This window comes from Achromobacter sp., from assembly GCF_032113835.1.
Classification (GTDB): domain Bacteria; phylum Pseudomonadota; class Gammaproteobacteria; order Burkholderiales; family Burkholderiaceae_B; genus Achromobacter.
In genome coordinates this window covers 1-56,542 of sequence record NZ_DAMCTG010000024.1, presented here as the reverse complement: position 1 = coordinate 56,542, position 56,542 = coordinate 1, and the positions used below count along the sequence as shown (strand labels likewise).

General features: G+C 65.0%; 51 protein-coding genes (1 of these 51 cut by a window edge). 18 read left to right on the top strand and 33 right to left on the bottom strand.

The window, feature by feature from the left end:
- On the top strand, positions 1-409 hold the 3' end of the coding sequence (locus RT697_RS11400) for a GlxA family transcriptional regulator (RefSeq protein ID WP_313698934.1). The gene continues 584 nt to the left of window position 1, outside the view; only the last 409 of its 993 coding nucleotides appear in the window; the start codon falls outside the window, past its left edge; the stop codon is at positions 407-409.
- A gap of 49 nt (positions 410-458) precedes the next feature.
- Here the strand turns inward: RT697_RS11400 and nrdR are convergent, their stop codons facing one another.
- From nrdR to tyrS, 4 genes are all read right to left on the bottom strand, one after another.
- Positions 459-938 (bottom strand): transcriptional regulator NrdR, encoded by a 480-nt coding sequence (gene nrdR / locus RT697_RS11395; RefSeq protein WP_056564353.1) that lies wholly within the window; start codon positions 936-938, stop codon positions 459-461.
- A 224-nt stretch (positions 939-1,162) separates the two neighbouring features.
- Positions 1,163-2,413 (bottom strand): serine hydroxymethyltransferase, encoded by a 1,251-nt coding sequence (gene glyA / locus RT697_RS11390; RefSeq protein ID WP_313698931.1) that lies wholly within the window; start codon positions 2,411-2,413, stop codon positions 1,163-1,165.
- 293 nt (positions 2,414-2,706) lie between these two features.
- Positions 2,707-3,360, bottom strand: a complete 654-nt coding sequence (locus RT697_RS11385) for a YbhB/YbcL family Raf kinase inhibitor-like protein (protein ID WP_313698930.1) — start codon at positions 3,358-3,360, stop codon at positions 2,707-2,709.
- 71 nt (positions 3,361-3,431) lie between these two features.
- Entirely contained in the window at positions 3,432-4,661 is a 1,230-nt protein-coding gene (tyrS, locus tag RT697_RS11380) for a tyrosine--tRNA ligase (RefSeq protein ID WP_313698929.1), read from the bottom strand.
- A gap of 256 nt (positions 4,662-4,917) precedes the next feature.
- On the opposite strand from tyrS, the gene RT697_RS11375 reads away from it, so the two are divergent.
- Together RT697_RS11375 and RT697_RS11370 are read left to right on the top strand one after the other, a co-directional pair.
- Entirely contained in the window at positions 4,918-6,327 is a 1,410-nt protein-coding gene (locus tag RT697_RS11375) for a peptidoglycan DD-metalloendopeptidase family protein (RefSeq protein WP_313698928.1), read from the top strand.
- 87 nt (positions 6,328-6,414) lie between these two features.
- On the top strand, positions 6,415-7,548 hold the full coding sequence (locus tag RT697_RS11370) for an anhydro-N-acetylmuramic acid kinase (protein WP_313698927.1): 1,134 nt from the start codon (positions 6,415-6,417) through the stop codon (positions 7,546-7,548).
- 160 nt (positions 7,549-7,708) lie between these two features.
- Here RT697_RS11370 and erpA read toward each other — a convergent pair whose 3' ends face one another.
- The 12 genes from erpA to pmbA all read right to left on the bottom strand — a co-directional run bounded on the left by erpA (position 7,709) and on the right by pmbA (position 18,856).
- Complete coding sequence (erpA, locus tag RT697_RS11365; RefSeq protein WP_056564370.1) at positions 7,709-8,080, bottom strand: iron-sulfur cluster insertion protein ErpA; 372 nt, start codon at positions 8,078-8,080, stop codon at positions 7,709-7,711.
- 86 nt (positions 8,081-8,166) lie between these two features.
- Positions 8,167-8,916, bottom strand: a complete 750-nt coding sequence (locus tag RT697_RS11360) for a DUF6776 family protein (protein ID WP_409517424.1) — start codon at positions 8,914-8,916, stop codon at positions 8,167-8,169.
- 42 nt (positions 8,917-8,958) lie between these two features.
- Positions 8,959-10,023: an N-acetyl-gamma-glutamyl-phosphate reductase gene (gene argC / locus RT697_RS11355; RefSeq protein ID WP_313698925.1), complete on the bottom strand. Its 1,065-nt coding sequence runs from the start codon at positions 10,021-10,023 to the stop codon at positions 8,959-8,961.
- A gap of 196 nt (positions 10,024-10,219) precedes the next feature.
- Positions 10,220-10,612: a 30S ribosomal protein S9 gene (gene rpsI / locus RT697_RS11350; RefSeq protein ID WP_008163098.1), complete on the bottom strand. Its 393-nt coding sequence runs from the start codon at positions 10,610-10,612 to the stop codon at positions 10,220-10,222.
- Positions 10,613-10,621: 9 nt separating this feature from the next.
- Positions 10,622-11,050: a 50S ribosomal protein L13 gene (rplM, locus tag RT697_RS11345; protein WP_056564379.1), complete on the bottom strand. Its 429-nt coding sequence runs from the start codon at positions 11,048-11,050 to the stop codon at positions 10,622-10,624.
- Positions 11,051-11,356: 306 nt separating this feature from the next.
- A complete protein-coding gene (locus tag RT697_RS11340; RefSeq protein ID WP_313698924.1) occupies positions 11,357-12,067 on the bottom strand; it encodes an ABC transporter ATP-binding protein in 711 nt (236 codons plus the stop codon).
- The gene (locus RT697_RS11335; RefSeq protein WP_056564383.1) at positions 12,064-12,852 is read right to left on the bottom strand and encodes an ABC transporter ATP-binding protein; all 789 of its coding nucleotides are present in this window, start codon (positions 12,850-12,852) and stop codon (positions 12,064-12,066) included. Before RT697_RS11335 ends, RT697_RS11340 begins: the two co-directional genes overlap by 4 nt.
- Positions 12,845-13,720: a branched-chain amino acid ABC transporter permease gene (locus RT697_RS11330; protein ID WP_313698923.1), complete on the bottom strand. Its 876-nt coding sequence runs from the start codon at positions 13,718-13,720 to the stop codon at positions 12,845-12,847. The genes RT697_RS11335 and RT697_RS11330 overlap by 8 nt, the downstream gene beginning before the upstream one ends.
- A gap of 3 nt (positions 13,721-13,723) precedes the next feature.
- A complete protein-coding gene (locus tag RT697_RS11325; protein ID WP_056564389.1) occupies positions 13,724-14,605 on the bottom strand; it encodes a branched-chain amino acid ABC transporter permease in 882 nt (293 codons plus the stop codon).
- 168 nt (positions 14,606-14,773) lie between these two features.
- Positions 14,774-15,928, bottom strand: a complete 1,155-nt coding sequence (locus tag RT697_RS11320; RefSeq protein ID WP_313698921.1) for an ABC transporter substrate-binding protein — start codon at positions 15,926-15,928, stop codon at positions 14,774-14,776.
- A 254-nt stretch (positions 15,929-16,182) separates the two neighbouring features.
- The gene (locus tag RT697_RS11315) at positions 16,183-17,277 is read right to left on the bottom strand and encodes an ABC transporter substrate-binding protein (protein ID WP_313698919.1); all 1,095 of its coding nucleotides are present in this window, start codon (positions 17,275-17,277) and stop codon (positions 16,183-16,185) included.
- A gap of 214 nt (positions 17,278-17,491) precedes the next feature.
- On the bottom strand, positions 17,492-18,856 hold the full coding sequence (gene pmbA / locus RT697_RS11310; protein ID WP_313698917.1) for a metalloprotease PmbA: 1,365 nt from the start codon (positions 18,854-18,856) through the stop codon (positions 17,492-17,494).
- A 58-nt stretch (positions 18,857-18,914) separates the two neighbouring features.
- Here pmbA and yjgA point away from each other — a divergent pair, with 58 nt between their 5' ends.
- From yjgA to RT697_RS11280, 6 genes are all read left to right on the top strand, one after another.
- On the top strand, positions 18,915-19,466 hold the full coding sequence (gene yjgA / locus RT697_RS11305; RefSeq protein WP_313698915.1) for a ribosome biogenesis factor YjgA: 552 nt from the start codon (positions 18,915-18,917) through the stop codon (positions 19,464-19,466).
- Between the two features lie 19 nt (positions 19,467-19,485).
- Positions 19,486-20,160 carry an alpha/beta hydrolase gene (locus RT697_RS11300; RefSeq protein ID WP_175125489.1) on the top strand — a complete coding sequence of 225 codons (675 nt, stop codon included), beginning with the start codon at positions 19,486-19,488 and terminating at the stop codon, positions 20,158-20,160.
- A 379-nt stretch (positions 20,161-20,539) separates the two neighbouring features.
- Positions 20,540-21,544, top strand: coding sequence for an ABC transporter substrate-binding protein (locus tag RT697_RS11295; RefSeq protein WP_409517423.1), 1,005 nt, complete (start codon positions 20,540-20,542; stop codon positions 21,542-21,544).
- The gene (locus RT697_RS11290; protein WP_056564409.1) at positions 21,544-22,359 is read left to right on the top strand and encodes an ABC transporter ATP-binding protein; all 816 of its coding nucleotides are present in this window, start codon (positions 21,544-21,546) and stop codon (positions 22,357-22,359) included. The genes RT697_RS11295 and RT697_RS11290 overlap by 1 nt, the downstream gene beginning before the upstream one ends.
- 3 nt (positions 22,360-22,362) lie before the next feature.
- Positions 22,363-23,199, top strand: coding sequence for an ABC transporter permease (locus RT697_RS11285; protein ID WP_313698913.1), 837 nt, complete (start codon positions 22,363-22,365; stop codon positions 23,197-23,199).
- A gap of 9 nt (positions 23,200-23,208) precedes the next feature.
- Positions 23,209-23,901: an isochorismatase family cysteine hydrolase gene (locus RT697_RS11280; RefSeq protein ID WP_313698911.1), complete on the top strand. Its 693-nt coding sequence runs from the start codon at positions 23,209-23,211 to the stop codon at positions 23,899-23,901.
- A gap of 92 nt (positions 23,902-23,993) precedes the next feature.
- On the opposite strand, the gene RT697_RS11275 is transcribed toward RT697_RS11280, so the two are convergent.
- Positions 23,994-26,435: a GNAT family N-acetyltransferase gene (locus RT697_RS11275; protein ID WP_313698910.1), complete on the bottom strand. Its 2,442-nt coding sequence runs from the start codon at positions 26,433-26,435 to the stop codon at positions 23,994-23,996.
- Positions 26,436-26,569: 134 nt separating this feature from the next.
- On the opposite strand from RT697_RS11275, the gene gltX reads away from it, so the two are divergent.
- Positions 26,570-27,976: a glutamate--tRNA ligase gene (gene gltX / locus RT697_RS11270; RefSeq protein WP_313698908.1), complete on the top strand. Its 1,407-nt coding sequence runs from the start codon at positions 26,570-26,572 to the stop codon at positions 27,974-27,976.
- Positions 27,977-28,237: 261 nt separating this feature from the next.
- Here the strand turns inward: gltX and RT697_RS11265 are convergent, their stop codons facing one another.
- From RT697_RS11265 to RT697_RS11255, 3 genes are all read right to left on the bottom strand, one after another.
- Complete coding sequence (locus tag RT697_RS11265) at positions 28,238-29,437, bottom strand: MFS transporter (RefSeq protein WP_313698906.1); 1,200 nt, start codon at positions 29,435-29,437, stop codon at positions 28,238-28,240.
- Positions 29,438-29,535: 98 nt separating this feature from the next.
- Positions 29,536-30,042: a hypothetical protein gene (locus tag RT697_RS11260; protein WP_313698904.1), complete on the bottom strand. Its 507-nt coding sequence runs from the start codon at positions 30,040-30,042 to the stop codon at positions 29,536-29,538.
- 231 nt (positions 30,043-30,273) lie between these two features.
- Positions 30,274-30,723 (bottom strand): Lrp/AsnC family transcriptional regulator, encoded by a 450-nt coding sequence (locus RT697_RS11255; protein WP_008159001.1) that lies wholly within the window; start codon positions 30,721-30,723, stop codon positions 30,274-30,276.
- A 130-nt stretch (positions 30,724-30,853) separates the two neighbouring features.
- Between RT697_RS11255 and RT697_RS11250 the strand changes: the two genes are divergently transcribed.
- The 5 genes from RT697_RS11250 (at position 30,854) to RT697_RS11230 (ending at position 40,641) form a co-directional block, all read left to right on the top strand.
- Positions 30,854-34,360 carry an indolepyruvate ferredoxin oxidoreductase family protein gene (locus RT697_RS11250; protein WP_313698903.1) on the top strand — a complete coding sequence of 1,169 codons (3,507 nt, stop codon included), beginning with the start codon at positions 30,854-30,856 and terminating at the stop codon, positions 34,358-34,360.
- 304 nt (positions 34,361-34,664) lie between these two features.
- Positions 34,665-37,595, top strand: coding sequence for a ribonucleoside-diphosphate reductase subunit alpha (locus RT697_RS11245; protein WP_313698901.1), 2,931 nt, complete (start codon positions 34,665-34,667; stop codon positions 37,593-37,595).
- A gap of 20 nt (positions 37,596-37,615) precedes the next feature.
- Positions 37,616-38,815 carry a ribonucleotide-diphosphate reductase subunit beta gene (locus RT697_RS11240; protein WP_056564436.1) on the top strand — a complete coding sequence of 400 codons (1,200 nt, stop codon included), beginning with the start codon at positions 37,616-37,618 and terminating at the stop codon, positions 38,813-38,815.
- Between the two features lie 350 nt (positions 38,816-39,165).
- Positions 39,166-39,891 (top strand): histone H1-like DNA-binding protein, encoded by a 726-nt coding sequence (locus RT697_RS11235; RefSeq protein WP_313698899.1) that lies wholly within the window; start codon positions 39,166-39,168, stop codon positions 39,889-39,891.
- 189 nt (positions 39,892-40,080) lie between these two features.
- Entirely contained in the window at positions 40,081-40,641 is a 561-nt protein-coding gene (locus RT697_RS11230; RefSeq protein ID WP_056566878.1) for a YggT family protein, read from the top strand.
- Positions 40,642-40,645: 4 nt separating this feature from the next.
- Here RT697_RS11230 and RT697_RS11225 read toward each other — a convergent pair whose 3' ends face one another.
- The 13 genes from RT697_RS11225 to RT697_RS11165 all read right to left on the bottom strand — a co-directional run bounded on the left by RT697_RS11225 (position 40,646) and on the right by RT697_RS11165 (position 52,314).
- Positions 40,646-42,094, bottom strand: coding sequence for a D-alanine--poly(phosphoribitol) ligase (locus tag RT697_RS11225; protein WP_313698897.1), 1,449 nt, complete (start codon positions 42,092-42,094; stop codon positions 40,646-40,648).
- Positions 42,095-42,110: 16 nt separating this feature from the next.
- Positions 42,111-43,238 (bottom strand): MBOAT family O-acyltransferase, encoded by a 1,128-nt coding sequence (locus tag RT697_RS11220; RefSeq protein WP_313698896.1) that lies wholly within the window; start codon positions 43,236-43,238, stop codon positions 42,111-42,113.
- 7 nt (positions 43,239-43,245) lie between these two features.
- Entirely contained in the window at positions 43,246-43,419 is a 174-nt protein-coding gene (locus RT697_RS11215) for a hypothetical protein (protein ID WP_128829895.1), read from the bottom strand.
- Positions 43,416-44,603 carry a D-alanyl-lipoteichoic acid biosynthesis protein DltD gene (locus tag RT697_RS11210; RefSeq protein WP_313698894.1) on the bottom strand — a complete coding sequence of 396 codons (1,188 nt, stop codon included), beginning with the start codon at positions 44,601-44,603 and terminating at the stop codon, positions 43,416-43,418. The genes RT697_RS11215 and RT697_RS11210 overlap by 4 nt, the downstream gene beginning before the upstream one ends.
- A complete protein-coding gene (locus RT697_RS11205) occupies positions 44,581-44,820 on the bottom strand; it encodes an acyl carrier protein (RefSeq protein WP_008159625.1) in 240 nt (79 codons plus the stop codon). The genes RT697_RS11210 and RT697_RS11205 overlap by 23 nt, the downstream gene beginning before the upstream one ends.
- A gap of 327 nt (positions 44,821-45,147) precedes the next feature.
- On the bottom strand, positions 45,148-45,651 hold the full coding sequence (locus RT697_RS11200; RefSeq protein ID WP_175186485.1) for a glycine zipper 2TM domain-containing protein: 504 nt from the start codon (positions 45,649-45,651) through the stop codon (positions 45,148-45,150).
- Between the two features lie 205 nt (positions 45,652-45,856).
- On the bottom strand, positions 45,857-46,798 hold the full coding sequence (locus RT697_RS11195; RefSeq protein WP_313698892.1) for a carbohydrate kinase family protein: 942 nt from the start codon (positions 46,796-46,798) through the stop codon (positions 45,857-45,859).
- A 12-nt stretch (positions 46,799-46,810) separates the two neighbouring features.
- Complete coding sequence (locus tag RT697_RS11190) at positions 46,811-48,295, bottom strand: DUF3426 domain-containing protein (protein ID WP_313698890.1); 1,485 nt, start codon at positions 48,293-48,295, stop codon at positions 46,811-46,813.
- Between the two features lie 24 nt (positions 48,296-48,319).
- Positions 48,320-49,249 (bottom strand): 50S ribosomal protein L11 methyltransferase, encoded by a 930-nt coding sequence (gene prmA, locus RT697_RS11185; protein WP_313698888.1) that lies wholly within the window; start codon positions 49,247-49,249, stop codon positions 48,320-48,322.
- A 110-nt stretch (positions 49,250-49,359) separates the two neighbouring features.
- Positions 49,360-50,706, bottom strand: a complete 1,347-nt coding sequence (accC, locus tag RT697_RS11180) for an acetyl-CoA carboxylase biotin carboxylase subunit (protein ID WP_056564461.1) — start codon at positions 50,704-50,706, stop codon at positions 49,360-49,362.
- A gap of 9 nt (positions 50,707-50,715) precedes the next feature.
- On the bottom strand, positions 50,716-51,168 hold the full coding sequence (gene accB, locus RT697_RS11175; RefSeq protein WP_313698885.1) for an acetyl-CoA carboxylase biotin carboxyl carrier protein: 453 nt from the start codon (positions 51,166-51,168) through the stop codon (positions 50,716-50,718).
- Positions 51,169-51,256: 88 nt separating this feature from the next.
- Entirely contained in the window at positions 51,257-51,691 is a 435-nt protein-coding gene (gene aroQ, locus RT697_RS11170; RefSeq protein WP_056564467.1) for a type II 3-dehydroquinate dehydratase, read from the bottom strand.
- A gap of 89 nt (positions 51,692-51,780) precedes the next feature.
- Entirely contained in the window at positions 51,781-52,314 is a 534-nt protein-coding gene (locus RT697_RS11165; RefSeq protein WP_313698884.1) for a TlpA disulfide reductase family protein, read from the bottom strand.
- Between the two features lie 97 nt (positions 52,315-52,411).
- Between RT697_RS11165 and mpl the strand changes: the two genes are divergently transcribed.
- The 3 genes from mpl (at position 52,412) to RT697_RS11150 (ending at position 56,473) form a co-directional block, all read left to right on the top strand.
- Positions 52,412-53,782: a UDP-N-acetylmuramate:L-alanyl-gamma-D-glutamyl-meso-diaminopimelate ligase gene (mpl, locus tag RT697_RS11160; protein ID WP_313698883.1), complete on the top strand. Its 1,371-nt coding sequence runs from the start codon at positions 52,412-52,414 to the stop codon at positions 53,780-53,782.
- Positions 53,783-53,896: 114 nt separating this feature from the next.
- Positions 53,897-54,496: a YqiA/YcfP family alpha/beta fold hydrolase gene (locus RT697_RS11155; RefSeq protein WP_313698882.1), complete on the top strand. Its 600-nt coding sequence runs from the start codon at positions 53,897-53,899 to the stop codon at positions 54,494-54,496.
- Between the two features lie 75 nt (positions 54,497-54,571).
- Positions 54,572-56,473 carry a ribonuclease catalytic domain-containing protein gene (locus tag RT697_RS11150; protein WP_313698880.1) on the top strand — a complete coding sequence of 634 codons (1,902 nt, stop codon included), beginning with the start codon at positions 54,572-54,574 and terminating at the stop codon, positions 56,471-56,473.
- The last annotated feature ends 69 nt before the right edge of the window (positions 56,474-56,542 follow it).

Genomic DNA, 56,542 nt, shown 5'->3' with positions numbered 1-56,542 from the left:
GCGCCGGGCGGGCTCGGATTCTGCGTTGTCGCCCTGGCTGGACCATCGCAGCCACCTGCATCCGGGCGTGCACCGGGTCCAGGACGCCGTCATCCGCGATCCGGCCGCGCCCTGGTCCGCCCAGTCGCTGGCGGATCAGGCGCACACCAGCGCCCGGCACCTGACGCGCCTCTTTCGTGAGCACGCCGGCTGCACGCCGATGGACTATCTGTATCAGATACGCGTGGCGCTGGCGCGCGACCTGTTGCGCGACACCCGGCTGGACCTGGAACGCGTGGCGGAAAAGTCCGGATTCGGTTCGGCCCAACACATGCGCCGCGTATGGCGCAAGTTCCAGCCCCTGACGCCCAGCCTGATGCGCGGGGAGTCCATGCCGGGGGAGTCCCTGCGCGGGGCGCCAATGCAATGAACGGCGCACCAGGCGCCGTTCATGACCAGCCACACCGCGCCGCGCGGCGTCAGTCCTTGCGCAGCTTGCCCGGCAGCAGCGGCCCCTGCATCTCGCGGATGGCCTCGACGAATTCGCCGATGTCCTCGAAGCTCTTGTAGACCGAGGCAAAGCGCACGTAGGCCACCTTGTCGAGCTTGCGCAGTTCGGTCATGACCAGTTCGCCGATGTGTTCGGACGGCACTTCGCGCTGGCCGCTCGCCAGCAGCTGTTCCTCGATGCGCGCAACGGCCGCATCGACGTCTTCGGTGCTGACCGGGCGTTTGCGCAGCGCCAGGCTCAGGCTGGCGCGCAGCTTGACCGGATCGTATTCGCTGCGGCTGCCGTTGCGCTTGACGATCGAAGGCATGGCGAGTTCCACCCGTTCATAGGTGGTGAACCGCTTGTCACAGGACAGGCAGCGGCGGCGACGGCGAATGGCGTCGCCCTCTTCGGAGACCCGGCTGTCGACGACCTGCGTTTCGGCATTGCCGCAAAATGGACACCGCATGTGTGATCCCTAAAGTCGCTGAAGGCAATAATTGAGCATATTGTAACGACGGCATGATGCAAAGCGGCATTAGGGACGAATCCCCCGCCGCCGCCGCATCGCCCCATCGTGCGGCAGGATGCCCCCCCCTGCCCCGCCCATAAAGACCAAGGGACGGCGCCTTGCGGAGCCGTCCCTTGGTCTGTGTTGCCCGAAGGCGGCTAGGCCGCGCCCGGGTCACCTGCTTACTTCTTGCCGTACACCGGCAGGCGCGCGGTCAGTTCGTTGACCTTGGCGCGCACGGCGGCGATGTTCGCTTCGTCGCGCGGGTTGTCCAGCACGTCGGCGATCAGGTTGGCGGTCAGCTCGGCGTCGGCTTCGGTGAAGCCGCGAGTCGTCATGGCCGGCGTGCCCAGACGGATGCCGCTGGTCACGAAGGGCTTTTCCGGGTCGTTCGGGATGGCGTTCTTGTTGACCGTGATGTGGGCCTGGCCCAGCACCGCTTCGGCTTCCTTGCCCGTGATGCCCTTCGAACGCAGGTCCACCAGCATGACATGGCTCTCGGTGCGGCCGGAGACGATGCGCAGGCCACGCTTGACCAGCGTGTCGGCCAGGACCTTGGCGTTCTTGACCACTTGCTGCGCGTAATCCTTGAACCCGGGTTCCAGCGCTTCCTTGAAGGCCACGGCCTTGCCGGCGATGACGTGCATCAGCGGACCGCCCTGGATGCCGGGGAAGATCGCCGAATTGATGATCTTCTCGTGCTCGGCCTTCATCATGATGACGCCGCCGCGCGGGCCGCGCAGCGACTTGTGCGTGGTCGAGGTGACGAAGTCGGCGTGCGGAACCGGGTTGGGGTAGGCGCCGCCGGCGACCAGACCCGCGTAGTGGGCGATGTCGACCATGAACAGCGCGCCGTTTTCACGGGCGATGCGGGCCATGCGCTCGAAGTCGATATGCAGGGCGTAGGCCGAAGCACCCGCCACGATCAGCTTGGGCTTGTGTTCCTTGGCCAGTTGCTCGACCTGCTCGTAGTTCAGGACTTCGTTTTCGTCCAGGCCGTACGAGATGAAGTTGTACAGCTTGCCCGACGCGTTGACCGACGCGCCGTGCGTCAGGTGACCGCCTTCGGCCAGGCTCATGCCCAGCACGGTGTCGCCCGGCTTGAGCACAGCCATGTACACGCCCTGGTTCGCCTGCGAACCGGAGTTGGGCTGCACGTTGGCGGCCTCGGCGCCGAAGATCTGCTTCAGGCGGTCGATGGCAAGTTGCTCGACCACGTCCACGTATTCGCAACCACCGTAGTAGCGCTTGCCCGGATAGCCTTCGGCGTACTTGTTCGTGAGCTGTGTGCCTTGCGCTTCCATGACGGCCGGGCTGGCGTAGTTCTCCGAAGCGATCAGCTCGATGTGCTGCTCTTGGCGCTGATCTTCCTTCTGGATGGCGGCCCAAACGTCCGGGTCAGCCTTGGACAAGGTGAGGTTGCGGTCAAACATGACGGGGTTTCCTGAGGCGGTAAGAGAGGAGAAACGAGGAGAAACGGCAGAAATGAAAACAGCGTCGGGTGGGTAAACCCGCAGAATGCTGAGTAGTTTACCCCGTCACGCGGGATCATTTGCGCTCAAAACGGCCGGAATCGGGCCAAATTCCGGTGGACGGGCGCGAAAACCACGGCATCGCCACCGGGCCGGAAATGCCCCTCATGACGACTTGAGAAACATTCATGCAAACGTCGGCGGGGCAATAAAAAGGGCCGCGCTTGGCGGCCCTGCGTACATGGCGGCGGCGATCAGGCCGACGTGGCCCCGATTTGCTTGGGCGCCAGTTCCGGATTGAGCGTATATGTGCCTGTCAGCGACGCCTGCGCCAGCACGTGCTTCTGAATGGCCCGAAGCGCGTCTTCGCCGGTGAACGAACCCTGCAGGTTCAGGCTGGGCACATCCAGCGCGTACAGCGTGAAGATGTAGCGATGGACCAGGGCATCGTTCCAGGGCGGGCACGGGCCGTCGTAGCCGAAGTACTCGCCGCTCATGTCGTGGTCATTGGCAAACCACGACGAATAGGAATTGATGCCCTGGCGCGCGTCCATGGGGGCCAGGGGACCGCCCTTGCCGCGCGGCGTGATGCCGTTGGAAAACGCGCCTTCGTCGATCTCGCGCAGGTCGGCCGGCAGATCGACCAGCACCCAGTGGAAGAAATCCACGCGGGCCAGATCGGCGGGCACTTCACGGCCTTCCTGGTTGACGTCGTCGGGACGCGAGGGCACGTCGGGATCATGGCAGATCAGTGCAAACGACTGCGTGCCCGCGGGGACGTCGTCCCAGGAAAATTGCGGGTTGCAGTTATCTGCCAGCGCGACGTGCGATTGCGCATCGATCTTGCCGAAAGCGTAGCGTTCGGGAATCGACTCGTGATCGGAAAAAGACAAACTCGAAAGTTCCATGTCGTGCTCCTTTAAATGCCGCAAAGGCGCCAAGCGCCTGTGTGTACCCTGAGCGTATCAAAACTTCGCATTTACGGGTTCAAGTTAACACGCGCAAACTTGCGCTTGCCCACCTGAACGACGTAAGTCCCGGCCGGCAATTGCAACGATTTGTCTTCCACGCGATCGCCGTTGACCCGCACGCCGCCTTGCTCGACGTTGCGCTGCGCTTCCGAGCCGGAAGCGACCAGACCCGCTTCCCGCAACAGCTTCAGGATGCCCACCGGCGCGCCGCCGATGTTGACTTCGGGCATGTCGTCGGGAATGGCGCCGTCGCGGAAACGCGCCTCAAACGAGGCCAGCGCATCGTCCGCCGCCTTGGCGGAATGGAAGCGCGCGATGATTTCCTGGGCCAGCATGACCTTGGCGTCGCGCGGGTTGCGGCCGCCGTCGATCTCCCGCTTGAGCGCCGCGATATCCTCCAGCGAGCGGAAGGACAGCAGCTCAAAGTAGCGCCACATCAGCGTGTCGGAGATCGACATGAGCTTGCCGAACATGGAATCGGGCGACTCCGAAATGCCGATGTAGTTGCCCTTGGACTTGGACATCTTCTCTACGCCGTCCGTCCCGACCAGCAGCGGCATCGTCAGGATGCACTGCGGCTCCTGTCCATATTCCTTTTGCAGTTCGCGCCCCACCAGCAGGTTGAACTTCTGATCGGTGCCCCCCAGCTCCAGATCGGACTTCAGCGCGACCGAGTCGTAACCCTGCATCAGCGGATACAGGAATTCATGCACCGAGATCGGGATGCCGCCCTTGAAGCGCTTGGTGAAGTCTTCGCGCTCCATCATGCGGGCCACCGTATAACGCGATGCCAACTGGATCATGCCGCGCGCGCCCAGGGGATCGCACCACTCGGAGTTGTAGCGGATCTCGGTGCGGGCCGGATCCAGCACCAGGCTGGCCTGGGCGTAATAGGTCTTGGCGTTGGCCTCGATCTGCTCCCGCGTGAGCGGCGGACGCGTGCTGTTGCGGCCGCTGGGGTCGCCGATGGTCGAGGTGAAGTCGCCGATCAGGAAGATGACGTTGTGTCCCAGATCCTGAAGCTGGCGCATCTTGTTCAGCACCACCGTGTGCCCCAGGTGAATGTCTGGCGCGGTCGGATCCAGGCCAAGCTTGATGCGCAGCGGCACGCCAGTGGCGCGGCTCTTGGCCAGCTTGCGGGCGAATTCGGACTCGACCAGCAGTTCATCGCAGCCGCGCTTGGCTATACGCAGATCTGCGTCGACTTCGGGGGTGATGGGGGCTTCGGTGGGTGACATGACAGGGGGCCCAAGGCGGCTTCAGCCGACAAAAAGGTGTAAAAAGTGACGAAAACTATCGTAAATTCTAGCCGAATCGGCTAGGATACCGGCCTAATCATACGCAACTGCCATATGTACGCAGGGGCGTTCGCTCTACCATCCCTTGTTCACAAGATGCGCCCCGCGCCAGCCCTTGCCCCGGAAACGTGGCGCGCGAGGGCCGTTCGTGTACCGCACCCTGAGAGTTCAAGCCACCTGAGAGGGTATTTTCACGATGACTCGTGGCCTCCACGAACTGGCGAGTGGCCTCAAGCGCAAAGTCGCTGCCGTATTTGCGCCCGTTGAGCCCAAGCCCCATCGCTCGGGACTTTTCCGCCGCACGCTTCTCGTCACCGCAATCGGTCTGTTCGCAGGCGCCGCCGCTCTCGGCATGGTGCAGCAACCCGACCGCACCGAACTTCCCCCCTCGCGCGTCATCCAGAGCATTCTGCCGCTGACCGCCGAGCAAGTCGAAGTCAGCACGCCCAGCGCCGCCCCCTACATCAGCGAAACCCGGATCCGTCCGGGCGACACGCTGTCGGCAGTGTTGCAGCGCCTGGAACTCGACGCGCCCAACCTGCAGTCCTTCCTGACGCACGACGCCAGCGCCCGCAGCATCTACAAGCTGTACCCGGGTCGCTCGGTGCAGGCCGCCACGGACGAACAAGGCAAGCTGGTCTGGCTGCGCTATATCCACACCCCGGGCAATGAGTCCGACGGCCAGGTTGTGACGCGCATGCTGCACGTGGCGCCGTCCGCCGACAGCTACAAGGCCGAGGAAGTCACCGAAAGCACCGAACGCCAGACCCGCGTCGCCGTCGGCACCATCAAGTCCTCGCTCTTTGGCGCCACGGACTCCGCCGGCATCCCGGATTCGGTCACCATGCAGATGGCCGACATCCTCAGCGCCAAGATCGACTTCCTGCGCGACCTGCGCCAGGGCGATCAATTCCGCGTGGTCTACGAAGTGCGTTCGCACGACGGCCGCTACGCCGGCGCCGGCCGCGTGCTGGCCCTGGAATTCATCAACGGCGGCAAGACCTACAACGCCGTCTGGTTCAGCCCCGACGAAAAGTCCGGCTCCTACTACGACTTCGACGGCACCAGCCTGCGCGGCGCGTTCCTGCGCACCGCCCTGAAGTTCAGCCGCATCAGCTCGACGTTCGGTATGCGCATGCATCCCATCCACAAGACCTGGACGGGACACAAGGGCGTCGACTACGCCGCGCCGTCGGGCACGCCGATCCACTCCACCGCGGACGGCACGGTCGAATTCTCGGGCTGGCAGAACGGCTACGGCAACGTGGTCATCGTCAAGCACCACGGCAAGTACTCGACGCTGTACGCGCACCAGAGCCGCATCGCCGAAGGCGTCACCAAGGGCTCGAAGGTGTCGCAAGGCCAACTGCTGGGCTATGTCGGTTCCACCGGCTGGGCCACTGGCCCGCACCTGCACTACGAATTCCGCGTCGACAACCAGCCAATCGACCCGCTGTCGGTGGACCTGCCCGTGGCCCGCGCCCTCGAACCCGCGGAAGTCCGCGCGTTCAACCAGGCGGTCGACCCCTACAAGCAGCAGATCCAGTTGCTGACGCAGTTCCAGCAGACGCTGCCCGATGCGCTGACCAACGTGGCCAGCCGCTAAGGCGAGTCCGCAATAAACAGGCCCGCGCGCAGCGGGTGCGGCGGCGGGGCGACAAGCCCCAGCCGCCTTTTTTATTTGGAGGCGCCCGTGAATGCCACCCTGCCCTTGCAGCAAGACCGCCGCACGCTCTACATCGGCCTGATGTCGGGCACCAGCGTCGACGGCGTCGACGGTGTGCTGACCCGGCTTGAAGACGGCCAGCCGCCGCAAGTGCTGGCCAATGCCAGCCTGCCGATGCCTGAAAACCTGCGGCGGGAGCTGCTGGCACTGAATACCCCGGGCGGCGACGAGCTTGCCCGCGCCGCACTCGCGGCCAATGCGCTGGCGCGCGTGTATGCCCAGGCCGTGTCGAAGCTGCTTGCGGATGCGGCCGTGGCCGCGGCCGACGTCAGCGCCATTGGCGCACACGGCCAGACCGTGCGGCACCGCCCTGACCTCGGCTACACGCTGCAGCTCAATGCGCCCGCCCTGCTGGCGGAACAGACCGGGATTGCGGTGGTGGCCGACTTCCGCACGCGCGACGTGGCCGCAGGCGGCCAGGGCGCGCCGCTGGTGCCGCCGTTTCATGCCGCCATCTTCGGCGCCAGCCACGGCCGCGCCGTGCTGAACCTGGGCGGCATTGCCAATGTGACGCTGCTGGCGCCCGGGCAGCCCGCGCGCGGCTTTGACACTGGTCCGGCCAACGTGCTGCTGGACGGCTGGTGCCAGCGCCATCTGGGCCGCCCGTATGACGCCGGCGGCCGCTGGGCCGCGTCAGGACATGTGCTGGCGCCCCTGCTCGAACAACTGATCGGCAGCGAGCCGTGGTTCGGCTTGGCACCGCCCAAATCCACGGGCCGCGACCTGTTCAACATGCAGTGGCTAGACACTCGGCTGGCCGAGTTCGACGGCCCCGCGCCCGCCCCGCAGGACGTGCAGGCCACGCTGCAGCGGCTGACCGCCAGGACGGTCGCCGACGCGATCGACCGGGCCGCCGCGGGGACCCAGGAAGTCTTTGTGTGCGGCGGCGGGGCTCTCAACGCCGGCCTGATGCAGGAACTGGCGTATTGCCTGCAACGCCCCGTTCGTCCAACCGATGCGCTTGGCGTGCCGGCGCAGCAGGTGGAGGCCTTGGCATTTGCGTGGCTGGCGCATGCGTTCATGATGGGCAAGCCGGCCGGCCTGCCCAGCGTGACCGGCGCACGTGGCCCGAGGATTCTTGGGGCGCTGTACCCGGCTTGACGCGGGCGGCCGCAAGGCGCACCGCTTGCCGGCTGCCGGCTGTTGGACACCCAAGCAAGCGTGTACCACCCAGCCCCACGTCAGCGGCACGGAATCGTGCACGCCAATGCAAAAAGCCCTTCGGAAAACCGAAGGGCTTTTTTCTTTCCTGCCTGGGCGATTACACCGAGAACGAGGAACCGCAGCCGCAGGTGGTGCTGGCGTTGGGATTGCGGATGACGAACTGCGCGCCTTCCAGGTCTTCCTTGTAGTCGATCTCGGCGCCGACCAGGTATTGGAAGCTCATCGGGTCGACGAGCAGTTGCACGCCGTCCTTGTCCAGCACGGTGTCGTCTTCGTTGACGACTTCGTCAAACGTGAAACCGTACTGGAAGCCGGAACAGCCGCCGCCCTGCACGAACACGCGCAGCTTCAGTTCGGGGTTGCCTTCTTCGGCCAACAGGTCTTTCACTTTGGCGGCAGCCGAGTCGGTGAACACCAGGGGGATAGGCGGGGGGGCCTGAAGGTCGACGGTTTCGGTCACTGCATTCATGGTTCACTCCTGGCCGATTCGGCCATATTTCAGTGAGCGGCGTCGCCGCTCGTATAGTGTCACTATAGCGCAGGGCTTGACCAGACTCAAAGTTCCAGTTTGACACTGCGTGACGCGCGGACGGTTTCACCCTCGAGGACGCTGACGGTCACACTTTCGGGGACGAATCCGTCTGGCACGGCCAGGATGCCCTGGCTGCGCTGGTATTGGTCGAACTGCAGGGCGAGCGAGGCGGCGGCCAGGTTTTCGCCCGTGGCCGTGACGGGACCGGTTTCGGCCTTGACCTGCATGGGTGCGAGGTCCACGGTGACGGTTTCGCCCTTGAGCACGCCGGTGGCCTGAAAGCGCAAGGCCCCCGCGAAGGGCGTGCCGCCGTTGCGGCCGCTGCGCATCAGCAGGACCTTGTAGCGCAGCCCCCCACCTTCGCGGTCGATCTGCACACCGCGGATGTCCACAGACCCTTCCGGACCGGGCGGCAGCAGTTGCTCGTAGAACGCGAGTTGGTCCCGCACGCGGCCGACTTCGGCTTGCGCGGCGTGGAGCTGGGTTTCGAGTTCCTGGCGGGCGGATCGCTCAATGACCAGTTCACCATCGGCGGTATCGAGCTGACCACGGATGTAGCGCAGCTGGGTGGCCTGCTGGCGCATGGCCTCGTCCTGGGCTTCGGCCTGCTGGACGCTGATGACCACGGCATCCTGCGGACGGTAAAGCTGGCGCGCGTGAAAGAACCCGGCGGCGCCACCCACCAGCACACCCAGCAGCAGCATTGCGCAAAGACGCACGATGGCGCCATGACGTGCGCGAGACGGGGAGCTGACTGACGGATCTGCAGGCATAAAGAGCAATGTTGGCGGCCCGCCGGGCGGGCCGCCTTGGCCTTACGGCAGGATGGCGACCTGGTCGAGGCCGACCGTTTCGGAGATGCCGAACATCAGGTTCATGTTCTGCACGGCCTGGCCGGCGGCGCCCTTGACCAGATTGTCCTGCACCACCATGACGATCAGCAGGTCGCCGTTGCCGGGACGGCTGAGCGCGATGCGCAGGTTGTTGGAACCGCGCACCGAACGCGTTTCGGGATGGCTGCCGGCAGGCATGACGTCCACGAACGGTTCATCGGCGTAGCGCTGTTCGAACAGGGCCTGGAAGTCGGTGTCGCGCGCTTCGGGCTGGATGCGGGCATAAATGGTGGAGAACATGCCGCGGATCATCGGCACCAGATGCGGCACGAACGTCAGGCCCACCTTGCCGCCAGTCAGCTTTTCGAGCTGGGCGGAGATCTCGGGGTGGTGACGATGGCCCGCCACGCCGTAGGCCTTGAAGTTGTCGGAGGCTTCGGAGAACAACGAGCCCACTTCCGCCTTGCGGCCAGCGCCGGACACACCCGACTTGCAGTCGGCGATCAGCGTTTGCGTATCGACCAGCGCCTTGCCGCCTTCAAGCAGCGGCGCCAGGCCCAGCAGCACCGTGGTCGGGTAGCAGCCGGGGTTGCCGATGACGCGCGCCTTGGAGATGGCTTCGCGGTTCAGTTCGACCAGACCGTATTGCGATTCGGCCAGGATGTCCGGGCAGGTATGGGGAATCTTGTACCAGCGCTCGAACGTGGGGATGTCCTGCAGGCGGAAGTCGGCGGCCAGGTCGATGACGCGGGTGCCGGCGGCGATGAGCTCTTGCGCCTGCGCCATGGCCACGCCGTGCGGCGTGGCAAAGAAGACGACGTCGCAGTCCGTCAGCGAGGCCTTTTCCGGGGCCGAGAAGGCAAGCTTCACACGGCCGCGCAGGTTGGGATACATGTCGGCGACGGGCAAGCCGTCTTCCTTGCGGGACGTGATGGCAGTCAGTTCCACGTTGGGATGCTGCGACAGCAAGCGCAGCAGTTCGACGCCGGTATATCCGGTGCCGCCGACGATACCAACCTTGATGCGGGTGTTCGATGCTTGGGCCATGATGGATGCTCTTCGGAGAACGAATAACGATTGTATCGCTCGGGAAACGGCGGATTGCACCGGCGTGCCGGATTTGGCACTGCAAACCTTTTTTCCGACCGGGCGGCTGGCGCGGAGTTCCACGCAGGGCCGGCGATGACGCCGCATTGCCGGCCCAAAAACAAAAAGCCCGCCGAAGCGGGCTTTTTGCAGGGCATTAACGCTTGCTGAACTGCTTGCGACGACGCGCCTTGCGGAAGCCGACCTTCTTACGTTCGACTTCACGGGCATCGCGCGTGACGAAGCCAGCTTGCGACAGCGAGGGCTTCAGCGTGGCGTCGTAATCGATCAGGGCACGCGTGATGCCGTGACGGATTGCGCCGGCTTGGCCGGTTTCGCCGCCGCCGTGCACGTTGACCTTGATGTCAAACGATTCCAGGTGGCCGGTCAGTTCCAGCGGCTGGCGCACGACCATACGGCCGGTTTCACGAGCGAAGAACTCGTCGACGGGCTTGCCGTTGACGACGATCTTGCCAGTGCCCTTCTTGATGAAAACGCGAGCCACCGAAGTTTTGCGACGGCCGGTTCCGTAATTCCAGTTACCGATCATGGCGTTTCCTTAGAGATCCAGCGTCTTGGGCTGCTGGGCGGTATGCGGGTGCTCGGCACCGGCATAGACCTTAAGCTTCTTGATCATGGCGTAGCCCAGAGGACCCTTGGGCAGCATGCCCTTGACGGCCTTCTGAATGGCACGGCCGGGAAAACGCTCTTGCATTTTCTCGAAGTTCGTTTCACGGATACCGCCCGGGTACGTCGTGTGGCGGAAGTACTTCTTGTCCTTCGCCTTGGCACCGGTAACAACGATATCGGACGCGTTGATGATGACGATGTAGTCACCAGTATCAACGTGAGGCGTGAATTCAGGTTTGTGCTTGCCACGCAGACGACGTGCGACTTCGCTGGCCACACGACCGAGGACTTTGCCCTTGGCGTCGATCACAAACCAGTCACGTTGGACTTCATGCGGCTTGGCCACAAAGGTCTTCATGATGGTTCCTAAGAATAAAAATTTGCTCTGGCCGGAACATCCCGCCAGTGTTCTTTCCCAAACTAGGCTGCAAATCGCAGCCCCTGGGCTACAAGCCCCTGAGCTACAAATTCCGGCCCTTAATCGCCCCCCGCCTAAGCGTTATGAATCCGCCCGTGCAAAGGTCAAAATGAGGGAAAGCCTGAAATTCTAACACGGATGCTCAAAAAATGGGCAAGCGGAAAGAATCCAGGTGGCTTGCGGCTGACCGCTAGAGGGCGGCAGCCGCGAATTTTTTCAAGGGGACAGGTCAAGCCCCCTGCCCGCTCAGGCGCCCAGGTAGGCTTCCAGAACGCGGGGATGGCCCAGCAGTTCGCGGCCGGTGCCCGTCAGCGCCAATGCGCCGTTTTCAAGCACGTAGCCGTGCTGCGCGATCTTCAATGCCTGGCGCACGTTCTGTTCGACGAGGAACAGCGTGAGGCCGTCGGCGTTGATGGCGCGCAGCGAACGGAAGATTTCCTGGACGACGATCGGCGCCAGGCCCATCGACGGTTCGTCCAGCAGCAACAGGCGCGGCTTGGCCATCAAGGCGCGGCCGATGGCGAGCATCTGCTGTTCGCCGCCGGACAGGTTGCCGGCCATGCCGTTGATCCGTTCCTTCAGGCGCGGGAACAGGTTGAACACGTATTCCAGATCGGTGGCGACGTTCTTCAGGCCACGGCGATAGGCGCCGAGTTCCAGGTTTTCCAGCACCGTCATGGTGGTGAGGATGGCCCGGCCTTCCGGCACCTGCACGATGCCGCGCGCGACCAACTGGTTCGGCGCGAGGTTGGTGACGTCTTCGCCCTCGAAGAGGATGCGGCCGCGCGCCTTGGGCAAGAGGCCCGACAGCGCCAGCAGCGTGGTCGACTTGCCGGCGCCGTTGGCGCCGACCAGGGCGGTGATTTCGTTGGCGTTCAGGTCCAGGTCGATGCCGCGCACGGCTTCGATGTGGCCGTAGTTGACCTCGAGTCCGCGGACTTCCAGCATGGCGCTCATTTGGCGGCCTCCGCTTGTTCGGTGTCTTCGTCGTCTTCGCGGCCCAGGTAGGCCTCGATGACCTGCTCGTTGTTGCGGATTTCCTCGGGACCGCCGCAGGCGATGATCTTGCCGAAGTTCAGCACCGCGATGCGTTCGCACAAGCCCATGACGAAGCGCATGTCGTGCTCGATCATGAGGATGGTGTAGCCGCGGTCGCGGATCGCCAGGATCTCGCGCATCAGTTCGGCGCGTTCGCCGGTGTTCATGCCGGCGACGGGCTCGTCCAGCAGCAGCAGCTTGGGCTCGGTGGCCAGCGCGCGCGCCAGCTCCAGGCGGCGCTGTTCGCCGTAGGACAGGTTGTCGGCCAGATCGTTGGCCTTGTGATCCAGGCGCATCCACGTCAGCAGTTCATGCGCGCGTTCGCGGGCGCGCTGCTCGTGCTCGCGGTAGCCGGGCAGGCCCAGCAACAGGCTGGGGAAACCGTAGTTCATGTGGCGATAGGCGCCCACGACGACGTTTTCCAGCAGCGTCATTTCCTTGAACAGACGGATGTTCTGGAACGTGCGGGCGATGCCCATGCGCGTGATGCTGTGCGGCTTCTTGCGCAGGACGCTTTCGCCCTGGAACGTGATGGCGCCGCCGCTGGGCGGCAAGAGGCCGGTGATCAGGTTGAAGACGGTGGTCTTGCCAGCGCCGTTCGGGCCGATCAGGCCGAAGATGGCGCCTTCGGGCACGGACAGGCTGACGTCATGCAGCACATGCAGGCCGCCAAAGCTCTTGGAGACGGAGGACAGCTCAAGCATGACGCTTCCCTCCCTGGCGGCCTTGACGCATCCAGCGCTTGAAGCGCGCCGGATCCCAGATGCCTTGCGGCAGGAACAACACAATCACCACCAGGATCACTCCATTCGCGATCAGGCGCAGATCGGCGAATCCGCGCAGCAATTCCGGCAAAACCGTAATGATGAAGCTGCCGATCACGGGACCGGCCAGGCCGCCGATGCCGCCGAGGATCGCCATCGTCAGGATTTCGACGCCGCGGTCGAAGCCATATTCGTTGGGACCGATGAAGAACGTCAGGTGCGCGTTCAGGGCGCCGGCCAGGCCGGCGATCATCGCACCGGCGACAAACGCCAGCATCTTGTTCGAACGCACGTTGATGCCCATCAGGCCAGCCGCCGTCTCGTCGCCACGGATGGCGTCGAAGGAGCGGCCGATCTTGGAAGCGCGCACGCGCCACAGCACGAACAGCACGATGATGACGGCCAGCAGCACATGCCACCACTGCGTGAGCTGCGGAATGCCGTTCAGACCCAGCGCGCCGCCGGTGATGGACTCGGTGTTCAGGATGGTCACGCGGACCACTTCACCAAAGCCCAGCGTGGCCATCGCCAGGTAGACCCCGGACAGCCGCAACGTCGGCAGGCCGATCAAGCCCGCCACCAGCGCGGGCGCGGCCATGCCGCCGGCCAGCGCCACGGCAAACGGGGCGTCGTAATTCATGGTGAGCAGCGCGGCGGTGTACGCCCCGATGCCCATGAAGGCGGCGTTGGCCATGGCCAGCATGCCGCAGGCCAGCGTCAGCCAGATGGAGAGGGCCAGGAGTGCATTGGTGCCAAGCGTCAGCACCAGGTTGCCGTAGATGGCCCAGAAATTTTCGAATCCGCTCATACCTTAAGCCTTGCGTTGAACCACTTTGCCGAACAGACCTTGCGGGCGGACCAGCAGGATCAGGAACAGCAGGCCGAAAGCCACCGCGTCGCGCATGGTGGAGCCGATGTAAGCCACGGACAGCACCTCGGCGAAGCCCAGGAAGAGACCGCCCAGCATGGCGCCGCGGATGTCTCCCATGCCGCCCAGGATGATGACCGCGATGCCCTTGTGCAGCATCGGTTGGCCCATCAGCGGGAACAGCGCGTTCGAGTACAGGCCGATCAGCACGCCGGCCACGCCGCCCAGGGCGGCCGCGGCGAACGAAGTGGTGATGAACAGCTTTTCGACGTTGATGCCCAGCAGCCAGGCCGCCTTGGGCGATTCGGCGATGGCGCGCAGCGCGCGGCCGAATTGCGTGCGGCGCATGACGTACATCAGCACGGCCATCAGCGCGAACGACAGGAAGATGATGCCCAGTTCGATGACGGTCAGGTGCAGGCCGGCGACTTCGATGACTTCCTCGGGCACGGTGCCGTGCGGGAAGCGCAGGTTGCTGGCGCCAAAGATGCTTTGGGCGCCGTTGTTCAGGATGATGCCGACACCGATGGTGGCGATCATGGGAATCAGGTGAGGTGCGTTGCGCTTGCGCAGCGGCTTGAGGACCAGGTAGTCGATGATGACCCCGGTAAAGCCGGCGACGAAGAACGCGACCATCAGCGCGGCCCACAAGGGCAGGCTGAACTGCTGGACCACGACGAGTGCCGCGTAGGCGCCAACCATGAAGACGGCGCCATGCGCCAGGTTGATCACCCCGAGCACGCCGAAGATCAGCGTGAAGCCGAGCGCGAACAGTGCATACACACAGCCCAGCGACAAGGCATTGACGAATTGTTGTTCGAACATGATGGGACTTTCCAGATCTGAGAGGGCCACCTCGCCGTGCCCACAGCGAGGTCTTTTCTGCTTCCAGGGAAGCCTTCTACTTGGGACGGCCCTGCGATAAAAAGCGCCTTGCAGACGGCCGGCAGGCCATCCGCAAGGCGCATCCCCCCGCGCGGGGATGCGTACTGCTTACTTCTCGATGACGTACTTGCCGTCCTTGGTCACGCTGACGATCGGCGCCTGGTCGGCGTCGTAACCGGCCGGCTTGCCGGCGCGGTCGTTGGCCTGGCGGAACTTGAACGGGCCGGTGGCGCCGGTCCAGGTCACGGCAGGCAGGGCGTCGCGCAGGGCAGCGCGATCCTTGGCCAGTTCGCCGGTGATCTTGGTGTTCTTCAGGGCCTGGGCGACGATGTACATGGCGTCATACGACTGCGCCGCGAACTGGTCGGGGGCATTCGTGAACTTGGCCTTGTAGGCGTCGATGAACTTGACGTTCTCGGGGGCCTTGTTCTCGATCGACCACGGGCTGCCGATCCAGAGATTGTTCGACGCGCCGCCGGGGGCCAGGTCGAAAATCTTGACCGAGTTCATGCCGTTGCCGCCGATGACGGGCACGTTCAGGCCGAGCTGGCGGGCCTGGACCATGATCGGGGCGCCTTCGGCCAGCAGTGCGGACAGCACGATGGCGTCGGGGTTGGTGCCCTTGATCTTGGTGAGCTGGGCCTTGAAGTCCACGTCGCCCTTGGCGAACGTTTCGGTCGTGGTGACCGGGATCTTCTGGTCTTCCAGGGCCTTCTTGAAGTTGTCGTAGCCGCTCTTGGTGAAGACGTCGTCGTTGCCGTAGAGCACCGCAACGTTCTTCAGGCCGGTCTTGGCCTTGACGGTGGAAATGGTGGCGGGCAGCACGTCGGCTTCGGTGACCGAGTTGCGGAAGACGTAGTTGCCGATGGAGGTGATGCCGTCAGCGGTGTTGGAGGTGCCGAAAGCGACCGTCTTGGCGGCCTGGGCGACCGGGTCGGCGGCCTGGGCGGAGTTCGACAGGGTGGGACCGAAGACCATCAGGACGTTGTCCTTGAAGATCAGCTTCTTGAAGACGTTGATGGCTTCTTCTTTCTTGCCTTGTTCGTCTTCGATCACCAGGACGATCTTGTTGCCGTTGATGCCGCCTGCGGCATTGATTTCGTCGGCAGCGAGCTGGAAACCGTTGCGGATCGACACGCCGTACTGGGCGGCGCCGCCGGACAGGGCTTCAGCCACGCCCAGCTTGATGTCGGCAGCGTGGGCGGCCGGGACGATGCCGGCGGCGATCAGCGCGGCCAGCAGCTTTTTGGTCTTGGATTGCATGGTTGTTACCACCTTTAAGTCTGTCTCGGAATATTGGTAATCCGGGCTGATGTAATCCTGCCGGATTGACGTCGATGCCGCCTAAAGGCCGCATGTATGCGCGTCAAGACCCGGGATATTACTCCTTTGTATCAGGCCGAAACTCGAATGCCGTTCAACAAAAGCCTCAAAACCGCCCATTTTTTTGTAAAAAACGTGTGGTTACTAGCACAAACCCTGAAACTCACCGAATGCCATTCGGCACCGGCTTCCTCCTAACTCCTGGCCGACAACGCCACGCCCAGATACTGGCCGAACGCGCCCTCAGTCAGGCGAAACCACGGCATCTCACTGTCGCGAAAGCCCATGTAACTATCATGCAATGCCTTGAATCTGGGGTCTTTGGCGCCCAAGTCCTTGTAGACCTGCTGAGATGCCTCAAACGCAGCGTCCATGATCGACCGGGGGAATGCCCGCACTTGCGCGCCATTCGAGGTCAATTGCGCGAGCGCCTGAGGGTTCAGCGCGTCGTATCGCGCCGTCGCAGTGGTGTGCGCGGCTAGCGCGGCGGACTGCACCACGGCCTGATAGTGCTTGGGCAGTTGGTTCCAGGCCTCGTCGTTGATGTAGAGCGAGAGCTGTTCGCCGCCCGCCCACCAACCGGGTGCGTAGTAATACTTAGCTACTTTATTCAGTCCGAGCTTGGCGTCCTCGTACGCGCCCGCCCCCGCCACGGCCTGCAAGCCATCCTTTTCGAAGGCCTCGGCCAGCTTGGCCAGGTCGGCCTGCTGCGGGAGGACGCCCAGACGGGACAGCACGTCGCCGGCCAATCCGCCGACCCGCATCTTCAGATCTTTCAGGTCGCCGGGGCGCTTGATTTCCTTCACGTACCAGCCGCCCATCTGGGCGCCGGTATTGCCCAGCGGAAAATTGATGATCTTTTCGGGCTTGAAGAGCTCGCGTGTCAGGCGCAGACCCCCGCCTTCGCTCATCCAGGCGTTCATCTGGCGCGCGTTCAGGCCGAACGGCACGGCCGCGTCGAAGCTGAAGGCGGGATTCTTGGCGTAGTAGAGGCGCGAGGAGACGTGGCCGCATTCCACCTTTTTGGTGGACACCGCTTCCATCAGGTCGGCGGCGGCAACGACTTCGCCGTCCGGAAAGTGGCGGATGTTGAACTTGCCGCCCGTGGATTCGGCGACGAACTTGCAGAAGGTTTCGGCGGCGCCGACGCGCAGGTCCAGGACGCTGGGAAAGCCGGAAGACAGGCGCCAGCTGACCGAGGGCATGTCCTGGGCGAACGCGGGCGCGCTGACGGCGGCGCCAGCGACGGCGCCCAGGCTGGCACGCTTCAGGAATGAACGTCGTTGCATCACTTTGCTCCTATACGGCAACACCCGGGACTTTGAGCAATACCCGCCGGATATTACACGGTGGCTATGGCCGGAACGGCTAGAGGAAATCCCGAGCAAAAAGGGGTTGCAATGCCGCGGGGTTGCAATCCCGGGGGGTTGCAATGCGGAGGGATTGCAAAGCGGGCAAATTGCAGGAAACCGGCGGCGCGTTGCGCGCCGCCGGCTCGCGGGATCAGATCCCGGCGATCGCCATCTGCTCGATGAGGATCGAGCCCGTGGTCTTGGTGCCGCGCGAGATCGTGTCGGCGCCGATCGCGACGATCTGCTTGAACATGTCGGCCAGGTTGCCGGCAATGGTGACTTCCTGCACCGCATGCTGGATCTGACCGTTTTCGACCCAATAGCCGAAGGCGCCGCGCGAGTAGTCGCCCGTCACGTAGTTGACGCCCTGCCCGATCAGTTCGGTGACGAGAAAGCCCGTGCCAAGCTTCTTGAGCATGGCTTCGAAATCGTCGCCGCGGCGGGTCTGGGTGGAGCTGAACACCAGGTTGTGCGAGCCGCCGGCGTTGCCGGTGGTGGTCATGCCCAGCTTGCGGGCGGTGTACGACGACAGGAAGTAGCCTTCGAGTACGCCATCCGACACCACGTTGCGGCGGCGCGTGCGCACGCCTTCGTCGTCGAACGGCGAACTGCCCATGGCGCCGCGGATGTGCGGGTCTTCGACCAGATTGATGTGCTTGGGAAAGAGCGGCTTGCCCAGCGAATCGACCAGGAAGCTGGCCTTGCGGTACAGGGCGCCGCCGTTGACGGCCTGCGTCAGCGCGCCGACCAGGCCGAGCGCCAGCGGCGCTTCGAACAGGACCGGGAACTTGCCGGTGCGCACGCGACGGGCCGACAGGCGCGACAGCGTGCGTTCGGCGGCGTAGCGGCCGATGGCCTCGGGCGAGGCCAGCTTGGCGGGATCGCGCTCTGACGTGTACCAGTAGTCGCGCTGCATGCCGTTGCCGCGGCCCGCGATGGGCGCGACGGACAGGCTGTGGCGGGAATACGGATAACCGCCCAGGAAGCCGCGCGTGTTGCCCATCACGAACTGGCCTTCGTACGTGCCGACGGTGGCGCCGTCGGTGTTGGTGATGCGCGCATCGACCTCGCGGGCGGCGCGCTCGGCGCGCAGCGCCAGTTCGGCCGCTTCCTCGGTGGAGACGGTCCAGGCGCGGTGCAGGTCCAGGTCGGGGAATTCGGTGGCCAGTTGATCGGCGTCGGGCAGGCCGGCGGCCGGGTCGGCGGCGGTATGGCGGGCGATGTGCCAGGCGGCTTCGACCGTCTGGCGCAGGGCGGCCTCGGAAAAGTCGGACGTCGACGCGGAGCCGCGGCTTTGGCCGGCGTAGACCGTCAGGTCCAGCGCCCGGTCGCGCGTCTGCTCAACGGTTTCGATGTCGTTCTTGCGGACCGAGACGGACAGTCCCAGGCTTTCGGAGACTTCCGCGGCGGCGTCGGAAGCGCCGATCTGGCGCGCGTAGGCCAGGGTTTGTTCGACAAGTTCGGAAAAACGCGCGTGATTCGCCGCCAGCGGCAAGGATGAGGAGGTTTTAACCATTGCAGTCCAATTTGCAGAGACGGTTATCATAGCCAAGTCTGTCATTGCGCAGTTTTCCATGAATTCCCATCCCCAAGAAGATTCCGTCGACGACGGTTACGACGAGAACGGTTACGACCGTCCCAGCAAGTCCCAGGTCAAGCGTGACATGCACGCCCTGCTGGACCTGGGCAAGCAATTGATCGCGCTGTCGCCCGAACGTCTGAAGCAGTTGCCGCTCGCAGAGCGGTTGTACGAGGCCATCCGCATGGCCCAGCGCACCACCGGCCGCGAGGGTTTGCGGCGTCAGGTCCACTTCGTGGGCAAGCTGATGCGCGACGCGCCGGCCGACGACATCCGCAAACAGCTCGATGTCTGGGAGAACGGCTCCCGCGAGGAAACGGCCGCCATGCACCGTCTTGAGGGGCTGCGTGACCGCCTGCTCGATGACGACGACGCCCTGACCCGCCTCCTGTCCAACAACCCGCAGGCCGACGTGCAGCAATTGCGCACGCTGATCCGCGCGGCGCGCAAGGAAAAGCTGGCCAACGCGTCGCTGCTGCAGGGCCAGGAGCCGCAGAAGAAGCACTACCGCGCGCTGTTCCAGGCACTCAAGACCCTCACCCTCTGATATTCCCTACGGCCCGTCCATGACCGCACCCGACCTGCTCGACTGCATCGAGATCGAAACCGCTCCCAACCCCACGCATGCCGTGATCTGGCTGCACGGCCTGGGCGCCGACGGCAACGATTTCGCGCCCATCGTGCCGGAACTGCGCCTGCCCGCCGGGCGCGGCGTGCGTTTCGTGTTCCCGAATGCGCCGGTTCAGCGGGTCACCATCAACAACGGCATGTCGATGCGTTCTTGGTACGACATCCTGGTGATGGATCTGGTGCGCGTGGAAGACGGCCGCGGCATCCGCGCCTCGGAAGCCGCCATCCATCAATTGATCGCGCGCGAAAACGCGCGTGGCATCCCGACGTCGAACATCGTGCTGGCGGGGTTCTCGCAAGGCAGCGCCATGACCTTGCACACGGGCCTGCGCCTGAAAGAGAAGCTGGCCGGCATGATGGCGCTGTCTGGTTATCTGCCGCTGCTGGACACGGCTGAAGCCGAGCGCCAGCCCGCCAACAATGCCACGCCCATCTTCATGGCTCACGGTCAGTACGATCCGGTGGTGTCGCTGGCGCGGGCGGAAGCGTCGTTGGCGGAACTCAAACGCCTGGGCTACGACGTGCGCTGGCACACGTACCCGATGCCGCACTCGGTCTGCGCCGAGGAAGTGGCGGACATTTCGGACTTCCTGAACGAAGTGCTGGTCTAGCGCAGCACGGACCAGGGACGAGGACGGGCGGCGCGCAAGGCGCGGCTCGTGTTCCTGGCCGATGGGCGCGCATCGCCAGCGCGCCTACGATGGGTGAACCACCCGCGTTGGCTCGACAGCCCGAACGCCCCAAAACATCATTTTGTATACCAACTGGTATTCCAGCTGCGCATTTTCGGCGCTTGGCAGATTCGCGTCCATAGAGAAAAACGCCAATCGTAAAAGGCTTGTCCCCCGCTTGTCTTGAATATAGTATTCGATCCAAGCCTCACCGGCCCGGGCCTCCTCTGTTCGGGCTTCCCTGTTGTTGCAGTCGATCCATCCCATTGGCCGTGTTGCGCCGATTCATCGGCGCATTCAAGACGCAGGAGAAAGTCCCGTGAAGACCTTGCCCTTGCCCCACCTGGCAGGCGCGGCGCTGCTCGCGCTGCTTGCCCCTTTGGCCGCCCAGGCTGAAGCCCTGAATCCCCCCGTGAAGGTGCGCTACGAAGAAGTGGTGCGATCCATCCTGTACGTGCCGAAGTACGTCGCGCTGTCGCAGGGGTACTTCAAGGACGCCGGGCTGGACGTGTCCATGAAGACCTCGCAAGGCACCGACAAGGGCATGACCGCCCTGCTGTCGGGCAGCGCAGACATCGTGCTGATCGGACCCGAGGCGTCCATCTACGTGCAGAACAGCGAATCGCCGGTCAAGCCCAAGATCTTCGCGGGGCTTACCGCCACCGACGGCTTTTTCCTGCTGTCGCGCAAGCCGGTCGACAAGTTCGACTGGTCCATGCTCAAGGGCAAGGAAGTCATCGGCTTTCGTCCGGGATCGAATCCCATCGTGTTCCTGGAGACCGCGCTGCGCAAGCACGGCCTGGATCCGCAGAAGGACGTAAAGCTGCTCAACAACATCGGCATCCCCGCGCGCGCCGGCGCCTGGATGGCAGGCCAGGGCGAATACGGCATCTTCCTGGAGCCCGAGGCCGGCGAGCTGGTGCGCAACGGCAAGGGGCACATCGTCGCGTCGGTGGGACATGAGGTCGGGCAAGTGGACTACACGGTCTTCACCGCCACCGACAAATACATCCGCGACAACCCCAAGGTCATCCAGGCCTGGACCGACGTGGTGGCGCGCGCCGAGAAGTACGTGAAGGACACGCCCGCCGCCACGCTGGCTCCGCAGATCATGACCTTCTTCCCCGGCATGGACCAGGCCGCGGTGACCGAGGCGATCGAGCGCTACAAGCAATACCAGATCTGGAAGACCACGCCACTGGTGACCGCGCAGGCGATGACACAGCTGCAGGACATGCTGGTGGCCAGCGCCGTCATGAAGGACAGCGCCCGCGTGAAGTACGAGGACGTGGTGATCACCGACTTTGCCAAGAAGGCGCAATGATGGGCGCCGCCATCCACAACCTGAAGCCGGCGCCCGCCACGGCCAAGATCGAACTGCGCGAGGTTTGTCTTTCGTACTTCACGCCGGAAGGCGAGACCGAGGCGCTATCGAACGTCTCGTTCAGCCTGGCGCCGGGCGAGTTCGTCAGCCTGATCGGGCAAAGCGGCTGTGGCAAGAGCACGCTGCTGTCGTTGATCGCGGGTCTGATCCCGCCAACCTCGGGCGCGGTGCTGGTCGACGGGCAGGCGGTGACCAAACCGAACGCCCGCATCGGCTACATGCTGCAGCAGGACTACCTGTTCGAGTGGCGCACCATCCTGGACAACGTGATGCTGGGCGCCGAGATCCAGGGACGGCGCGACGCGCGCAGCGAGGCGCGGGCCGTGCACCTGCTTGAAAAATGCGGCCTGGGCGCGTTCCTGTCGCACACGCCGCGGCAACTGTCCGGCGGCATGCGCCAACGCGCGGCGCTGGCGCGCACGCTGGTGACCGAGCCCGACGTGATCCTGCTGGACGAACCGTTTTCGGCGCTGGATTCGCAGACGCGGCTGGCGATCTCCGACGAAGTCGTGGACATCCTGCGGCGCGAAGGCAAGACGGTGGTGCTGGTGACGCACGACATCGGCGAGGCCATCGCCATGACCGACCGCGTGATCGTGCTGTCGCGACGGCCCGGACGACTGAAGAGCCAGTACCGTATCCATTACGGTGACGGTCAGGTCCGCCCCACGCCTTTCCAGGCGCGCTCGCGGCCAGAGTTCAACACCTACTTCAAACAGCTCTGGGACGAGCTGGATGTCCACGTGGAGGGCTGACCCATGAACGCGCCGATTGCCAATACCGTTCCGCTGCGCGCCGTGCCCGGGCCCAGCGAGAAATACCTGAACTACCTGCGCCGCGACCGCGCGCGCCGCCGCAATATCCGCGTCGCCCAGGCGCTGCTGCTGGCGGTCTTTCTGTGCGCGTGGGAAATCCTGCCGCGCATGCACATCGTCAATCCGCTGCTCACCAGCTATCCCAGCGCGCTGTGGCCCACGTTCCTGGAACTGTGGAACCACGGCAGCCTGGGCAAGCACATCATGACGACGCTGTCGGCGACGCTGGTCGGCTTTGTGCTCAGCATGGGCATCGGGATCGTGGTGGCGGCCGCGCTGTGGTGGTCCGACTTTCTGTACAAGGTCCTGGACCCCTTCCTGGTGGTGGCCAATGCCATGCCGAAGATCGCGTTCGTGCCGATCTTCTATCTGTGGCTGGGCTCGGACTACGCGGTCTACGGCATGGCGGTCGCCATTGCGGTGTTCGTGACCATCATGGTCGTGTATGCGGGATTCCGCGGCATCGACCTGAACAAGGTGAAGCTCGCCCACACCTTCGGCGCCAGCCGCTGGCAGGTGCTGACCAAGGTCGTGCTGCCGGGCAGTGTGCCCACGCTGATCGCCGCCGTGAAGATGAACATCGGCCTGGCGCTGGTGGGCGTGATCGTGGGCGAGTTCCAGTCGGCGGATTCGGGCCTGGGCTTTCTCATCATGAACGGCAGCCAGGTGTTCAAGCTGAACATCGTCATGACCGCCATCGTGATGCTGGCGCTGATTTCCAGCGTCATGTATCTCATCATCTACCGCGTCGAGTCCGTCGTGGCGCGGCGCTACGGCTAAGGAGGCAGCATGGATTTCCCCCAGTGGGTGAAGGATCGCGTCGTGGCCCGTCAGGGCTGCCTGCATCCCTATGACGAACTGCCGGCCGCGCGCACCGCGGTGCTGGTGATCGACATGCAGCAGTATTTCCTGATGCCGGGCTATCAGGGCGAATGCGCACCGGCGCGGGACATCATCGCCCCCATCAACCGCCTGTGCGGCGCCGTGCGCGATGCGGGCGGCGTCGTGGTGTGGGTGCAGACGGCGTCGGACAACGCGGACGTGTTCTGGTCGCATCATCACGGCGTGATGCTGACGCCGGAGCGCAGCGCGCGCCGCCTGGAGACGCTGCGCCGCGATTCGCCGGGTTTCGCGCTGCATCCGGATCTGCACGCGCAGGCCACGGACCTGCGCGTGGTCAAGCGCTTTTACAGTGCGATGGCGCCGGGCTCGTCGGAACTGGAGCCGCTGCTGCGCGGGCTGGGCGTGGATACGCTGTTGATATCCGGCACCGTCACCAACGTGTGCTGCGAATCCACCGCGCGCGACGCGATGATGCGGGACTTTCGGACCATCATGATCGACGACGCGCTGGCCGCCGTGACGCCGGCCGAGCACGAAAACGCGCTGCACGGCTGGATGCTGTTTTTTGGCGACGTGCTGTCGGTGGACGAAGCGGCCGCGCGGATAAAGCCCGCGCAGCCGTCGCGCCGGACCGCCTGAAGCGACCCGGCGCGCCGGGTTTCGAGCACAGGCCCAGGCGCAGACCCAGGCACAGATCCCGGCACAGACCTAGGCTCAGCCCGGGCTTGGACTCACCCCAGATCCAGCCAGACCCGGCGCATCGTTGGATCCTCGGGATCGCGGTCGTTGGTGAAGCCCAGGCTCGTCATCAGCGCCAGCATGGGCCGGTTCGTCGACAGCACCAGCCCGTCGATGTATTCCAGGCCCTGCTCGCGCGCGGCGTCGATCAGCGCGGTCATGAGCTGACGTCCCAACCCGCGCCGTTGCCAGTCGTCGCCGATCACCAGCGCGTATTCCGCGCCCCGGCCGTCGGGATTGCGCAGGTAGTGGGCAAAGCCCACCAGCACTTCGCGCGGATGGCCGCGATTGGCGGGATTGGGCACCTGTGTCGCCGCCACCAGCGCGAGTTCGCGGTGATAGTCCACCTGCGTGTAGCGCGACACCATGCGCGGCGTGAGTTCGCGCATCATCGACACGAACCGCATGTACCGCGACCGCTCCGACAGGCCGCGGATGAATTCCTGCAGCGCCTCGCCGTCTTCGGGGCGGATCGGGCGCAGGACCCACGGGATGCCGTCGTCGAAGCGGCGCACCTGCACCAGCCGCGCCGGATACGGGTGGATCGCCATGTGCGGGTAGCCGGTGGTCTGCGGCGAGGCGCAGCCCGGCGTATCGGTCAGCGTCATGCGCAGGCCGCCGGCGCGCAGATGCGTTTCGCCGGCGTAGAGCGGATCGATGTCCAGGGATTCGATGTCGGGCAGTTCCGACACCAGCTCGGACACCAGCACCAAGGTTTGCTGCAATGCCTCGGCGGCCAGGTGGCCGACCCGGGGGGCCAGCACGCGGCGCCACAGCCGGCTGCGTTCAATGAGCTGGCGCGCCAGATACCCGTTCAGCGGCGGCAGATCAATACCGCGCTCGGCCAGCGACAGCACCGCGTCCGGACCGCCCGCGCCAAAGCGGATGACGGGACCGAACTGCGGATCGCGCCGCACGCGGATCGCCATGGGCCGGGACTCGGCGTCGGCAGCCGCAACCGGCGCGGCGGCGTCGGACAGCGGCACATAGAACAGCGACAGCAAGGTGCGGATTTCAGCCGTATTCAGTTCGCGCCGGCAATCGGCGCGCACGCGCGCGACGATCTCGCGCGCCGCGGCCAGGTCCGGCACATGGCTGGCGGGTTCGGGCGGCTGCGTCTGCAACAGCAATTGCTGGTTGTAGTGGTGCGACGCCAGCACGCCGAACGCGTCCGCGGCCGACTCGGGCGTGCGGAACGCCGACGTGCCCGCATCGTCCAGCATGCGCCGCAATGGCCGCATGCCGGCGTCGCCCATGAAGCAGGTCACCACGGGCTTCTTGGCCGACGGTGCGATCTGCGCCAGTTCGCGAGCCACCGCGGGCATGTCGGCCAGGGCATCGGGCGCCAACAACACCAGCACGCCGTCCACGCCGGCGTCGTCCAGGACGGCTTCGAGCATGGCGCGGATGCGCTCGGGCGTCATCGGCAGATAGGTGATGACGGGGTTGGCGGTGCCGGCGTCGGGCTCCAGCATCTCGGCCAGCGCGCGCTGCGTGGCGGGCGCCAGGTCGGCGCGCAGGACGGCGGCGTCGGGGCCGATCAGGTCCATGGCGAGCTGCGGGGGGCCGCTGCCGTTGGAGATGAGCGCCACGCGGCGGCCCTTGGGACGGCGCGTGTAGCCCAGCACTTTCACAGCCGAGAAGAGCTGCACGAAGTAGCGCACGCGCACCGCGCCCGCCCGGCGCAGGGCCGCGTCGAAGATGGCGTCGCTGCTGTCGGCGTCTGAGCGGCCGGCCTTGAGCACGATGACCGGCTTGATGCTGGCTGCGGCCCGCAGCGTGCTCATGAATTCGCGGGCGGGTCCGACGTCTTCCAGGTAGAGGACGATGCTGTCCGTGCGCGGATCGCTGGCCAGGTAGTCCAGCAGCTTGGGCAGGCCCACCACGGCTTCGTCGCCCAGCGACACGGCGGTGGAAAAGCCGATGTGCACGTCTTCGGCCCAGTCCATGACGGCGGCCATGATGGATCGCGACTGCGCCACCAGCGCCACGCGGCCGCTGCGCGCCAGCACCGGGTGCTGGCTGAAGTTCAGGCCGGCGTGCGGCCGCTGCGCGCCGAAGGAGCGCGGGCCCAGCAGTTCACAGTGGTTTTCCTCGGCCCAGGCCCGGCACAGCGCCAGCGTGCCGCGCGGATACGGGTCGGGCAGTTCGTGGGGCAGCAGGATCACGGCGCGGGGCGACAGCGGCGCCAGGCGGCGCAGCGTTTCGGGCAGCACGGCGGGCGACACGCAAACCAGGGCCAGATCAGGCCGGTCGCCTTGGGCCAGGCCTTCGAGCTTGTCCGGCAGGTCAGGCGCGGCGCCGGGTTCGACGGCGACAACCGTGGTCTTCGCCTTCAGGGCAGGAGACAGGGAACTTGCCGCGGGCAGCGGCCGATCGGCCACGATCACCAGCGAGGCGGGTTCGAACATCGGCGCAAGAGCGTGTCTCAACATGGGGAGGTCGGGCCAGGGCCTGTTCACACTAATCTAAAATAGCGTTCATCGTATCAAGACAAGCCCGCTGTCCGCTTGATGAGGACACTGCCCGACGCCGCTTTGTGGCGCCGCAGCCGCTAACACTGCCACCTATGACTTCCAACGCCACTACTCCCATTCGCACCCGCTTCGCGCCTTCGCCCACCGGTTTCCTGCATTTGGGCGGCGCGCGCACCGCGCTGTTCTCCTGGGCCTTCGCGCGCCATCACAAGGGCACCTTCGTGCTGCGCATCGAGGACACGGACGTCGAGCGGTCCACGCCGGAAGCGGTGCAGGCCATTCTGGACAGCATGGAATGGCTGGGCATGCAGCCGGACGAAGGCCCCTTCTATCAGATGCAGCGCATGGACCGGTACCGCGAAGTCGTGGCCCAGATGCTGGCCGCCGGCACCGCCTACCATTGCTACAGCTCGCCCGAAGAAGTCGAAGCGATGCGCGAGGCCGCCCGCGCCCGCGGCGACAAGCCGCGCTATGACGGCACCTGGCGCCCGGAACCCGGCAAGACGCTGCCCGCCATCCCCGAAGGCCGCAAGCCCGTCGTGCGCTTCAAGAACCCCCAGGACGGCGCCACGGCCTGGAACGACATGGTCAAGGGCACGATCAGCTTCGACAACACCGAACTCGACGACCTGATCATCGCGCGCCCGGACGGCACGCCCACGTACAACTTCTGCGTCGTGGTCGACGACTGGGACATGGGCATCACGCACGTGCTGCGCGGTGACGACCACGTCAACAACACGCCTCGCCAGATCAACATCCTGCGCGCGCTCGGCGCCACCCTGCCGGAATACGGCCACGTGCCGATGATCCTGGGCCCGGACGGCGAAAAGCTGTCCAAGCGCCACGGCGCGGTCAACGTCATGGAGTACGACAACGAGGGCTACCTGCCCGAGGCCATGATCAACTACCTGGCCCGCCTGGGCTGGAGCCACGGCGACGACGAACTCTTCTCGCGCGATCAGCTGGTGTCGTGGTTCGACACCAAGCATCTGTCCAAATCGGCGTCGCAGTGGGATCCCAAGAAGCTGAACTGGGTCAACGCCCACTACATCAAACAGATGGACAACGCCGAACTGGCCGAGCGCGTGGCCACGCGCGTGGCGTCGCGCGGCGGTTATCCCGAGAAGATCGATCTGCCGGGCGTCATGGGCCTCCTGAAGGACCGCGCTGAAACGCTGGAGCAACTGGCCGACGGCGCCATGCTGTTCTGCGGCGAGTTCAAGGGCGCACCGGCCGACCTGGCCGAACAGCACCTGACCGCGCCGGCTCGTGAAGCGCTGGCCGACTTCGCGCAGCGCGCGCAAGATGCGGAGTGGACGCGCGAAGCGCTGTCCGCGCTGATCAAGGGCGTGTTGGCCGACCGCGGATTGAAGATGCCCCAACTGGCCATCCCGCTGCGCGTGGCGGTCACCGGGCAGACGCAGACGCCTGCCGTTGATGCGGTGTTGGCGCTGCTGGGCAAGGAAACCGTGCTCAAGCGACTGTCGGCGATCTGAACCCGGGTGTCTGACACCCTTTGATGAGCCGCCGCAACGCCACGGGCATCTCACCAGGGTGTCAGACACCCTCCGAAAGCCTGCTGCCAAGGTGTCTGGCATGCCTACTGCCCAGGTGTCTGACCTGCCTGCTGCCCAGGTGTCTGACACCCTGGTGAACGCCACCTACAGGGTGTCTGACACCCCCATAAAGCAAGGGCCTTTTCATCCAACGATGAAAAGGCCCTTTCTGTTTTCAGTCCGGCATGGCGAGAAGTCCGTTCACGCCTGCTGCATCGCCGCCCTCGCCTTCAGCGCTCGGGCAAAGAACGCCCCCAGCAGCGGCAGCAGCACGGCCGAGCCGCCGAATAGCGCGCCCGGTCCGATCTCATCCACCACCGCCCCCGCCAGCGCGACGCCGGCCGCCTGCCCCATGAACAGGCACGACGCGAACCACGCGACCGCCGTGCCGCGCGCCGACGGCACCATCTGCGTTGCATTCGTCTGCAGCGTCGCGTGCAGCAGGTAATAACCAAAGCCCGCCAGGACGCTAGCCAGCAGGCTCCACATCCACACCGGCCCCAACAGGTACGACAGGAACGCCACGCCCAGCACCAGCCCGCCCGCGACAGCCAGGCCGCGCTCGCCGAGCCGCTTGAGGATGCGCCCCGCCACAACCGTGTAGATCAACCCGCCCACCGCGTACACCGCGACCAGCGCGCCGGCGGCAGTCAGCGAGATATCGAATCGCTCATGCAGGTATGAGGGCGCGAAGGCCAGCGCGCCGAACACCAGCAGGCCTTCGATGAACACCGTCGCCAGCACCACGCGCGCCCACGGTGTGCCCAGCACCAGCCGCGCCTGCGCGATGAAGCCTTGGCGTGGCGCGGAGGGATCGACCTGCGCGAATCCGGACGCCCGCTGGCGCCGCACTTCCAGATGCAGCAGCACACCCACGATCAGATACCCCGCCACCAGCGCAGCGAAGGCCCAGCGCCAGCCGACGGTATCGGCGAACAGGCCGCCCGCAAGCTGGCCGGCGGACATGCCGAGGATGGTGCCCGTCAGAAAACGCGCCAGCGTAGCCTGCCGGCGTTCGTAGGGAACGTTGTCGCCGATCCAGGCCATGGACAGGGGCACGATGCCCGCGCCGGCTGCGCCCGACAAGGCGCGGCAGAACACCAGCATGTCGAGCGAACCAGCCATCACGGCGCCGGCGCTGCCCAGCGCGCACGCCACAGTGGCGACGCTGACGACGCGGTACTTGCCATAACGGTCGCCCACCGGACCAAAAAACATCTGCAGCACGCCATAGGCCACGGCAAACGCCGTGACCGCGCGGGCGGCCTGCCCGGTGGTGGTGCCGAATTCCGCCGCCAGTTGCGGCAGCATGGGATCACAGATACGGAAAGCGCTGGCGCTGACAAAGGCGGCCAGCGCCAGCAGCGCGATCGCGCGTGCTTCGGAGGACAGGGCGGGCATGGATAACCGGCGGCGGGGCGAAAGTCGAAGCCCGCACCTTACCGCAGCCCGGCCCGCTTGGCGAAGCCGCCGGGCGAAGTGTCCGCCCGGCGCAACGCTCAGTAGGCGAGGCGGTAGCCCGCCGGCATGCGGCGCGCGGTGAGCTGCATGCCGCCGGTCTTGAGCTCGCGCAGCGACAGCTTGGCCTTCTCGACCTTTTCAACGCGGTAGCGGTTCAGATAGATCGGATCGGTGGGGTCCACCGGCTCGCCCGCCGACTTGGTGGTGCGCATCGTATAGACGCCGTCTTCCACGCTCCAGCAGCCCGTCTCGCGCAGCGCGGGACGCGTCTTGCGGCCGATCTTCAGCAAGGATTCGTAGGACATCGTACCGTCGGCCGACAGCACGATCAGCGCTTGCATGTCGCCGGCCACGTCGCGCGGACGCGAATTGGACAACCAGGTGCCGACCATCGGGTCACCGGCCTTGGCGGGCGTGCAAGCCACCGGCTTGGGCGGATCCGCGGGCTGGGCCTCGGTGATGGCGGCGGGCTTCCTGGCGGCGCAACCGGCCAGGATCACGAGGGCGCAGGCAACGCCTGCCGTACGCAAAAACACACTGCTCATGACTTCCTCAAGACGTCCGCCGACGCGCCGCGCCGATCACACCGGCACGTCCCAGGCGCAGCGGACTTCACGCACTCTAAATAGGCGCCAGGGAAGAATCAACGAGGATCCGCGCCATGTGCAAATGCGCAACAGTGCGGCCGCGAGCGCGCCCGGAATCCGTTCGGAAACCGCAAAAATGCGTTGGTTTCAAGCGACACCTCTCTATATATAGAGCGCGCTTGTCGCGCCCTAGAGCGGCAGCCGCTGTTCGTGCTTGATCTCGCGCAGCGCCACGATGGTGCGCGTCTGCCGGATGCCCGGCATGTTGAAGAGGAACCGGTGCAGGAATCGGTCATACGCTTCAGGGCTTTCCACCAGGATCTTCAACAGGAAGTCGGAGTCTCCGGTGACCGCATAGCACTCCAGGATTTCCGGCGCATCGCGCACCGACCGCTCGAAGTTTTCAACGGTGTTGGCCGAGTGCCGCTCCAGGCTGATCTGCGCAAACATGCAGCCCAGTCCCACCTTGCTGCGGTCGACCTGGGCGCTGTAGCCCTGGATCACCCCGCTCGCCTCCATCGCCTTCACCCGCCGCCACACCGGCGCGGCGGACAGCCCCACCTTCTCGGAAAGCTGCTGCGCCGAGGCCCGGCCGTCTTCCTGCAGGGCCTTGAGGATGCCGATATCGGTCTTGTCCATTCGTTTGTCTCCTGATTTTTTTGGAATACGAAATGTTCATTGCGAATTATAGGGATAGCACGATCCAAAAACGCAATAAACCTGATCCCTCGCGAACCTATCATGGTGCCAAATACGAGGAGCATTGACTATGGACGGTACCCCCGCCGCCGCACCCGAGCTGGACCTTGAGTATCAGCTCGCCGACAACCTGACGCGCGAGTCCGGCCGCATCTTTCTGACCGGCACCCAGGCCCTGGTGCGCATGATGCTCACGCAGCGCCGGGTGGACCGCGAGCGCGGCCTGAACACCGCCGGCTTCGTGTCGGGGTATCGCGGATCGCCGCTGGGCGGTGTCGACATGGCCATGTGGAAGGCGCAGAAGGCGCTGGACGCCAACCAGATCACCTTCCTGCCGGGCATTAACGAAGACATGGCCGCCACCGCGGTCATGGGTACGCAGCAGGCGGGCGTGCGCGACGACCGCAACGTCGATGGCGTGTTTGCCATGTGGTACGGCAAGGGCCCGGGCGTGGACCGCGCCGGCGACGCGTTGCATCACGGCAATGCCGCGGGCGCCTCGCGCAACGGCGGCGTGCTGGTGGTGGTGGGCGACGACCACACCGCCGTGTCCTCCTCGATTCCGCACGCCAGCGAGGCCTCGCTGATCGGCTGGCAGATGCCCATCGTGCATCCGACGTCCATCGACGAATACGAGACCTTCGCGTTGTGGGGCTGGGCGCTCTCGCGTTACGCCGGCACCTGGGTCGCCTTCAAGGCGGTGTCCGAGACCATCGAAAGCGGCCACTCCTTCACCCCGGCCCCGATCCAGACCTACGACATGCCCGCGGATCCGGACATGCCGCCCGGATCGCTCGAGTATTCGGCACGCGACTTCCTGTCCCTGGCGGTCGAGACGCGCATGAACCAGCGCATGAAGGCGGTCGCCGCCTTCGCGCGCCGCCACAGCCTGGACAAGCTGACCTGCCCGGCGCCCAAGGCAACGGTGGGCATCGTCACGGTGGGCAAGGCGCATCTGGACACCATGGAAGCGTTGGCGCGCCTGGGCGTGGATACGGTGACGGCGAACGCGCCCGTGCGGATCTACAAGCCGGGTCTCACCTGGCCGATGGACGAGGGCCGCCTGCTCGAATTCGCGCGCGGCCTGTCGCACATCCTGGTCGTCGAGGAAAAAGGCGCGGTCGTCGAAAGCCAGATCAAGGACATGCTGTTCAATTTGCCGCAGCGCCCGACGGTCGCGGGCAAGAAGGGTCTGGACGGCGAGCCGATGGTGACGTCGGCCGGCCAACTGCGCCCGTCGCTGCTGGCCGCGCCGCTGGCCTCCTGGCTGTCGCGCGCCGCAGGACTTCCCGTGAACCGCGACCTGTCGGCCTTCGAATGCCAGGCGCCGCTGTCCAACGACGCGGACGGCATGCGCCGCCGCCCCTACTTCTGCTCGGGCTGTCCGCACAGCACGTCGACCAAGGTGCCCGAGGGCAGCCAGGCGCTGTCCGGCGTGGGCTGCCACTACATGGCCGCATGGATGGACCGCGACACGGGCGGCCTCACCCAGATGGGCGGCGAAGGCGTCGACTGGATCGGCCTGTCCCGCTACACGAAGATGCCGCACATCTTCCAGAACATGGGCGAAGGCACCTACTACCACTCGGGCTATCTGGCCATCCGCCAGGCCGTCGCGGCGCGCGCCAACATCACCTACAAGATCCTGTTCAACGATGCCGTGGCGATGACGGGCGGGCAGCCGGTCGACGGCCCCATTTCCGTGCCGCAGATCTGCCAGCAGCTGCGCGGCGAGAACGTCGCACGCATCGTGGTCACCACCGACGAGCCCGAGAAGTATCAGGGCGTGGACCTCGGCCCCGGCATCAAGGTGCACCACCGCCGCGAGCTGGACGCGCTGCAGCGCGAGCTGCGCGAGATTCCCGGCGTGACCGTCCTGATCCATGACCAGACCTGCGCCGCCGAAAAGCGCCGCCGCCGCAAGAAGAACCAGTTTCCGGACCCGGCGCGCCGCATGCTGATCAACAGCGCGGTGTGCGAAGGCTGCGGCGACTGCGGCGTGAAATCGAACTGCCTGTCCGTCGTTCCGTTGGAAACGCCGTACGGCCGCAAGCGTGCGATCGACCAGTCCAGCTGCAACAAGGACTATTCGTGCGCGGAGGGCTTCTGCCCCAGCTTCGTGTCCGTGATGGGCGGCAAGCCGAGAAAGAGCGCGGCGCCGAAGGCCGACCAGGAGCGCCTCCAAGGCCTGATCGCCGGCCTGCCGCAGCCCGATATCTTCGCGCTGGACCATCCCTATCGCCTGCTGGTCGCCGGCATGGGCGGTACGGGCGTCATCACCATCGGCGCCATCGTGTCGATGGCCGCGCACCTGGAAGGCCTGTCCGCAGCGGTGCTGGACCTGACCGGGTTGGCGCAAAAGGGCGGCACCGTCGTCAGCCACATCCGCCTGGCCCCCGCCGGCGCGACCGCCGGCCCCGTGCGTCTCGACTGGCAGCAGGCCGACGCGGCCATCCTGTGCGATCCGGTCGCCGCCGTCGCGCCCGATTCGTTGGGCGCCCTGCGCCGCGGCCACACCAAGGTCACGGTGAACACCTACGTGGCGCCCGTCTCCGACTTCACGCGCAATCCTGACGCGGCGATGCGCCCCGAAGCGCTGCTCGCCAAGATCCGTCACGCGGCCGGCGACACGCACACCGCGGCGATCGACGCGCACGAAGCCGCCCTGGCGCTCTTCGGTGACAGCATCCTGTCGAACATGTTCATGTTGGGCTATGCCTGGCAGCGCGGCGGCGTGCCGCTGTCGCAGGCCGCCATCTACCGCGCGATCGAACTGAACGGCGTGGCGGTTGCAGCCAACCGCGCCGCCTTCGACAGCGGCCGGCTCGCCGCGCATCAACCTGACGCGCTGGAAGGCGCGCTGCGTCCGCGCGCGCAGGTCGTGCAGCTCCACGTCCCCGAAACGTTCGAACGTGCCGTGGCGCGCCGCGTCGAAGATCTGACGGCGTATCAGGACGCCGCCTATGCCCGCGCATACCGGGAGGTCGTCGAAGCCGTCGCGGCGCGCGAGCGTGAACTGGCGCCGGAGGCCAAGACGCCCCGGCTGGCGATGGCGGTGGCGCGCAGCCTGTACAAGCTCATGGCCTACAAGGACGAATACGAAGTGGCGCGCCTCTACACCGGCGACGCGTTCAAGGCGCAACTCGAGGGACAGTTCGAGGGCGAGTACAGCCTGCGCTTTCACATGGCCCCGCCGATCTTCGCGCGCAAGGATCCGCGCACCGGCGTGCCCCGCAAGATGACGCTGGGTCCGCGCACGATGTCGGCACTGAAATTGCTGACGCGCTTGAAGGGCCTGCGCGGCACGTGGTTCGATCCGTTCGGCCACACGGCCGAGCGCAAGATGGAACGGGCGCTGGTTCAGGAGTACCGCCAGACCATAGACCTGCTCGTCGCAGGGTTGACCTCGGACAAGCTCGCGCAAGCGGCTACAATCGCCGCCCTGGCAGAAAACATTCGCGGTTTTGGCCACGTGAAGGCCGCGAATGTCGACAAGTATCGGACCGAGTTGGCCCGACACCTGCAGAGCTATGCAGCACCGGCTTCGCACGCCATCCCCTTGCGGAAAACCGCATAAACAGCCGGTCTGAGTGGTCACTGACCTGGGCGCGCCTTGCGGGGCGCGCCTAGTGCATTTGGTTACAATCTTTTGTGGGATTCGTCTTATCTTCTTCTTGTCCCTGTAAACCTCGATCACTAGAATTAGTGGCCAACGAGGGGTGCTACACTACATCTTGTGGTCGCCTAAGCGCTGATTCCCGCCGGCCACGCCTTACGGACTAGCCTGTCCGGACGTTGCGACCCCCATTACAAGATCCAATTTTGACCCGACATGACGCCGTCATGCCGTTATCTACGCGCTTTTTCGCACAGGAGCTTCCATGCAGACTACGATCGCCTCTGTGACTCGGCCTTCGGCCGTGCCGCCCTCCCAAACCGACTCCCCCGCCGACGCCAATAGCGGCAAATGGGCCAGCTACAACATCATCCGCCGCAATGGTTCGGTGGTTGGTTTTGAGCCCAGCAAGATCGCCATCGCCATGACCAAGGCCTTCCTGGCCGTCAATGGCGGCCAAGGCGCCGCATCCGCCCGTGTGCGTGAACTGGTCGAATCGCTGACCGGCCAGGCCGTCAACGCGCTGGTTCGCAACCGCCCCAACGGCGGCACCTTCCATATTGAAGACATCCAGGACCAGGTCGAACTGGCGCTGATGCGCTCTGGCGAGCATGACGTCGCGCGCGCCTATGTCCTGTACCGTGAAAAGCGCACGCAGGAACGCGCTGCCGCTGCTGCCGCCGAAGGCCAGCAGAAGGCCGCCGCCGCGCCGCAGGAACATGTGCTGAACGTCACCGACGGCGGCGTGCGCCGTCCGCTGGACGTCGCCGAACTGCGCGCGACCATCGTCGCCGCTGGCGAAGGCCTGTCCGAGTTCATCGACGCCGAAGCCATCCTGAAGGAAACGGTCAAGAACCTGTACGACGGCATCCCCGTCGACGAAGTCTTCAAGTCCGCCATCCTGTCCGCGCGTGCGCTGGTCGAAAAGGATCCGGCCTACAGCCAGGTCACCGCCCGTCTGCTGCTGCACACGATCCGCAAGGAAGTGCTGGGCGAAGAAGTCTCGCAAGACGGCATGGGCACGCGTTACGCCGAATACTTCCCCACGTTCATTGCCCGCGGCATCGAAGGCGGCCTGCTGTCGCCCGAACTGGCCAACTATGACCTGACCAAGCTGGGCAAGGCGCTGAACGCCAAGCGTGATCTGCAATTCGGCTACCTCGGCCTGCAGACGCTGTACGACCGCTACTTCCTGCACATCCGCGGCACCCGCATCGAACTGCCGCAGGTCTTCTTCATGCGCGTGGCCATGGGCCTGGCGCTGCGCGAGACCGACCGCGAAACGCGCGCCATCGAGTTCTACGAGATCCTGTCCTCGTTCGACTTCATGAGCTCGACGCCGACGCTGTTCAACTCGGGCACGCTGCACTCGCAGTTGTCGTCGTGCTACCTCACCACCGTCTCCGACGACCTGGAAGGCATCTACGACGCCATCAAGGAAAACGCGCTGCTGGCCAAGTACGCCGGCGGCCTGGGCAACGACTGGACCCCGGTCCGCGCGCTGCGCAGCCACATCAAGGGCACCAACGGCGAAAGCCAGGGCGTCGTGCCGTTCCTGAAGGTCGTCAACGACACGGCCGTCGCCGTGAACCAGGGCGGCAAGCGCAAGGGTGCGGTCTGCACGTACCTCGAGTCGTGGCACCTGGACATCGAAGAATTCCTGGAACTGCGCAAGAACACCGGCGACGAACGCCGCCGCACGCACGACATGAACACGGCGAACTGGATTCCCGACCTGTTCATGAAGCGCGTCATGGAAGGCGGTGAGTGGACGCTGTTCTCGCCGTCCGACTGCCCCGACCTGCACGACAAGTACGGCCGCGCGTTCGAAGAAGCCTACGTGGGCTACGAAGCCCGCGTCGCCAGCGGCGAACTGAAGCTGTTCAAGAAGATGCCGGCGCTGACGCTGTGGCGCAAGATGCTGTCGATGCTGTTCGAAACCGGCCACCCGTGGATCACGTTCAAGGATCCGTGCAACATCCGTTCGCCGCAGCAGCACGTGGGCGTCGTCCACAGCTCGAACCTGTGCACCGAGATCACGCTGAACACCAACGAATCCGAAATCGCGGTTTGCAATCTGGGTTCCGTGAACCTGGTCGCACACATGAAGCCGGCTGCCGGCGGCGGTTTCGAACTGGACCACGACAAGATCAAGCGCACGGTCAGCATCGCCATGCGCATGCTCGACAACGTGATCGACATCAACTACTACGCCGTCGACAAGGCCCGCAATTCCAACGCGCGCCATCGTCCGGTGGGCATGGGCATCATGGGCTTCCAGGATTGCCTGCAGATGATGCGCGTGCCGTACGCATCGCAAGCCGCTGTTGAATTCGCGGATCGTTCGATGGAAGCGGTGTGCTATCACGCCTACTTCGCGTCGAGCCTGCTCGCTGAAGAACGCGGCCGCTATCAATCGTATGAAGGCTCGCTGTGGTCGCGTGGCATCTTGCCGCAAGACACGTTGAAGATGCTGCGTGATGAACGTGGTGGTCACGTTGACGTTGATGAATCGAGCACGCTCGATTGGGATACGTTGCGCACGCGCATCAAAGAACACGGCATGCGCAACTCCAATTGCATCGCAATCGCCCCAACCGCCACTATTTCCAATATCATTGGCGTATCTGCGTGCATCGAACCCACTTTCCAGAACTTGTACGTCAAATCGAATCTCTCCGGCGAGTTCACGGTCGTTAACGATTACCTCGTGCGTGACCTGAAGAAACTCGGTCTCTGGGACGAAGTCATGGTCGCCGACCTCAAGTACTTCGACGGCAGCCTGTCCCGCATCGATCGCGTTCCTTCCGAACTCCGCGAACTCTACGCCACCGCGTTCGAAGTCGAACCGAGCTGGCTGGTTGAATGCGCGTCGCGCCGCCAGAAGTGGATCGATCAAGCCCAATCGCTGAACATCTACATGGCCGGCGCATCGGGCAAGAAACTGGACGACACCTACAAGCTGGCATGGACGCGTGGCCTGAAGACCACGTACTACCTGCGTACCCTTGGCGCCACCAGCGCCGAGAAATCCACCGGACGCGGCGGCGAATTGAACGCTGTCAGCGCCAGCGGCCAGTCCACGGCTTCGGCCATGGGCGCAGCACCTGTTTTGCCGGAACCCGAAGTTCTCGGAGCGGTTTGCACCATGCGGCCGGGCGACCCCGGCTTCGAAGAGTGCGAAGCCTGCCAATAACCGCATCCGGAGAATGAATCATGATTAATTGGGACGACGACACCACCGCCACGCAACCTGCACAACCTGCCGCGCCCGCGGCGGGCGGTCAGGCTGCCCCGGAAGTCCGGGCGGCGACGGGTGTTTTCGGCGACACCGCCATGCCCACGCCCGCTGCGCCTGAACACGCGGCCGGCTTGGCTGCCAGCGGTTCCGCCACCTCGCAGCGCGTGAAGGTTGCCGACAAGCGCATCATCAATGGCCAGACCGACGTCAACCAGCTTGTGCCTTTCAAGTACAAGTGGGCGTGGGAAAAGTACCTGGCCACTTGCGCCAACCATTGGATGCCGCAAGAGATCAACATGTCGCGCGACATCGCCCTCTGGAAGAACCCGAACGGGCTCACCGAGGACGAGCGCCGCATCGTCAAGCGCAACCTCGGCTTCTTCGTGACCGCCGACTCGCTGGCCGCCAACAACATCGTGCTGGGCACCTACCGCCACATCACGGCTCCCGAATGCCGGCAGTTCCTGCTGCGCCAGGCCTTCGAAGAAGCCATTCACACGCACGCCTATCAATACATCGTCGAAAGCCTGGACCTGGACGAAGCCGAGATCTTCAACGCTTACAACGAAGTGCCGTCCATCCGGGCAAAAGACGAGTTCCTGATCCCGTTCATCGACGCGATCGCTGATCCCAACTTCAAGACGGGCACGCCCGAAGCCGACCAGACGCTGCTGAAGTCCCTGATCGTCTTCGCTTGCCTCATGGAAGGCCTGTTCTTCTACGTTGGCTTCACGCAGATCCTGGCGCTTGGCCGCCAGAACAAGATGACCGGCGCTGCCGAACAGTACATGTACATCCTTCGCGATGAATCCATGCACTGCAACTTCGGCATCGATCTGATCAACACCGTCAAACTGGAAAATCCGCATCTCTGGACGCCGGAATTCCGCGAAGAAATTCGAGAACTCTTCCGCAAAGCGGTCGAACTCGAATACGCTTACGCCGAAGACACGATGCCGCGCGGCGTGTTGGGCTTGAACGCACCCATGTTCAAATCCTACCTGCGCTTCATCGCCAACCGTCGTTGCCAGCAGATCGGTATCGAACCTCTGTACCCCCAGGAAGAAAATCCCTTCCCGTGGATGGCGGAAATGATCGACCTTAAAAAGGAACGCAACTTTTTTGAAACTCGCGTGATCGAATACCAAACCGGTGGCACGCTGAGCTGGGAGTAACGCAGTACGCCATCGAGCCCGGCGCGGGCACGCCCTCTTCCAATTGATGGGCGTTGCGTTCGCGACAGGCTTGATGGCAATCTCCTTGGTCAGGGTGTCTTCGAACACGTAGAACAAGCGGTCGGCGGCCTGTGGACAGGCTGCCTGCCGGCGCCATTTGAAATGGCTCGCGCCAAAGGAGCGGGGGCCATATCAAATGGCTGTGCCGAATTCATTAGCGCAAACCGTAGTAGCTGTTGCTCGCACAGAACAGCGGCATGCGCCGATGAATAGCCCGGGCACGGTCCGCCAATTGGCGGGTCGGGGCACGGGTTTAAGTTCTGGGACCCCTGAACCTAAGGAGCATGACCATGGCAACAGCCAAGAAAGCCGTCAAGAAAGCAGCGGTGAAAAAACCCGCCGCCAAGAAGGCAGTAGCGAAGAAGGCCGCTCCGGCCAAGAAAGCTGCCGTCAAGAAAGTCGCAGTGAAGAAAGTCGCAGCCGCCAAGAAGCCGGCCGTGAAGAAGGTTGCCGCCAAGAAGCCGGCCGCCAAGAAGGTCGTCGCCAAGAAAGCGGTAGCCAAGAAGGCCGTCGCGAAGAAGGCTCCGGCCGCCAAGAAGGCTGTCGCCAAGAAGGCTGTCGCCAAGAAGGCCGTAGCCAAGAAGGTTGTCGCCAAGAAGGCGGTTGCCAAGAAAGCCGTCGCCAAGAAGGCCGTCGCCAAGAAGGCCGTTGCCAAGAAGGCCGTTGCCAAGAAGGCCGTTGCCAAGAAGGCTGTCGCCAAGAAGGCCCCGGCCGCCAAGAAAGCCGTAGCCAAGAAGGCTGCTGCCAAGAAGGCCCCGGCCGCCAAGAAAGCGGTTGCCAAGAAGGCCGTAGCCAAGAAGGCCCCGGCTGCCAAGAAGGCTCCCGCCGCCAAGAAGGCTCCTGCTTCCAAGCCGGCTGTCGCCGCAAAGAAGCCCGCCGCCGCCAAGAAGCCCGCTGCGAAGAAAGCCGCTCCGAAGAAGCCCGCCACGCCGCCGACCACGGCTGCTGCCCCGGGCGCGAAGACCGCGCTGAACCCCGCCGCGTCGTGGCCGTTCCCGACGGGTGGCCGTCCCTAATCCGGACGCGCCGAAGCGTTAGCTTCATCAGAGCCGCCTGGTATTTGCCGGGCGGCTTTTTTGTCGTCTGCGCGTCATGCCATCCAAATGGCTGACCCTTTGCACTGGGCCTGAAGCACTAGGACCGTACGCAATTTTTACGTCTGGCCGTGCGACAATTGACTCCTCTTTTTTGGGGTGATCGCGTCCATGCTCGGTGAAATCTTCCGCTTCCTTCTCGAAATCGTGTTCACGCTGTTTGGCGCGGCACTGATTGCCCGCGCCTGGATGCACGCGATACGGCTGCATCCCTTCAACCCGCTGGCGCGCGCGATCTACGGCGCCACCAACTGGCTCGTGATGCCGCTGCGCAAGATCATTCCCGCGGGCAACAAGATCGACTGGACCAGCCTCGTGTGCGCATGGCTGTCGGCGCTGGTCTATCTGGTGCTGTTGTGGCTGGTGGCCATCGGCGCGCTGATCCCTGCCGCGCTGCTGCCCGCCGCAATGGGCTCGGCGCTCATCATGACCGCGAAGTGGGCACTGAACCTGGTGGTCTGGCTGACGCTGATCCAGGCCGTGCTGTCGTGGGTCAACCCGATGGCGCCCATGATGCCGCTGCTGCAATCGCTGACCGCGCCGCTACTCGATCCCATCCGCCGCATCCTGCCGCGCACCTCGATCGACTTCTCGCCGCTGATCCTGCTGGTGGCCGCGCAGATCCTGCTGATGGTCCTGGCTCGCCTGAGCTACGGCATGATGGGCGTGTAATCAGCTAGACCGGAATGGCGCTGTAGATTTCGATCAGCTTCTTCCGGTCTATCTTGTGGTTGTTCGACATGGGCAGCGCCTGGCAGGCCACCAGCTCTGACGGCACCATGTACGGCGGCAGGCGCTCGGCCAGCCGCTCCTTCCAGCCGGACAAGGCCTCCGGCGCCAGCAGCGACGCTTCCTGCGTCGCCGCCTTTGCCCCCGTCACGAAACCGATCAGCCGCACCGCGGTGCCGTCGGGACGGCGCAGCACCGCGCAGGCGCTTCCCTCCACCCCCGGCAGGCCGTGCAAGGCCTCGTCGATCTCGGCCAGCTCGATGCGATAACCATTGAGCTTGATCTGGTCGTCCATCCGGCCGCGGCAGAACAGCAATCCGTTCTCTTCCATCAGACCCAGGTCGCCCGTGCGGAACGCGCGGCGGCCGTCGTCATAGGTGTAAAGCTTGGCCGCGTTCAGGTCGGCGCGGTTGAGATACCCGCGCATGACATGGTCGCCCACGATGCAGATCTCGCCCTCGTCCACCAGCAGCACGCTATCCGGCTTGGCATGTCCGACCGGCAGCGGGTCGTGCGCCGCCAACACGGCGTCGGTGACTTCGATCCAGGTGGTGGCGACCGTGGCTTCGGTCGGGCCGTAGGTGTTCAGGATGGACGCGTCGGGAAAGCGCTGGCGCAGCTTCTTGGCCAGCGCCGCCGGCAGCGGCTCGCCGCAGAAGAGGAACGTGCGCAGCGTCGGCAGCGTGGCGGGCGAGAAGTCGCGGTTGGCCAGTTGCTGGTGCGCGAACGACGGCGTGGACACCCACACCGTGATGCCGTGGCCGGCCAGCCGTTCCATCCACGGGCCGGGCGCGGCGATCTGTTCGCGCGCGTTGAGCACGCAGCTGCCGCCGGAGGCCAGCGTGGCGAAGACCTCGTACATCGACAGGTCGAAACTGAACGGCGCCTGGTTCATGAAGACGGGCGCCTCGCCCAAGCCAAAGCTGCCGAGCATCCAGTCACCGAGCAGCCCGACGCTTTCGCGGCCGATCTGCACGCCCTTCGGATCGCCCGTGCTGCCCGACGTGAACATCACGTAGGCCAGGCCGCGCTCTTGCAGCACTTCGCCCTCGCCCGCCGTGAAGGTGCCGGCCGCGGCATCGAAGACGGCGGCGGCGCGCACGATCTCCACGATGCGGCGCAGACGCTCAGGAGGATAGATGGTATCCACCGGCACGAACGGCGCGCCGATCAGCAGCGCGCCGACCATGGCGACGAAGAACGCGGCTTCCTTGTGACCGTAGATGGCTACCGGCACGTCGGGCGCCACGCCGTGCTGACGAGCGGCGTCGGCCCAGGCCTGCGCCTCGGCGCGCAACTGCGCCCAAGTCAGGCTGCGGTCGGCGGCGGCGACGGCCAGCGCGTCGGGCACGCGTCCGTCGTCGACGAACTGGAAGGACTTCAAGTCGAAACGCATGCCGAAGCTCCCGGCGTCAGATGGGACTGCGGCCGCTGAACACGTACAGCGCCAGCGCGGCCAGAATCAGGGTGAGCACGCGCCCGAGAAAGCGCATGACGGGCTTGGCCAAAAACGCCTGCAGGCCGGGCCGCGTGCGCGCGGCGTTGATCAGCAGGTTGTGGCCCACCGAATACGCGCCGAACATCAGGCCGCTGACGATGTAGTGCAGCGACAAGCCGTTCCACACGCCCATCGCCAGCAGCGTCGCGAAGATGCCGATGTTCTGCGCCGCAAGCCGATGGCGGCCGAAGAAACTGGTCTTGCTCAACGCCTTGTAGATCGGCATGAACACGACGTCGCGCAGCCACTCGGACAGGCTGATGTGCCAGCGCCGCCAGAAGTCCTGCGGGTTCAGGGTGGCCAGCGGATTGCGGAAGTTGATCGGCAGCGTGAAGCCGAACAGCATGCCTATCCCGATCGCCATGGTCGAGTAGCCGGCAAAGTCGAAGAACAGGTAGGCGCTGTAGAGCGAGGCGTTCAGCGCCACGCCCGTGAACGAATAGTCGTGCGCGTCCAGCGTGGCCAGCCCGTAGCGCCAGATCAGCTCGGCCAGGCCGAACTTCTGGATCACGCCCACCATGATGAGTTCCAGCCCGGTCAGCCAGGTGTTCAGGTTGACGCCTTCGTAGCCGCGCTTCAGGTCGGCCTGGAAGGCGCGCCAGCGGTACATGGGACCGGCCAGCAACGTCAGCGGGAAGAACAGGTAGATGAAGTAATCCAGCGGCGAGACGCGCTCGTTGCGGGGCGCGAACAGCAGCACGTCGATGGCGCGGAAGGTGGCGAAGGACAACCCGAGCATGGCGCCCAGGTGCGACACGCCGGTCTTGACCAGCAGCAGCGGCGTCATCGTGATGATGACCGCCAGCCAGGTCGGGATGTAATTGCGGCGCATGGCCCACAGCGCGGCGCCGGAAATCGCGAAGAGCGCAATGGGCTGATACGGCCGCGCCCAGAACACCGCCATCCACACGCCCAGACAGATGACGCCGATGATGTGGCGATAGCCGATGCGCAGCGGCATGCCGGACGACCGGTAGGCGACAAGGCCCAGGCCGCCGAACAGGGCGCCGCCGAAGAAGCTCAAGCTTGCGAAGAGTTCCATGGTGCGCTCAGAACTGCTGGTATTGGAATTCGACCTTGATCGGTCCGCCGCTGCCCGTCGTGGGCTGCGCCTGCAGCACGAACACGAGGATCACCCCCACGTACAGGCACAGGTGCCAGAAGAAGCGGCGCGCCCAGGGCGCACCCGCATTGCGGGCTTCGTCTTTACGAAAGAATTTCATCGGGAAAAATACTCCGCAATGCCTTGATCGGCCATGGCCCAGCCGAGTTCGGCCAGGTGCATGTCATCGCGCAGCATGCCGGGCTCGAAGGGAATGCTGTAAAGATCCAGACACCCCATCTGATAGCGCGTGCACATGCCGGTGATGGCGTCCACCACCGGATCGAACCGTTCGACGTCCAGGATGAGTTTGGGGTTGAACGGCTGGATGACGAAGTACGCCTTGACCTTGCGCTTTTGCAGCAGCGCCATCACACGCGAGAGGTCGCCGAGTTCGGTGCGGGTGATGGGATCGACGTCGGCGAATTCATTGCGCGCGGGCGAGTACAGCGGCGCGAGGTACTGCTTGTAGTAGTCGTCGCGCACGTCGTAGGGGTTGTTGCCGCCCAGGTTGTGTTCGACGACGCGCGCTTCGTGGGTGATCTGGGACCACTGCCCCGAATTCAACCGGGCCGACGCCGGCCAGGACACGAAGCGGTGCGCGGGCACGGACAGCTTGCTGCGCGGCTTGTCGGGCGCGGGCGCCTGACGCGCATGCCACCACAGCGCCAGCTTGTCCTTCAGCTCTGACACCTGACCATTGGCGATAAGCCACAGCAAGCCCCAGTTCGCGTTGTCGCTGATCCAGTTCTGCATCTGCTCGCGCGTGCTGGGCTGATCCCACAACCGGTCCCAGACCGGTCCCGTGACGTGCTCGGCGAACGCGCTGCGCGGCAGCTGCCCGCCCGAGGCGAACCAGGCAGGCGACAGCATGATGACCAGGCGCGTGTTGGGCGTGAGCGAATCGGACACCGACTCCAGCACGCTGACGATGCCGTACGACTGGAACATCGCGTGGCCGTACGCGAGCGTCGGCACCTTCAGCTCTTCGGGAAAGAAGCGGTAGGGAACGAAGCGCAGGTCGTGGCTGGACAGTTCGGACGATCCCAGCACCACCAGCGTGCCGTCGCTCAGGGCGTTGCCCAGACGGTTCAGGTTGACGTGCTGGGTGCCCCAATCTGGCCCCAGATTGGGCAGGTAGTTGCTCTTGTCGGCCGCGGTGGCCGAGAGCGATGACGACGGATTGACGACGCGGCTGAGCAGGTCGTCCGCGCCGCAATACGTGCCCACCGCCAACGCCACTGCCGTGGCTGCCGCCGCGACGTGCGACAGCAAACGCGTATTACGAAGTATGGGCAGCGACATAGCCGGCAAGCACGCGGACCGACTGAAGGTGCTCTGCGATTTCGGGAGCCGGAATGCTGCAACCGTACTCGGACTCGACCGCCAGCGTGATGTCCACGGCGGCGAGCGAATCGACCAGGCCGGTGGCAATCAGTTGCGTGTCGGGGGTGACTTTCTTCATGACGATCGACTCGACGATCTCGCCGATCTTGGTGTGGAGTTCTTGCTCGGTATGCATAGGTATTGCAGCGTAACGTTGCCTGTTCGGCAAACCATCCCCCGCCCCGGGATTCAGGCGACGAGGATACAGAAAATAGCTGAAACCAAACTGAAAAATTCCAGCCAGCAAGCAGGGCCTCCGGAAGCACGTGGTTACATTAAATCCGGACTGCCGCGCCGTCGCAATCATTGCACTTCGGCCGTCGAATCGCCATGAAACTTATGGAGGAAATGGCGAGAAAACGCTTGGAAAGGTAACGTTCGCGGGTAAATCCCGGGGGCTGCGTTGCGGGCGAGCGACAAAAAAAGCCCGCTTGCGCGGGCTTTTTGATGCGGGCTGGGCCGATTACATCGGCGTGACGCGGGTCGGACCGGCGCCGCTGATCACCTGGACACGCTGGCCCACGCTGATGGGCACATCGGCTTCCTGGGCGACCACGCGGGTCTCGCCGTTGTCCAGACGCACCGTGATCTCCAGGCCGGAGTTCTTCTGTGCGCGGTTCTCGACGGCATTGCCGGCAAGGGCGCCGAGAATGACGCCGCCCACCGTGGCGATGGTGCGGCCCGTGCCGCCACCGATCGCGTTGCCGGCCACGCCGCCCAACGCACCGCCGGCCACCATGCCGACGCCGCTGGACTTGTCGTTCTGGATGACGATCGGACGCACGCCGGTGACCGTTCCGTTACGGACGATCTGTTCGCGCTGCGCTTGATCGTAGCTGTACACGCCGCTGGAGGCGCTGGGGTTTGCGCAACCGCCAAGCACTGCCATCGACGTCACCACAGCCGCGACAGCCAGCCAACGGCCAGTACGCGGCGTCACCAGGGAAATAGACTTTATATGATTCATTTGGACTCCTCATTCGGGCACGACCGACGGTGACTGATGATACTCCGCCCGCAACGCCCGGCAAGCGCACCCGCAACAGACTGAAACGCTCCGCCAGAAGCTGCAAACTCACGCACGAAACAACGGGCTACAGCCCGTTGCCTTTGAATATGCGCCGAGATTCGACCTGTGTGCGGGACCGCGGTTCCCGAGAAGTCCTGGCCGATCAGCCGGGCAGGTGAATGCCGTACGTGGCGTGCAGCACGGCGTCGATCTCGGCGCGCGTCGGCACGTGATTCTGCGGGCCGCGCGAAGCGATCTTGATGGCGCCCATGACGTTGCCCAGGCGGCAGCTGTCTTCCCAGCTCCAGCCGCTGGTCAGGCCGTACAGCAGACCACCGCGCTGCGCGTCGCCGCAGCCGGTGGGGTCCACCACCTGCGAGGCCCGCACGGGTTCGATCTGGATGGTCTTGCCTTCGGTGTGCAGGGTCGCGCCTTCGGCGCCACGCGTCACCACCACCGCCTGCAGGGTGCGCGCGATGTCCGCGACACTGCGGCCCGTGCGCTGCTCGACCACGCCGGCTTCGTAGTCGTTGACCGTGAGGGCCTGCGCCAGCTTGAGCATGCGCTCGAGGTCGGCGCCGTCAAACAGCGGCATGGCCTGGCCCAGGTCGAAAATGAAGGGGATGCCGCGCTTGTGCAGGCGTTCGGCGTGGGCAAACATGCCCTCTTTCGCGTCCGGGGCAACGATGGCCCAGGCGGCGTCGGCATCGCTCAGGTCATTTTCCGCGGCGAACGACATCGCGCCCGGGTGAAAGGCGGTGATCTGGTTGTCGTCCAGGTCGGTCGTGATGAAGCACTGCGCCGTGAACGTGTCGGGAATGACCTTGACGCGGCTGACGTCGATGCCCAGACCCGACAGGCGCTGCATGTATTCGCCAGCGTCTTCGCCGACGGTGGCGACCGGCACCGGCGTGCCGCCCAGCAGGTTCATGTTGTAGGCGATGTTGCCGGAGCAGCCGCCATATTCCTTGCGCATGCTGGGCACCAGGAACGACACGCTCAGCGACTGAATGCGGTCGGCAAGAATGTGTTCTTTGAAGCGGCCTTCAAACACCGCAATGGTGTCGAACGCCATCGAACCGCAGACCAGAACAGGGGTTGCCATGCTTGTCATCCTTTACGGAAAAAACTTGTCGAGTTGGTAGCCATTGACCTGAACGCCGGTCACTTCAATGGGGACTGAAATCTTCAACGCGCCCTGGGGACCGAACGGTCCCTTCAACTGCTCGGGCGTGAGGTAATTCTCGGGCATCAGCACCTTGCGCACGACCACCGTGTCGGACAGGTCGTTCAACTCGAGCACCAACGCCGGCCAATACTGCGGCTTGTCGTAGCGGTTGTGCAGCATTACGGTCAGCACCAGGCGGGTGCGTCCGTCGTCGATGGCGGCGGCGCCCGTGGGCGGCTGCAGAGATGACGACGAAATGCTGATGAGATCGCGCCGGCGCGCATAGCCGACCGTGCAATCGAGCGGCTTGCAGACGGCTTCCAGTGCGGGACGCAGCGCCGGCACGGAATTGGCGATGTCGGTGCGGTACGCGTAGAGCAGTTGCAGGGCCAGGACGATCAGGCCCGCGAGGCACGCATAGCCCCACAGCTTGCGCATGAAGCCGCTGCGCTCGATGCGATCCTGATCCAGGAATTCGGGCGGCGCTCGGCCCACGTCGGTGGCGCTGGAATAACGCGTGCGCGTGTCGCCCAGCACCGGCTCGTGGGCGCCGTGATCCAGATCGTCTTCGTCCTCGTATTCGTCGTCGCGCTCGATGTCGCGTATGTCGTCGTGCAGGTCGTCGTGGCGTTCGTCGTTCAGGTCGTGGTGCGGGGCGCGGCGCGGGTCTTGGCGCACGTCTTGGCGCACGTCATGGTGCAGGTCGTGGCGCACCTCGCTGCGCGGCTGCCCGGCACGCCAGTCCAGCGTCGGCTCGCCGGACCGGCTGGCGACGATGGGTTCGTTACGAAACACGGGAGTCCGTTGCGCGGGCGCGGCGCGGGGCGGCTCCGCCTCGCGCAGGAACGGCTCGCCGTCATCGTCGGGGTAGTCGTCGCCGGGGTAGTCGTCGTCTTCGGCGTGGTCATCCGGAATGGCCGCTTCCGGCTCGGCACGCTTGCGGATGTCGTCGCGGCTGCGCAGCACGGCGGGCGGAATCGACGGTGCCGGCGGCGGCGGCACGGGTTCGTCTTCCCAGGGCAGGACCACACGCGGCTCAACGGGCGCGGCGGGCGCTGCCCGGGGCGGCACGATGGCGGGCGGCGGCACATGAGTCGAAACCGGCGCGGGACGCGCCGGCGTGAAGGCGGGTGCAGGCGCCGGGGACGCAGGCAACACCGGCGTGAACGCCGGTTCGGGAATCGGCGCGGCAGGCGGATGCGGCTCGGGCGCGGCCAGCACGGGCGCGGCGACGGCCGCGGCAGACGCCGGCAGCGACGCCGTGGCCGGCACCGTGGACGCGACGGGCGCGCCCGGCGCAGTCACCAGGCACGCGCGGCCATCGAATACGGTCGAGCAGGCGCCGCAGCGCACCAGCCCATTGCGGACCCGAAGCTGGTCAGGCACCACCTTGAACGAGGTGCCGCACTGCGGGCAGCGGGTGGTCAGAGCCATGAGGCGTGCTCCTGCTGCCGGGACTCAGGGTTTCTTGCCGTGCAGGCAGACCCAGCCGTCGCGCGCGCGCCAGACCGACATGGCCAGCCAGGGCGCATAGGCGGCCGCGACTTCCTCGGCCTGGCGTTCCAGCACGCCCGACAGCACCAGGTGACCGCCCGCGGCAACGCGGCCGGCCAGCATGGGGGCCAGCACCTTCAGGGGGTTGGACAGGATGTTGGCGACCACGACTTCGAACGTGCCATCCGCCAGTCCGTCGGGCAGCATGGCCTGCAGCTCGACCTTGTTGACCTCGGCGTTGAATACGGTGCTCTGCACCGCCTGCGCGTCGATATCGACGGCCTGCGTGGGACCGGCGCCGAGCTTGCGCGCCGCGATGGCCAGGATGCCGGATCCGCAGCCGTAGTCCAACAGCGTCGCGCCAGCGGGAAGCTCGGCTTCCAGCCAGGCCAGGCACAGGTGAGTCGTGGGATGGCTGCCGGTGCCGAAGGCCAGGCCCGGATCCAGTTCGATGTGGATGGCGCCGTCCTGGTCGGGCATGGCCGTATCCAGGCCGGGCACATCGGGATCGTCGCGGTGCCAGCTCGGGACGATCCAGAGGCGTTCGGCGATGTGGATCGGGCCGAACTGCGATTGCGTGAGGCGCACCCAGTCGGCGTCCGGCACGTCGCGCAGGCTCCAGCCATCGAACACCGACGCATCGAGCTCCCCGGTCTGGGCGGCTTCTTCCATGATCTGCGCGGGATCGGCACCGTCGGGCAGCAACGCGACGACGCGGTTGCGGTCCCATGCCTGGACGTCGGGCTCGGTGCCCGGCTCGCCGAACAGCGGGCGTTCGACTTCGGTGCCGAAGTCGGCGTCTTCGACGGAGACCGACAGCACGCCGGCTTCGAGCAAGGCATCCGACAGGGCTTCGGCCTGCGCCTCCGAGCAATGGAGCACGAGTTCACGCATGATTTTTCTCTTCCATCTGGTCAACGGGCCGCGGCATCCGCCGCGGCCCGATCAACCTTAAAACATCAATAAGGCAAAACGCAAAAGGGGCCGTGAGGCCCCAAAGTCGGTCAGGGACGCTGCGCCAACTTGTGTTCCAGATAGTGGATGCTGGTGCCGCCTTCGATGAAGCGGGCGTCCTGCAGCATTTCGCGGTGCAGCGGGATGTTGGTGGAGATGCCTTCCACCACCATTTCCGACAGCGCGATGCGCATGCGGGCCAGCGCCTGGTCACGCGTGTCGCCGTACGTGATGACCTTGGCGATCATCGAATCGTAGTTAGGCGGCACGAAGTAGCCATTGAACGCATGCGAGTCGATACGCACGCCAGGACCGCCCGGCGTATGCCAGTTGGTGATGCGGCCAGGGCTGGGCACGAAACGGAACGGATCTTCCGCATTGATGCGGCATTCGATCGCGTGGCCCTTGAACGTGATGTCGCGCTGACGCAGCGTGAACTTTTCGCCGGCGGCGACCAGGATCTGCTGCTGCACCAGATCAATGCCGGTGATCAGTTCGGTGACCGGGTGTTCGACCTGGATGCGGGTGTTCATTTCAATGAAATAGAACTCGCCGTTTTCATACAGGAACTCGAACGTGCCGGCGCCGCGATAGCCCATCTTGCGGCAGGCGTCGGCACAGCGATCGCCGATGCGCTCGATCAGGCGGCGGGCGACGCCCGGCGCCGGCGCTTCCTCGATGACCTTCTGGTGGCGGCGCTGCATGGAGCAGTCGCGCTCGCCCAGCCACACCGCGTTGCGGCCGCCGTCGGCCAGCACCTGGATTTCGATATGGCGCGGGTTCTCGAGGAACTTCTCCATATAGACTTCCGGGTTGTTGAACGCGGCGCCTGCTTCGGAACGCGTCATCGTGACGGCGTTGAGCAGCGCGGCCTCGGTGTACACCACGCGCATGCCGCGGCCACCGCCGCCGCCAGCGGCCTTGATGATGACCGGATAGCCGACTTCGCGCGCCGTACGCAGGATTTCCTGCGGATCGTCGGGCAACGCGCCTTCCGAGCCCGGCACCACCGGCACGCCGGCTTCGATCATGGCGCGCTTGGCGCTGACCTTGTCGCCCATCAGGCGGATCGTGTCCGGGCGCGGGCCGATGAACACGAAACCGCTCTTCTCGACGCGATCGGCGAAGTCGGCATTTTCGGACAAGAACCCGTAACCCGGGTGGATTGCCTCGGAATCCGTGACTTCGGCGGCCGAGATGATGGCCGGCATGTTCAGGTAGCTTTCACGCGACGGCGCGGGCCCGATGCACACGGATTCATCGGCAAGGCGCACGTACTTGGCTTCACGGTCGGCCTCGGAGTGCACGACGACGGTCTTGATGCCCAGCTCGCGGCAGGCGCGCTGAATGCGCAGGGCGATTTCGCCCCGATTGGCGATCAGGATTTTTTCGAACATGTTCAGCTATCAGCCAATGACGAACAGGGGTTGACCGTACTCGACGGGCTCACCGTTTTCGACCAGGATTTCTTTGATGACGCCGGCCTTGTCGGCTTCGATTTCATTGAGCAGCTTCATGGCTTCAATGATGCACAGCGGGTCGCCTTCCTTGACGGTGGCGCCCACGTCGATGAACGGAGCGGCGCCCGGATTCGGCGAGCGGTAGAACGTGCCGACCATCGGGGCCTTCACGACATGGCCCTGAATGACCGGGGCGGCGGGCGCGGCCGGTGCAGCGGCGGGAGCGGCAGCAACAGGCGCGGCGGGCACGCCGGCTTCGGGCTGGTGGTAAGCCACCGGCTGCAGCGTCTGCGAGAACTTGACGATTCTGACCTTGCCTTCGCCTTCGGTGATTTCCAGCTCGGCGATGCCCGATTCAGCCACCAGGTCGATCAGGGTTTTGAGTTTTCGAAGATCCATAGAAGCTGCTTCCCGAGATAGTGTCGGCGTCGTCCCAGCGTCGGGGTTCGCGCCGTATAAGATGTAAAAGCGTTGAATTGATGCGAGATCAGTGCCGCACTGCGTATCGCAGCGCGGCCTCGTAGCCGTCCGCGCCCAGGCCGCTGATCAGGCCCTGCGCCAAGTCGGACAGATAGGAGTGATGCCTGAACGGCTCTCGCTTATACAGATTGGACAAATGTACTTCAATAAATGGGATCGCGACCCCGGCCAGCGCGTCGCGAATCGCGACGCTGGTGTGCGTGTATGCCGCTGCGTTGATGATGATGAAGTCCGTGCCGTCCTGCCGGGCCGCCTGAATGCGGTCAACCAGCGCACCTTCGTGATTGCTTTGCCACGCAGACAGCGTGGCGCCCAGTTCGCCCGCGAGCAACTCGAGACGCTCATTGATCTGGGCAAGCGTAAGACTGCCGTAGATATGAGGTTCCCGGGTGCCAAGCAGGTTCAGATTCGGGCCATGCAATACCAGTATGTTTTGCGCCATGCGCGTGCCAATGAGTGGATTGCCAATTGTTGGCAAAACAGCCGATAAACCAGCTTTTTACGCCAATTCCTACTATTTGTCCAACAGACTTACGCCTTTAAACCGGCAAGGGTGCGATCCAGGTCATCGGGCTGGACTTCGCCCAATATCTTCCGGTTAATGCTGCCATCTGCATTGAAAACGATAGTAAAAGGCAGACCACCGCTGGGATTACCCAGCTTGCGCAGCGTATCGATAGCGCCGGCGCCGATTACCCACAACGGGTAGGAAACCTGTACTTTCTCGACAAACTTCTGCATGTTGGCAGCGGAATCGACGCCAATGCCGACAAAGCGAACGTTCGGATATTTTTTCTGCAGGCCATCGAGCGCGGGCATCTCTTTGACGCACGGTGCGCACCAGGTTGCCCAGAAATTGACGACGATGGGCTGGCCCTTCCAGCCGGCCAGCGAATGCGAAGCGCCGTTCAGATCCGGAAGCTGCATCTGCATGAGTCCCGTGACCGGATCGCCCGCATCCGCAGGCGCGGCGTCGTTCTTGGGCTTGCGGCCCATCAGCGTGTAGCCGCCCGCGACAGTCGCGGCCACCGCCACGGCGGCGGAAAGAAGTAGGCGTCGATTCATGGCGCGATGATAACCGTTGCGGCCGTTTTACGCCGCAGGCGCGGGGCTCGGGATTGTCGGGCCGCTATATATACAATGCGGGGCAGGAGATTTATCAATGCACCTGCACATTCTTGGCATCTGCGGCACCTTCATGGGCGGACTGGCGCTGATCGCGCGCGCCGCCGGCCACAAAGTCACGGGTTGCGACGCGGGCGTGTACCCGCCGATGAGCACCCAGCTTTCCGAACAGGGTATCGAACTGATCGAAGGCTTTGGCGCCGAGCAGCTGGCGCTCAAGCCTGACCTGTACGTCATCGGCAACGTGGTCAGCCGCGGCAACCCGCTGATGGAAGCCATTCTGGAATCCGGGGCGCGCTACGTGTCCGGGCCGCAATGGCTGGGCGACAACATCCTGCCGGGCGCACATGTGCTGGCTGTGGCGGGCACGCACGGCAAGACCACCACCAGTTCGATGCTGGCCTGGGTGCTCGAAGCCGCCGGCATGGCCCCGAATTTCCTGATCGGCGGCGTGGCGCAGGACCTGCACGTTTCCGCCCGCTATGATCCGGCGCGCCGCCCTTTCGTCATCGAGGCGGACGAGTACGACACGGCGTTCTTCGACAAGCGTTCGAAGTTCGTGCACTACCGCCCTCGCACCGCCATCCTGAACAACCTGGAATACGATCACGCCGACATCTTCCCCGATCTGACGGCGATCGAGACGCAGTTTCATCACCTGGTTCGCACGATCCCGGGGTCGGGCCGCATCGTCCGGCCCACGCACTCGGAAGCGCTGGACCGCGTGATTGCGCGCGGATGCTGGTCGGATACCGTCACGTTCGGACCGCAAGGGCATTGGCAGGCATCGCCGCCTGACGCCGACGGCGCGTTTGAGGTCACCCGCGCCGGCGTGCGCGCGGGCACTGTGCGCTGGTCGCTGACCGGCGAGCACAACCGCATGAATGCGCTGGCTGCCCTGGCCGCCGCCGAGCATGTCGGCGTTCCGGCCGAACAGGGCATCGATGCCCTCACCCGCTTCGGCGGCGTCAAGCGCCGGATGGAACTGCGCGGCACGGTCAATGGCATCAAGGTCTACGACGATTTCGCCCACCACCCCACCGCCATCGCCACGACGCTGGAAGGCCTGCGGCGCCAAGTGGGCGCCGGGCGCATCCTGGCCGTGCTGGAGCCGCGATCCAACACCATGAAGCTGGGCACCATGGCGGCGCGGCTGCCCGAGGCGCTGGCCGATGCCGATCTGGTGTTCTGCTTCGGCGCCAGCGAAGGCAAGCACGCGCTGGGCTGGGACCCCGCCGACGTCCTGGCGCCCCTCGGCGGCCGGGCTTCCAGTTACGATGACATCGGCGCGCTCGTGGACGCGGTCGCCGGCGCCGCCCGGCCGGGCGATCAAGTGCTGGTCATGAGCAATGGCGGCTTCGGCGGCATCCATGGCAAGCTGCTGGATGCGCTGCAGGCGCGCGGCTGATTCCGCCCGCCCGGCCGTCAGGCACAAGGCGCGCCCCGCTGGGCCCGCCTGCCCCGCCCGGCGCCCAGGCGTTCATCCGGCAGCTCCCCGCAACGCAGACGGAAACAGCAAGCAATGATCCTCTATCTACACGGTTTCCGATCATCGCCCGACTCCTTCAAGGCCCGCATGATGGCGGACGCCATGGCCGCGCGCGGCCTGATGGACGCGTGGGCCTGCCCGCAACTGCCAGCCAGTCCGCGCGAGGCCATCGACCTGGCGCTGGGCATGGCGCGCGACCGGCTGGCGGACACCGGCTCGCCCCGCGAACTGACCGTCATCGGCTCGTCGCTGGGCGGGTTCTACGCCACGTGGATCGCCGAGCAACTGGGCTGCAAGGCCGTGCTGCTGAACCCTGCCGTCCACGCCGCGCGCGACCTTGCCACCCAGGTCGGCGAGCACCACATGTATCATTCCGGCGCACCGTTCGTTTTTTTGCCCGACTATGTGGCCGAACTGGCCGCCATCCACGCGCCGCGCATCACGCAGCCCGACCGGTATTTCCTGGTGGCCGCGACCGGCGACGAAGTGCTGGATTGGCGCGAGATGCGCGACCGATACGCCGGCTGCCGCCAGCGTATCGTGCAAGGCAGCGACCACGGCCTATCCGATTTCGCGGAATGGATGCCGGAAGTGCTTGAATTCGCCCTAGGCGACAAGCCGGTACGCCCCTGATAATCGATATCGACTTTCAACACCCACCAAGCTGCGCAAGGCGGCGCGAGGCCGCCGCCCAGGACGATCCCCACCATGTATGTGTTTTACGAAGATGACGGCAGCTTCAAGGCCGGCAATATCCTGTCCGAGACCGACGCCAGCCTGCAGGTGGAGTCGGAGTCGGGCAAGCGCAGCAAAATCAAGCGCGCCAATACCCTGTTCAACTTCGCCTCGCCCGATCCGGCAGCATTGATGAGCCAGGCGGCCGCCACGGCCGAGACGCTGGACCTGCAATTCCTGTGGGAATGCGCGCCGCAAGAGGAATTCGACTCCCCCGCCCTGGCCGCCGACTACTTCGGCCACGCCCCCACGCCCGTCGAACAAGCCGCGCTGCTGATGCGTCTGCATGGCGCGCCGGCGTACTTCCATCGCCGCGGCAAGGGCCGCTACCGCCCCGCCCCGCCGGACATCCTGGCCGCCGCGCTGGCCGCGCTGGAAAAGAAGCAACGCCAGGCCGAACAGCAGCAGGAATGGGTCGACGAAATGGCCGCAGGCCGCCTGCCCGAACCGATTGCACAGGCCGCCGAATCGCTCCTGATCCGCCCGGACAAGAACTCGCAGCAATGGAAGGCCCTGGACGCCGCGTGCGCCAAGCTGGGCAAGACGCCTGACCGCCTGCTGCTCGAACTGGGCGCCTGGCCGCACGCGCTTGCGCTGCACAAGCGCCGCTTCCTGGCCGTCAACTTCCCGCGCGGACTGGCTTTCCCCGACGTGGAACTGCCGCCCATCGACCGCGAACTGCCGCTAGCCGACGCCGAGATCTATTCCGTGGACGATGTCACCACCACGGAAATCGACGACGCGCTGTCCGTCTCCACGCTGCCCGACGGCCGCGTGCGCGTCGGCGTCCACGTCGCCGCGCCCGGCCTGTCCGTCACCCGCGACAGCGAACTGGACAAGCTGGCCCGCGCCCGCCTGTCCACCGTCTACATGCCGGGCGACAAGATCCCGATGCAGCCGGGCAGCGTCATCCAGGCGTTTTCGCTGGACGCCGGCCGCGAAGTGCCCGCACTGTCGCTGTACGTCGTCGCCAATCCCGAAACCGGCGAAATCATCGAATCGGAAACCCGCCTGGAACGCATCGTCGTGCGCGAAAACCTGCGCCACAACATGCTGGACAGCCAGGTCACCGAAGCCAGCCTGGCCGACCCGGACGCCGACCTGCCCTACGGCCACTGGCTGCGCCCGCTCTGGAAGCTGGCCCAGGCCCTGTCCGCGCAACGCGAAAACGTGCGCGGCAAGCCGGAAAACAATTCGCGGGTGGAGTACAGCTTCTACCTGGACGGCAACCCCGACGATCCCGACACGCCCGTGCGCCTGGTCCCGCGCCAGCGCAACGCGCCGCTGGACCGCATGGTGGCCGAATACATGATCCTGGCCAACAACCTGTGGGGCGGCCTCTTGAACCAGCACGGCGTGCCGGGCATCTACCGCTCGCAACAGGCTGGCCGCGTGCGCATGAGCACGCAGGCGCTGCCGCACGAGGCCATCGGCGTCCCGCAGTACGCGTGGAGCACGTCGCCGCTGCGCCGCTATGTCGACCTGGTTAACCAATGGCAACTGATCGCCGCGGTGGAACATGGCGTCTCGGCCCGCCTGATCGCTCCGTTCAAACCGCGCGATGCGGATCTGTTCGCCATCATCGGCGCCTTTGATGCGCAATACGCGGCCTGGGCCGAGTTCCAGAGCGCGATGGAGCGCTACTGGTGCCTGCGCTGGTTGAAGCAGAACGGCGTGACGCGGACGGTGGCGCATGTGCTTCGGGATGATCTGGTGCGCTTTGCGAATGCGCCGTTGGTGACTCGGGTGGGGGGGATGCCGGAGTTTGAGCGGGGGACTGCTGTTGAGGTGGATATCCTGGGGATGGATGAGTTGTCTCTGGAGTTGGATTGTCGGTTTGTGGGTGAGGCTAAGGGGGAGGCTGCGGCTTCGTAGGTCGCTTTCTTCAGAGGGCCTATCCGTGATTTTGTGGGCGAGGCATATCATGAGGACTAAAGATCATGG

What these genes read in the sequence shown, in the direction of transcription:
- RT697_RS11360 (WP_409517424.1), bottom strand. Translation starts at nt 8,916, where the DNA reads ATGCCTGCAGATCCGTCAGTCAGCTCCCCGTCTCGCGCACGTCATGGC.
- RT697_RS11165 (WP_313698884.1), bottom strand. Translation starts at nt 52,314, where the DNA reads ATGAATCGACGCCTACTTCTTTCCGCCGCCGTGGCGGTGGCCGCGACT.
- RT697_RS11325 (WP_056564389.1), bottom strand. Translation starts at nt 14,605, where the DNA reads ATGTTCGAACAACAATTCGTCAATGCCTTGTCGCTGGGCTGTGTGTAT.
- RT697_RS11205 (WP_008159625.1), bottom strand. Translation starts at nt 44,820, where the DNA reads ATGCATACCGAGCAAGAACTCCACACCAAGATCGGCGAGATCGTCGAG.
- mpl (WP_313698883.1), top strand. Translation starts at nt 52,412, where the DNA reads ATGCACCTGCACATTCTTGGCATCTGCGGCACCTTCATGGGCGGACTG.
- RT697_RS11320 (WP_313698921.1), bottom strand. Translation starts at nt 15,928, where the DNA reads ATGCAATCCAAGACCAAAAAGCTGCTGGCCGCGCTGATCGCCGCCGGC.
- RT697_RS11235 (WP_313698899.1), top strand. Translation starts at nt 39,166, where the DNA reads ATGGCAACAGCCAAGAAAGCCGTCAAGAAAGCAGCGGTGAAAAAACCC.
- accC (WP_056564461.1), bottom strand. Translation starts at nt 50,706, where the DNA reads ATGTTCGAAAAAATCCTGATCGCCAATCGGGGCGAAATCGCCCTGCGC.
- pmbA (WP_313698917.1), bottom strand. Translation starts at nt 18,856, where the DNA reads ATGGTTAAAACCTCCTCATCCTTGCCGCTGGCGGCGAATCACGCGCGT.
- RT697_RS11150 (WP_313698880.1), top strand. Translation starts at nt 54,572, where the DNA reads ATGTATGTGTTTTACGAAGATGACGGCAGCTTCAAGGCCGGCAATATC.
- RT697_RS11215 (WP_128829895.1), bottom strand. Translation starts at nt 43,419, where the DNA reads ATGAAATTCTTTCGTAAAGACGAAGCCCGCAATGCGGGTGCGCCCTGG.
- RT697_RS11300 (WP_175125489.1), top strand. Translation starts at nt 19,486, where the DNA reads ATGACCGCACCCGACCTGCTCGACTGCATCGAGATCGAAACCGCTCCC.
- aroQ (WP_056564467.1), bottom strand. Translation starts at nt 51,691, where the DNA reads ATGGCGCAAAACATACTGGTATTGCATGGCCCGAATCTGAACCTGCTT.
- RT697_RS11375 (WP_313698928.1), top strand. Translation starts at nt 4,918, where the DNA reads ATGACTCGTGGCCTCCACGAACTGGCGAGTGGCCTCAAGCGCAAAGTC.
- RT697_RS11210 (WP_313698894.1), bottom strand. Translation starts at nt 44,603, where the DNA reads ATGTCGCTGCCCATACTTCGTAATACGCGTTTGCTGTCGCACGTCGCG.
- RT697_RS11340 (WP_313698924.1), bottom strand. Translation starts at nt 12,067, where the DNA reads ATGAGCGCCATGCTGGAAGTCCGCGGACTCGAGGTCAACTACGGCCAC.
- nrdR (WP_056564353.1), bottom strand. Translation starts at nt 938, where the DNA reads ATGCGGTGTCCATTTTGCGGCAATGCCGAAACGCAGGTCGTCGACAGC.
- RT697_RS11255 (WP_008159001.1), bottom strand. Translation starts at nt 30,723, where the DNA reads ATGGACAAGACCGATATCGGCATCCTCAAGGCCCTGCAGGAAGACGGC.
- RT697_RS11155 (WP_313698882.1), top strand. Translation starts at nt 53,897, where the DNA reads ATGATCCTCTATCTACACGGTTTCCGATCATCGCCCGACTCCTTCAAG.
- RT697_RS11250 (WP_313698903.1), top strand. Translation starts at nt 30,854, where the DNA reads ATGGACGGTACCCCCGCCGCCGCACCCGAGCTGGACCTTGAGTATCAG.
- RT697_RS11195 (WP_313698892.1), bottom strand. Translation starts at nt 46,798, where the DNA reads ATGGCAACCCCTGTTCTGGTCTGCGGTTCGATGGCGTTCGACACCATT.
- RT697_RS11285 (WP_313698913.1), top strand. Translation starts at nt 22,363, where the DNA reads ATGAACGCGCCGATTGCCAATACCGTTCCGCTGCGCGCCGTGCCCGGG.
- RT697_RS11190 (WP_313698890.1), bottom strand. Translation starts at nt 48,295, where the DNA reads ATGGCTCTGACCACCCGCTGCCCGCAGTGCGGCACCTCGTTCAAGGTG.
- accB (WP_313698885.1), bottom strand. Translation starts at nt 51,168, where the DNA reads ATGGATCTTCGAAAACTCAAAACCCTGATCGACCTGGTGGCTGAATCG.
- RT697_RS11260 (WP_313698904.1), bottom strand. Translation starts at nt 30,042, where the DNA reads ATGAGCAGTGTGTTTTTGCGTACGGCAGGCGTTGCCTGCGCCCTCGTG.
- RT697_RS11330 (WP_313698923.1), bottom strand. Translation starts at nt 13,720, where the DNA reads ATGAGCGGATTCGAAAATTTCTGGGCCATCTACGGCAACCTGGTGCTG.
- glyA (WP_313698931.1), bottom strand. Translation starts at nt 2,413, where the DNA reads ATGTTTGACCGCAACCTCACCTTGTCCAAGGCTGACCCGGACGTTTGG.
- RT697_RS11290 (WP_056564409.1), top strand. Translation starts at nt 21,544, where the DNA reads ATGGGCGCCGCCATCCACAACCTGAAGCCGGCGCCCGCCACGGCCAAG.
- yjgA (WP_313698915.1), top strand. Translation starts at nt 18,915, where the DNA reads ATGAATTCCCATCCCCAAGAAGATTCCGTCGACGACGGTTACGACGAG.
- gltX (WP_313698908.1), top strand. Translation starts at nt 26,570, where the DNA reads ATGACTTCCAACGCCACTACTCCCATTCGCACCCGCTTCGCGCCTTCG.
- RT697_RS11335 (WP_056564383.1), bottom strand. Translation starts at nt 12,852, where the DNA reads ATGCTTGAGCTGTCCTCCGTCTCCAAGAGCTTTGGCGGCCTGCATGTG.
- rplM (WP_056564379.1), bottom strand. Translation starts at nt 11,050, where the DNA reads ATGAAGACCTTTGTGGCCAAGCCGCATGAAGTCCAACGTGACTGGTTT.
- RT697_RS11275 (WP_313698910.1), bottom strand. Translation starts at nt 26,435, where the DNA reads ATGTTGAGACACGCTCTTGCGCCGATGTTCGAACCCGCCTCGCTGGTG.
- RT697_RS11240 (WP_056564436.1), top strand. Translation starts at nt 37,616, where the DNA reads ATGATTAATTGGGACGACGACACCACCGCCACGCAACCTGCACAACCT.
- RT697_RS11230 (WP_056566878.1), top strand. Translation starts at nt 40,081, where the DNA reads ATGCTCGGTGAAATCTTCCGCTTCCTTCTCGAAATCGTGTTCACGCTG.
- RT697_RS11245 (WP_313698901.1), top strand. Translation starts at nt 34,665, where the DNA reads ATGCAGACTACGATCGCCTCTGTGACTCGGCCTTCGGCCGTGCCGCCC.
- RT697_RS11225 (WP_313698897.1), bottom strand. Translation starts at nt 42,094, where the DNA reads ATGCGTTTCGACTTGAAGTCCTTCCAGTTCGTCGACGACGGACGCGTG.
- RT697_RS11280 (WP_313698911.1), top strand. Translation starts at nt 23,209, where the DNA reads ATGGATTTCCCCCAGTGGGTGAAGGATCGCGTCGTGGCCCGTCAGGGC.
- tyrS (WP_313698929.1), bottom strand. Translation starts at nt 4,661, where the DNA reads ATGTCACCCACCGAAGCCCCCATCACCCCCGAAGTCGACGCAGATCTG.
- RT697_RS11200 (WP_175186485.1), bottom strand. Translation starts at nt 45,651, where the DNA reads ATGAATCATATAAAGTCTATTTCCCTGGTGACGCCGCGTACTGGCCGT.
- prmA (WP_313698888.1), bottom strand. Translation starts at nt 49,249, where the DNA reads ATGCGTGAACTCGTGCTCCATTGCTCGGAGGCGCAGGCCGAAGCCCTG.
- RT697_RS11385 (WP_313698930.1), bottom strand. Translation starts at nt 3,360, where the DNA reads ATGGAACTTTCGAGTTTGTCTTTTTCCGATCACGAGTCGATTCCCGAA.
- RT697_RS11265 (WP_313698906.1), bottom strand. Translation starts at nt 29,437, where the DNA reads ATGCCCGCCCTGTCCTCCGAAGCACGCGCGATCGCGCTGCTGGCGCTG.
- argC (WP_313698925.1), bottom strand. Translation starts at nt 10,023, where the DNA reads ATGGCCCAAGCATCGAACACCCGCATCAAGGTTGGTATCGTCGGCGGC.
- erpA (WP_056564370.1), bottom strand. Translation starts at nt 8,080, where the DNA reads ATGAATGCAGTGACCGAAACCGTCGACCTTCAGGCCCCCCCGCCTATC.
- rpsI (WP_008163098.1), bottom strand. Translation starts at nt 10,612, where the DNA reads ATGATCGGTAACTGGAATTACGGAACCGGCCGTCGCAAAACTTCGGTG.
- RT697_RS11315 (WP_313698919.1), bottom strand. Translation starts at nt 17,277, where the DNA reads ATGCAACGACGTTCATTCCTGAAGCGTGCCAGCCTGGGCGCCGTCGCT.
- RT697_RS11220 (WP_313698896.1), bottom strand. Translation starts at nt 43,238, where the DNA reads ATGGAACTCTTCGCAAGCTTGAGCTTCTTCGGCGGCGCCCTGTTCGGC.